Genomic DNA, 54,934 nt, shown 5'->3' on the forward strand with positions numbered 1-54,934 from the left:
ATTAAACAACTTAATGCTAGTTCTATCCCAGTAGTATCAACATGTGTATAAGTAATCAATTATTAATTATTTGTATGTAGAAAAAAATATTTCGGATGGGCAGTTTGCTTATATATGAGGAAAGAATAGACAGAAAAAAAGGAAGGGCCACTGCCTTCCTTTTGCTGTCTATCATTTTTCTAAGTGGATTTTTTCGGTTTAATTTCTGTGAAGGCTTCTTGTATCAATTGATGGAACGCTATCATTTTCTTTAGTCGTCCGAATAATTCGTCCACTTCTTCTTTGGAGTCTTTTTCATTGAAAGTACTTTCTTCTAAAATTGACTCGATCTCTTCAAGTGAATTTTTTTGACGATTTGCGGCATCTAGCCATTTATGAATAAAAGCATTCATGAATTTCTTGTACAAATTCTCATCGGCTCGATATAAATCTTTACGCTCGCCTTTTTTCCAAACTCGTTCGACAAGATTTAACTCTAATAGACTTCGAATACCAGTACTGATTGAAGTTTTACTTTTGCCTAGTGCTTCACTCATTTGATCTAAAGTCATCGGTTCTCCTTCTATATAAAGAATAGCGAAAAGCCTTGCTTCGGAAGAATTTAAATCAAACATTTCTACAGTTTTTGCAAATTCTGAAATAATCAATTGGTTAATATGGTCTAATTGGTTTTCAGACATGGAATTCCTCCCTCAAACCGCCCTTAACTAAAGCCTACACTAATTAAAGAAAGATTGGAAATTAGATAGATTAGAGTAATCAAGAGGAAATAGGAGTAATTTAAAGATAAAGTGATATAAAGTTCGTACAATACAAACTGTATGAAAAATTTAAACAAAACTAATCGTTTTTATCGTTTGAACTTTATGATCAAAAGAGTATATAGTATTAGAGGTAGATGATTTGTCCGATATCACATACATTTTGAATTTATGAATTGATAAATATTATTTTGGTGTTTAGCTATAATAACAAAAAGGTATGGATAGATGTTTTACAGTTAAGAAAGAAAGAGGTGTATGTATTGCCGATCATAAAAGTTGAAAATTTATCTAAAGTTTTCGGTAAGAATGTAAATGATGCTCTCGCTTTATTAGACGAGGGAAGAACAAAGGATGAAATTTTAAAAGAAACAGGCTGTACAGTAGGGGTTAACCGCGCTTCCTTTGAAGTAGAAGAAGGTGAAGTCTTTGTAATAATGGGATTATCGGGTAGTGGTAAATCTACATTAGTCCGCCTGATTAACAGGTTAATCGAACCAACTGAAGGTAGTGTGTTTGTTGATGGTGAGAATTTAGCAAAGATGGACAAACAAAATCTTCGTCGTGTCCGCCGTCAAAAATTAAGTATGGTGTTTCAGCGTTTTGCACTATTTCCACACCGTACAATCCTAGAAAATGCTGAGTTTGGCTTGGAAATACAAGGGATTGAACAGGAGCAAAGAAGTAAAAAGGCTAAAGAATCACTAGAATTAGTCGGTTTAGGGAATTATATTCATCAATATCCTTCGCAATTATCGGGCGGAATGCAGCAACGTGTTGGATTAGCACGAGCGTTGGCTAATGACCCGGAAGTTCTTTTAATGGATGAAGCATTCTCGGCATTAGATCCGTTGATCCGTAAAGATATGCAGGACGAATTATTAGAATTACAAGAAAGCATGAAAAAGACAATTATCTTTATTACACATGATTTGGATGAAGCACTCCGCATTGGTGATAGGATTGCATTAATGAAAGATGGTAATATCGTTCAAATCGGTACACCAGAAGATATTCTCGTTAATCCTGCTAATGATTATGTAGAGAAGTTCGTTGAGGATGTGGATCGTTCTAAGGTACTTACTGCTGAAAACATTATGAAACGTCCAGAAACAATAAATGTAGAGAAGCATGGTCCAAGAGTTGCATTAGAACGAATGAAAGAAGAAGGATTGTCCAGTATCTATGTAACAGATGGTAAGCGAAACTTAAAAGGTTACGTTACAGCTGATGATGCTTCCGAAGCTCGTAAAAATGAAATACGTGATATTAATCAAATTTTAAAAACAGATGTACCAACAGTGACAAAGGATACTTCGATGCATGATATTTTCGAAGTAATACACAATTCACCAGTCCCTATTGCTGTTGTAGAGGACGGCAAGTTATTAGGAATTATTGTTCGAGGCGCAGTAATAGCTGCCTTAGCAGGTGAAGGTGAGGTGAATATAGAAAATGCTTAATTCTATTACAAATTTCCTAAATGCAATTCTTGATTTTATTCCGGAGATACCGCTTGCTACTTGGGTAAATGACTTTACCGACTGGCTTCAAGATACATTTGCTTTTTTCTTTGATCCGATAAAAAACCAGTTTGGTGACTTTATGGACTGGACAGCAGAAATGCTCGCTGAAATTCCAGCGCTTATTCTTATTATAATTGTCGCTGTTCTTGCATTTTTTATAAGTGGAAAACGTATTGGATTACCAATATTCTCTATTATCGGATTGTGGTTTATTTATAACCAAGGATTGTGGGAAGATTTAATGTTTACCTTCTCATTAGTATTGGTATCCAGTATTTTATCGGTGATTATTGGGGTTCCAGTCGGGATTCTAATGTCTAAGAGTAAGCTTGCCGAAAGTATCATTACTCCTATACTGGACTTCATGCAGACGATGCCAGCTTTCGTATACTTATTACCAGCTGTTTTGTTCCTTGGTATCGGGATGGTTCCAGGTATCTTTGCATCGTTAATCTTTGCCACACCGCCAACCGTTCGTTTTACGAATTTAGGTATCAGGCAAGTATCTAAGGAGCTTGTTGAAGCTTCGGATGCTTTTGGTAGTACTGGATCACAAAAGCTTTTCAAAGTAGAATTACCAATGGCCAAAAGTACCATTATGGCCGGTATTAACCAGACAGTAATGTTATCTCTATCGATGGTTGTTATCGCATCGATGATTGGTGCACCTGGTTTAGGAAGAGAAGTATTGTCAGCATTGCAAAGAGCAACAGTAGGACCAGGATTTGTTGCAGGTATGGGTATCGTAATTCTGGCTATAATTATAGATAGATTCACACAAAATATAAACAAGAAGTAATATTTAATGATTGTTGGATACTTTTCATAGTGAAAAGTTGACCATATATATTTAAAAATATGAGGGGAGTTTTTTAGTATTATGTTTAAACTTAGTTGGAAACATTTAGGCTTAGCTGCCGTATTGGTATTATCACTAGCACTTGCTGCTTGTGGTGGTGGTGATGAAACACAGGAACTTGAATTGGTTTACGTTGAGTGGGATTCTGAGGTTGCTTCCACGCACGTAATTGGAAATGTATTAGAGTCACAAGGCTTTGATGTAGAATTAACACCAATTGATAACACTGCAATGTGGCAGGCTGTTGCTGATGGTGAAGCAGATGGTATGGTAGCTGCTTGGTTACCTGGTACACACGCTTCTCAATATGAGCAATTTAGTGGGGACGTTGTTGAATTAGGACCAAACCTTGAAGGTGCAAAAATTGGTTTAGTCGTACCTACTTATGTAGAAGCGACTACTATTGGAGATCTTGCTGATTATTCAGAAGAATTCGATAGCACAATTACTGGTATCGAAGCAGGTTCTGGTGTTGTCGGAGCTGCTGAACAAGCACTAACTGATTACAGCTTAGATGGATGGGAAGTACAAACATCTTCTAGTGGTGCAATGGCTACTGCATTAGGTGAAGCAATTGATAACGAAGAACCAATTGTTGTTACAGGTTGGACACCACACTGGAAATTCGCTAAATATGATCTTAAGTATTTAGAAGATCCTGAAGGTACATTTGGTGGAGCTGAAACTATTGAAACAATGGTGCGCGAAGGACTAGAAGAAGATAGCCCAGACGCGTATACTATTCTTGATCAGTTCAACTGGACACCTGCTGATATGGAATCTGTAATGCTTGATATTTCTAATGGAGCTACTCCAGAAGAAGCAGCAGCAACTTGGGTAGAAGCAAACCAAGATAAAGTAGATGAATGGATTGCTGGTGTAGAATAATAAAGATTAGAAACGACTTGCCTCCGGGCAGGTCGTTTCTTTTTTATTACGGATAATAGCTAAACTACGTCGTAACGTAGTGCTCGTGATTTCCGCTCCAGGCAGTCACTTTCCGCGGGCACGGCTTCAGCTAACTCAGAAGCAAAGAGCGCTTCTGAGTGGATCTTCAGCTCGCGCTGTCCCGCAGGAGTCGAGTCGACTGCCTGGAGCTCCAATCACCCGACGTAAGGAGCAATCAGCTAACAGCGGAGGAAATGTCCTTCGACTCCTGCGGGACTAGCGGCGTAAGTGAGACCCCGCAGCGCGAAGGCGCGAGGAGGCTCACTAGCCCCCCGCGGAAAGCGAAGGGCATTTCCGGAGCAGGTCAAGCACTCGCCAAACTACCACGGAGTTTACTTCAATTCTTGATTAAACAAAACCCCCAGCCATTAATGGCTGGGGGTTTTAATTTTACCGTTCGCTTGTTTTGTCTTCTAATTCCTTCAAGCTTTTTTCAATTTGCTCTAAATATTTTTGGATGTTTTTTTGATGTGGTTCAATCGTTTGTTTCCAGCTTTCGATTGAAGTTATCATATCTGCAGTCAAATCTTTAACTAGCGCTGCGCCTTCTTTTGACGTTTGGGTGATCTGTTCTTTTAGCTGTGTACCTTGTAACTTTAATTTGTCTACCGTATGCAAGAAATCTTCACCTTTGGTCATTGCATCTTGTCTTAACTCTTTTCCAGATCTAGGGGTGCTTAGTAACGTAGCGGCTGCACTAATTGTCCCTCCGAACAAAAAACCGATGAGTAAGGATTTTCCATTTGCCATCGCTTACACTCCTTTCCTTCTTATTATACTATTTTCTCTAATATCATAGGGATAAAACCTACAATATTTTAATAATTGACATATTATATTGTGTTTTTACAAAAAATCCCCAGATTAAAACCAGAGGATTAAAAATTTAACTTACTTTACTACTAATGTCACCAGCGATTTGGTTTAATTCTTGCTGCGTATATTGATCGGTATTTGTTTTCCAAACCGCACCAAAACCGTCACCTTTCCCATAACGTGGGATTAAATGAATATGTAAGTGGAAAACGGATTGTCCTGCAGGTTCCTCATTATTACTAATAATATTTAAACCGATTGGCTCGTATGCTTGCTTAATTGCATTTGCGATTTTTGGTACGCGATCAAATAATTCTTTAGCAATCTCTGCAGGTGTTTCATAAATGTTTTTCGTATGTGTTTTAGGAATTAGTAGGGTGTGCCCTTTCGTCACCTGGCTTATATCTAGAAAAGCATACACATGCTCGTCCTCATAGATTTTAGCAGATGGAATTTCTCCTGAGATTATTTTACAAAATATGCAATCTGTCTGACTCATCCAATCACTCCTTTTAAATTCTTTCCTTATATTTATTGTATAAATGAATAGGTATAGTGTAAAGGAATTAGACATAAAACAAACGGGTTAATCCCGTAGCAGAAGAAAATCTGGAGATTTTTTTCTGCTGGGACAACCCGTTGTTTGAAGGAGAAGGAAGCATCTAATTGAACTTGTTTAGTGAACCAGGGGAGTGATTCTGTCTATTTCAAGTTGAATACCTTTCGTCAACACCTCATTTATAAAGTGGTTGCTTAGATAAACGAATAGGGTACATAGATGAATTGTCTTTCACCGACACCTCATTTCGTGGTTGTTCCACTAATTATGGTCGTGAAAATAAATCCTAACTCCTTCGATTCTATTGTGTCTCTTTCATCCAAAATCTATACAAATGTAACCAACAATTTTTAAAAAAGTAGACAATAGTTCGATCCAATATCATAATACTGATTTTATTTTATGCCAAACAAACAACAAGGTGTTGGCTCCAAACTATTTGATGTTGCAAAAGACTAATAAGGTAAATATAAAGCTGAATCAGTTAACGAAATACCTAAGTCATTATAATCTTTTGGCAAATCTAGGTTAAAAGTGATAAAATTTGAATCAGTTAACTGCGGAAGCATGATTAGGAGGGAGACAATAAAATTGAATCCATTATTACATATTGAACACCTACAAGGTGGATATACACATAAAAATGTTTTGCACGGAATTTCTTTTGATATTAATCCAGGTGAAATTGTCGGTTTGATTGGTTTGAATGGTGCAGGCAAAAGCACAACAATTAAACATATTATTGGTCTTATGCAAGCTAAGAAAGGCGAGATTTCAATTAAAGGAAAGACATTTCAAGAATCACCAGAATCGTATCGTAACCAATTTGCATACATTCCGGAAATGCCATTGTTGTATGAAGAGCTTACTTTGTATGAACATCTACGCTTAACAGCTATGGCTTATAACATCCCAGAACAAGTTTTTAAACAACGCTTGCAGCCATTGTTAAAGGAGTTTCGATTAGAAAAAAGACTAAAATGGTTTCCTACTCATTTTTCTAAAGGAATGCGGCAAAAGGTTATGATTATGTGTGCCTTTCTTGTCGAGCCTCCGTTATACATAGTTGATGAGCCATTCGTTGGTTTGGACCCATTAGGAATTCAATCTTACCTTCAGTGGATGGATAGCATGAAAGCAAAGGGAGCGGGTGTTTTAATGTCAACGCACATTCTAGCAACCGCAGAAAGATATTGTGATCGCTTTGTAATTTTGCATGACGGAAACATACGCGCTTTAGGAACATTAGTTGAATTAAGACAACATTTCAATATGCCAGGTGCAACATTAGATGATTTATACATCCAATTAACGAGGGAAGATAGCCATGTTTAATGCAGGAGAGTTGTTTAGAAATCGTCTTTCTTCCCATTTTATAGAATTAAGTCGTTATTTGCGTTATATGTTTACCGGTCACTTTGTAATTGCTTTGTTATTTATCATTTCCGCAATGTCCTATTTTTATCAAGCATGGCTAGAGGAGCTTCCAGATGCTTTTCCTTCTGCATTCGTAATCGCAGTTGTGTTTGGTTTAACCGGCAGTTATAGCCCAATTAGAACGTTGCTCAAGGAACCGGATTTGGTATTTCTGCTGCCTGCTGAGCATAAAATGGGTACTTATTTTCGATATGCACTTGTTTACAGCTTTTGTACGCAGCTTTATATTGTACTGCTAGTAGGGGCTGCCTTAGCACCTTTGTACTTCGCAGCATTTCCACTGCAAACAACTAGAGAGTATTTTATGTTACTCTGTATTTTGCTCATATTTAAATTATGGAGTTTGTTAGCGAACTGGTGGGTTTCGAAGCTCAGACAAAACACTACGAGGTTGATGGATCAAATAATACGACTATTACTGGCCATTACAGCTTTTTATTTTTTCTTGCAAACGGAAATGTTATTAGCGACGATCATAACAATAACGCTTTTTGGTTTAACAATATTCGACTGGTACTTAGCTAGTCAAAAAGCGGGTGTTGCGTGGGATGTATTAGTAGAAAACGATCGCAATAGTATGCGCGCCTTTTACCGCATTGCTAATCTATTCACTGATGTTCCACACTTGAAAAATGAGGTGAAAAAGCGTCACTGGTTAGTAAGATTGTTTGTAAGTGCTGTACCGTTCAAGCAGGAATATACATTTAATTATTTATATCGTATAACTACTGCCCGAAGCGGAGATTACCTGGGAATATACATGCGATTGTTGATCATTGGTGGGCTTTGTATTTATTACGTTCCTAACTTTTGGATAAAAATTATTTTTAGCATCTTATTTATCTACCTAAGTGCTTTTCAATTGATGACGATGTGGCAGCATCATCGGACGATTATATGGTTGGACATTTATCCGACTAAAATTGAGTGGCGAAAAAAAGCCTTAAAGACATGGTTGCTTCGATTAATGATCGTACAAGTATTTTTATTTGGCTTATTGTTTTTATTTTTAGGGAACGTATTAGGTTTAGTAATCGTATGGATTGGTGGAACGTTGTTTAGTCTTTCGTTTATTCAAGGCTATGTGGCGAGGAAAATGACATGAAAAGGAGAGCCTTGAATGATGGAACAGTTATCCTATGAAGTACGTGCACTACAGGATGCAAAGCGATTTGAGCGATCCTTACAAAAGAAATCATCGATTATGCAACGAACGTCAAAGAATATTCAAACAAAGATTAACGATCGAATACCCGAAAAAATTCACAATGTAGTAACAGAAAGCATCAAGAAAATGATTCAGTTATCGTTAACATCCTCGGCATACATACATCCAATTGAAGTGGATGTGAACTGGACTTTACAAGAACGAGAAGCTTATATCCAGAAACGGTTAAAGCAATATAAGCAGACAGCAATGCTGGAGGGAGCAGGCACTGGGGCAGGAGGTATCATGCTTGGCTTGGCTGATTTTCCATTGCTGCTAAGTATTAAAATGAAATTCCTTTTTGATGTAGGGCAGATATATGGCTTTGATGTAAAGAGCTACGAGGAACGTATGTATTTGTTGCATATCTTTTTATTAGCTTTTTCGAGCGATGTAAAACGCAGTGATGTGTGGAAAATTCTTTCTGAGTGGGAAAGTGAAAAAGAAGTTTTACGTGAGGTAGATTGGAAAACGTTACAGCTTGAATACCGTGATACGATTGATCTTGTGAAAATGCTACAGCTTATACCAGGATTAGGTGCGATTGTTGGAGCTATAGCGAATAAACGGTTTATGGAGCAATTAAGCGAGACGGCAATCAATGTTTACCGTCTCCGTATGCTCACATAGTTAGTTGCTGTGATAGGACTGATAAATTTTAATAAAGGTTTTGGCTGCCAAGGCCATTGCACGCTCATCGATATCAAATTTCGGATGATGATGTGGGTAGAAATGATCTTCTTTTTGTGCACCAGTAAAGAAAAAGGCACCAGGCTTTTCTAGTAAATAATAGGAGAAATCCTCACCAGTCATACTAGGAACAACCTCCTCTACTGTTTGTCCATCCACTTGATCTGCTGCTTGCAATACGATAGCTGCCTCGTTGGGATGATTAACTACGGGTGGGTAACCTTTTTCATAATTGTAATCATAAGTTGCATCAAAAGAAATGCAAGTTCCCTTCGTGATTTGCTCTATTTCCTTAATGATTTGCTCTTGAAGTTGTTTGTCAAATGTACGGACCGTGCCGGTAATTGTTGCTGAGTCTGCAATAATGTTAAACGTATTGCCAGCGTGAAAGGTGCCTACGGTAACAACCGCAGTGTGTAATGGATCAATGCGTCTGCTAACAATTTGTTGTAGGTTGGACACAACTTGAGATGCAATTACGATCGCATCTTTCGTTTGGTGTGGCATCGCACCATGTCCACCTTTACCTTGGATTGTAATCGTAAAACGATCTGCTCCAGCCATAAATTCATTACTTGCCGTTTGCACGGTACCGAAAGGCGTGTTCGACCATAAGTGTGTGCCATATACGGCATCAACATCGTCTAATATTCCTGTTTCGATGAGTGGCTTTGCTCCGCCTGGAGAATATTCTTCAGCGTGCTGATGAACAAACACAATCGTTCCAGGCAATTTTTCCTGTTGCTGTTTCATAGCCTTTGCAAAAGTCAACAGTGTCGCCGTATGACCATCGTGTCCACAGGCGTGCATGACACCCGCTATTTTTGATTTATATGGAACGTCATTTTCCTCTTGGATAGGTAAGGCGTCAAAATCAGCGCGAAAAGCAATTTTTTTACCTGGTTTTCCGCCTGTAAGTGTGGCAACAACCCCGTTACCGCCAACATTTGTTTGATAAGGGATACCTAACTTTTCATATGTATCTGCAATATATTTTGCTGTTTTTTCTTCTTTAAAAGAAACTTCTGGGTATTGATGTAAATATCTACGAATAGAAACCATTTCATCATAGTAATTGTCTATTGAGTCGATAAGCTTATTCCACAAAACAAGATCCTCCTTGATGAGCATTTTCTCTACATTATAACATAGGAATATAAGTAAATCGGATTTGAGAACTTCTAAATTGTTAACAAAAAGGCCTCCTGTATTAACAGAAGACCTTTCCTAATTATTTAAAAGATTTATCGGCTAAAAGCCGTTGTATTTCTTCTTTGTGATTCGTTTCATCTGCAATCATATCCTCAAGTTGGACAACTAGTGCTGTAAGTCCTAACCCTTCTGCCTGCTTCTTACGTTGCTCATATCGCTCAACGGTATCTGCTTCAGCCTTCCAAGCGTCCTCTAACATATCTTTTACATCGGTATGTTGTTTTACCTTTGCAGGTGTAGTTGTTGGTGTACCACCTAAAGTCTTAATTTTATCTGATAAATAAAGCGCGTGACCAATTTCGTCATTAATTTCGCTTTCAAAAAATGGTTTAAGTACCGAACGGTATAATCCCGATACTACAGAAGCATTATAGGTATACATAATTGTTGCAGCATACTCATTAGCTAAATCTTCGTTTAATCCATCAATTAGATTTTTTAATTCACTATCATTCTTAATGTTACGTACATTGTCTGCCATTTAAAATCGCCCTTTCTAAAAAAATTATATTTTAACTGTTTCTATATATACATTACCCTGTCACAATGTTCTTAAACGAGATTAATAATAAATGCCAATATGTACGTTTTTATGGAGGTATTAATATGAACCGAAAGTATAGCCAATATTTTTATGGATCTATTTTAAGCTTAGCTATAACAAGCTGTTCATTACTAACGATTCGTGTCATGACAATGGAAATGCCTATACTCGATCAGTGGGCATCTCCATTCGTACAGCATGTAGATGGCACATTTATTTTTCGTTTATTTCGTTGGATAACAGAGCTAGGATCTGGCAGCTTTTTAACCCCGTTTAGTCTAGTAATGGGTTTATTTTTATGGTTATATTACAAGGATAGCTTAGCTGCTTGTGTAATTGTTATTGGGACGTACACCGGTTACCTGGCTAATTATGGGATTAAGTTACTAGTGGAGAGAGAGAGACCACGAATATTGGCTGAGGCAGAAGGAGTCGGTCATAGCTTTCCATCTGGTCATGCCATGGTAGCTTTAATTGCCTACGGATTATTCACCTATTTTTTAATAAAACACGCTAAATCTAAACAAATAGCGATAGTAATTAATGTTATTGGGATTGTCATGATATTATTAATTGGTTTTAGTAGATATGTCATACGGGTCCACTATTTAACGGATGTACTTGCGGGATACAGTTTTGGTGCTTTGTTCTTATTTGCCTGGATTGGCATCTATCATCTATTATCTAAAATTAAAATCTCTTTTTTCTCGGTCTCAAGGCGGAGATAAAACCATTCCGACGGTCGTTACTAGCGATGTATCTCTTATATATAATAAAACTATAGAAAAAGAATAGCCGCTGTTAGTAACACGTTATTTCTGCGTGCCAAAATTGGACAATTTTGTTTAACTCTCATAGACCACGTGCTATTCTTGTATTACTATTCGTTTGTTCGTAAAGGAACGTATTTGAAATTATTAGTATTTTTATTGTTGTTATGTTCTAACTTATGAAATATCTTAATAGATAAAGGATGATTGTTATGAAAAACAGACAATTTTTTCGAAATATTGCAGCCATTGTTGTTATTTTATTAGGAGTTACTTTAGTGCTTGCAAATGTAGGTGTAGTAACGTGGGAGATTAACGATGCTTGGTTATATATCTATCCAACATTTTTTGTGTTACTAGGATTAAAGTTAATTTGGGATGCGATTACAGGTCGTTGGGGACTATGGGCAGGATTGTTTCTACTTATATTCGGCGGGCTACTATTAATGGATCGATTTGATATCTTGGTGTTTGGTTTTTGGGATGTTTATAAGCTATGGCCATTATTAATTGTTTATGTTGGGTTTAGTATTTTTAGCACGTCAACGAATAAGAAAAATCGTAAAAAGAACCCTAAATTTCAATTTATCTATGACTCTGACGGAGCAAAAACATATCCTAACAAGCAAAAGTTTGCGATTGGAGATCACAAGTTTAATAGTCCTAATTGGAAAGTAGAGCCAATGGATTTATGGAATGCTGTAGGAGATTATCATATTGATTTTACTAAAGCGTTTATTCCTGACAAAGAAATTCCAATCAAAATTCAAGGGTGGGCTGGAGATATTCGGATTCTTATGCCTGAAAATGTTGATTTTAGAGTAGAAGCGCATGTCAAAGCGGGAGACATCGCTGTATTCGGTGAACGCGTCGATGGAATTAATAGAGAAATTTTTTACGAAACGCGTGATTATGAAACGGCAACAAGAAAGCTTAACATTTATTTGAGCCTTAAGGCTGGAGATATTCGTGTAGATAAAGTATAGGGAGGAAAGTATATGCTAAAACGTTTGAATACAATTCGATATACGTATATTCGTTCACATTTATATGGATTGTTCTTAACAACTGTTACATTAATGGCTATAATATTATCTATACATGTACTTTTCGCCCCTGCATGGCTGAGTACACCTAGCATCTTTTTATTTATTTGGAGTTATATTTTTCTGGGCTTTATTTTCTCTATTTATGTTGGTTTCAAATCAAGTGGAGATATGAAAGATCGTCTGGATTACTTATCGATTATGATTGCTCAGTTATCCCGTGGAAATTATTCTTCTCGTATTTACGAAAATGAAGAAGACGAGATTGCAAGAGTTGGTAATGAATTAAATACTTTAGGTGAAAAAATGCAAAGCCAAGTTAAATCATTGCAGCGGTTAGCTGATGAAAAAGCCGAGTATGCTCAATCTGCGCATAAAGCAGCTGCAATTGAAGAACGGCAACGTCTGGCACGTGATTTACATGATGCTGTGAGTCAACAGTTATTTGCGTTAACAATGATGTCGCAAGCTTCCTTAAGATTAATTGACAGAGATCAAGAACAAGCCAAAGAACAACTCAAGGAAATAGCTGAAACAGCATTAAAAGCACAGACGGAAATGCGCGCCCTTTTATTGCACTTACGTCCTGTGCATTTATCTGGTGAACCTTTAGAAATTGGGATACATAATTTAGTAGAAGAGTTAAAGCAAAAGTGTTCGATAGAATTTCATATGAACTTAGAAGAAGTAGAAGATTTGTCACAATCGACGGAGGAGCATGTATTCCGCATTGTTCAAGAAGCACTGTCAAATATATTACGGCATGCAGATGCTACAGAAGTAACATTAGAAATCATTACCCGAAACGATAAATTATTTGTACATATTGCTGATAATGGAAAAGGCTTTGATGTCGAGTCTGATCAACAGAAAAAAACATCGTATGGATTAAAAACGATGCGAGAACGAAGTGAAGAAATCGGTGGAACCTTTGCTGTTCGTTCAAAACAAGGAGAGGGCACACATATCGATATTCGCATACCCTTATAAAGTTAAGTGAGAAAAGGAGTGGGTAACTTGATACGAGTCGTCGTAATAGATGATCATGATGTTGTTCGTAAAGGCGTCATTTCCTATTTGAAAACAGAGCCTGAGCTTGAGGTAGTAGGAGAAGCCTCTAGCGGAAATAAAGGTGCTGCAGTTGTACTTGAGACCAAACCAGATGTTGTCCTCATGGATTTAATTATGGAAGATGGCACAGGGATTGATGCAACGAGACAAATTATGGAAAAATTTCCAGATTGTAAAATTATTATATTAACAAGCTATTATGATGATGAACAAGTTTTTCCTGCACTCGAGGCAGGTGCATTTAGTTATATGTTAAAGACCTCGTCTGCAGTTGAGATTGTAACCGCTATTCAAAAGGCATATAAAGGTGAAAACGTGATTGAACCAAAAGTAGCAAGTAAAATGATGACCAGCTTTCGTCAGCAAACAAGTAAACCGCATGAGCAGTTGACAGAACGAGAGCTAGAAGTATTAATGTGTATCGGTGATGGTCTTACGAACCAAGAAATTGGGGACAAATTATTTATTGGAATTAAGACTGTGAAGACGCACGTGAGTAATATTTTAAGCAAGCTTGGTGTGAATGACCGAACCCAGGCGGCTGTTTATGCCCATAAAAATGGAATAATACGAAAATAAGAACAGCCTCCTTATGTAAGGAGGCTATTTATTTGCACTGCTTGTAACACGCTCATTTCGTAAAGTTTGTTGTTTTTACACGTCATAATTGATCTAAACTGCGACATAGTGCTCGAGATTTTTGCTCACGCGTCTAGCTATACCAACAGCAAAGGGGCTAACCGGATTGAGCGGCCATATAAGCGCTTATTTAGTTTTAATTTTCAATTTCGATGATTTGACGGCCACCACAGCACTTATTTACCGATATCAACTCGTTGAAACAACAAATTCACCCAAATAAGTGCGCTGGTGGCCGCACAATTCTAATAATGCCTCATTTGTCACAGATAAGCGCACTGGTGGCCGTCATCGACTCATCGACCGCAGTACAATGCCTCCTCCATTGCGTCTGTTTAACACTACGTCGGAGTTTAGCTATTTTGCGTAACAACAAAAACTTTTAGAAAACAGCCTAGGAGAACAAATATCCTTTAATAAACTAACTCACCCTCAGTGCTTTTTAAACTAATATTTAGAAACTAGGATTCTTCTCTTTTTATTTTCTAGCTTGCTTAGTATAATAGTACAAGGAAAACGGATAGGGGATTTGCTATGAATGATAATAGTAGAAGTGAATTTATTTTGTTTATTATTTGGGCACAAAGTCTGATAGCGATGCTTGGTAGTTTGTTTTACTCTGAAATCATGCATTTTGTCCCATGTGAGCTATGCTGGTACCAACGTATTTTAATGTACCCACTTGTCGTTATTTACGGTGTAGCTTTATGGAAGAAAGATATTCGGTTTGCATTACCGGGATTATTCTTAAGCGGAATAGGCATATGTGTGTCCATGTATCATTATTTGGTGCAAAAACTACCTAGTTTAAGTGAGGCTGGAAATTCTTGTGGCATTGTCCCTTGTAACGGGGAGTATGTGAACTTTTTCGGTTTTGTAACGATCCCTTTTCAAGCGCTGATCGCCTTCATCGTAATATTTAGCTTGCATACTACAATCTTATTGAAGCAAAGGAGTAAAAATTTATGAAGAAAAATATGATTATCTTTATAAGTATTATTTTGGTTTTGTTTATTGCTTTAGCATTTGTTGTTAACTACCAGAACAATAATGATCCGCTTTATCAAAATCAAATTTCTCTTGATGATTTATCTGATACACTTAACAATGAAGAAGATGTTACTGTATACTTCTATAGTCCAACTTGTGAGCATTGTAAAGTTACCACACCTGTTGTGGTTCCATTAACTGAAGACTTAGGAATCGATATGAAGAAAGTTAATGTGCTTGAATATGATGCAGCGTGGGCGCAATATGATATTGAAGGTACGCCGACAATCATTCATTTTGAAGATGGAGAAGAAGCTGCTCGAATAAGTGGTTCACAGCCAGAAGCTAGTTTCAGAAGTTTTTTTGAAGATGAGGTTTTAAACTAATAGTAAAAAAAGAATCGCACGAAAATATGTGCGATTCTTTTTACGTATTATGAAGTTATTCATCTAGTTCAATCATCTTGTACGATGTAACGTAGGAGGGACCAGCTGCATAAGGTGGTTTCTCCTTTTTGTTTTTACCAGCATGGGATTTTTGAAAGGAGTCAGAGTTTTTCCAACTGTCATAGCTTTGTTTATCTTGCCACTGCACCATTACGACATATGTATTGCCCCTTGTTGGTCGCAGTACACGCAGTGCATGGAAGCCAGGTGTCCCCTCGATTAGGCCGGCTCTTTGTTTGAATTGTGTTTCAAATATCGGTTTTCCTTCATCCGTAACAGGAATATTATTCATTACTACAAAACCGTAATCCTTCAACTGTCCTTTTTCGACGATGATTTCAAATCCACGGGGTTCTGCAAAAATCGAAGCGTGCTTACTCTCGTGATAAACAACGGTGTTCGTTTCGTCTCCCATGATAAATGTGTGGGCACCGGGATTGTCATTGCTTACTTGAAGTAAATAATCGAGCGTTCCACTAGTCAGGTATGCGTTCATATTTATTCCTCATTTCGTTTTAATTCAATAATTTAAGTGTAGCAATGGACATAATCAAAATGCAAGTTTTACAAGTAACCATCTTATGTGGAGACGATCTTAATTTGAAGTAATCACGGTTAACACGCTTTATGTTCTAAACCAACTATCGTATAATGAATAAATATTGTCGAATAATGGGTGGAAATGTTCTTATAGAGGTTGTTATAAAGAGGGGAAACAGATGAACTTATTTAAATATTTACCAAATTGGGCTTCAAATATAAAATGGTTAGTTTTCGCACTAGTGGTTACTATATTACTAGGTTTATTAGGGTATGTGACAATTTTGTTTGGTGGAAGGTTTATTGTCGATGAGAAAGCATTTGTATTTGATACTACATCGACGATTGAAACAGAAGACGGAGTCGTATTAGCAAGCTTTTACCATGAAAATCGTACACCAGTTACGATTGAGCAAATCCCAGTGCACGTACAAGATGCGTTTATTGCAATAGAAGATCAACGATTCCGAGATCACGCGGGTGTGGATTTTACGTCGGTGATGCGAGCATTGTATCGCGACATTACTGCAATGGGAAAAGTAGAAGGTGCTAGTACAATTACCCAACAGCTAGCTAAAAACATGTTCTTACAAAATGATAAAACATGGATGAGGAAGACGAAAGAGGTAATGGCGGCTATTTATTTGGAGCGTCATTATAGTAAAAATAAGATTTTAGAATTTTACTTAAATGAGATATATTTTGCACATGGAAACTATGGTGTAGAAACAGCAAGTCAGTTTTATTTTAGTAAGTCTATCGAGGATGTTACTGTGTCAGAAGCAGCTTTATTAGCTGCTCTGGCTAAAGCACCGAATAATTACACACCGGTAAATTATCCGGATAAAGCAAAGCAAAGAAGAGATGTTGTGCTGCAGCAGATGAACCGTATGGATATGATTTCTACTGAAGAAATGCTTGAATTACAAGGTAGGACGCTTGGCTTAAATTTATCCACAAAGGCGGAAAAGCCATGGCTAAGTGCATATATCGATGCAGTGGTCACTGAAGCGGAAGAAACTTATCAGTTAACACGTTCAGAAATTCGTCGTGGGGGCTACCGTATTATTGCAACCATAGATGAGAAAGCTCAAAAAACAGCTTATCAATTAATGCAAAAACAAGAATACTATTATGGTTCCACAGAAGGTGTGGAGGCATCTTTTATTTTAATGGATCAAAACACAGGGGGACTAGAGGCAATTATAGGAGGACGTAGCTTTGCTCCAGGTGAGCTGAACCGAGCCTTCGTAAAACGGCAGCCAGGTTCAACGATGAAGCCACTTGCTGTTTATGGACCAGCGATGATGTTGGATGAATATCAGCCATATTCGATAATGCCGGATGATCAGCGCGACTATGATGGCTATTCAATTAAAAACGTAGACGGCGTTTATAGTGGTAACGTCACGATGTACGATGCCATCCGTCAATCAAAAAACGCACCAGCGGTTTGGCTACTGGATCAAATAGGTGTACCATATGCAAAGGATTATTTAAGTAAAATGGATATGACTATACCAGACAATGGCTTAGCAATAGCATTAGGAGGTTTAGAAGAGGGTTTAACACCGGTTCAACTTGCAGAGGGCTATCGTACGTTCATTCACGATGGGGAATGGATTGATGCGCATACAATTACACGCATTTATGATCGTAACAATCAAGTTATTGTTGAGGCAGACCCTCAAAGAGAGCAAGTTTTTTCACCGCAGGTAGCATGGAACTCACTACGAATGTTAGAAAGTGTTGTCGATAGCGGGACCGCTGAAACTGGTGATTTTGCAGGTGCTCTAGCAGGAAAAACAGGTACAACACAACATCCTCGTGTTTCAGGCGGAATCAAGGATGCTTGGTTTGTTGGCTTCACACCTAACTATGTTAGTGCACTTTGGATGGGATACGATTATTCAGATGAAGCACATTACTTAACAAAAGGAAGTAGTGCGCCAACAGTGCTGACAAAGCGGATTTTAAGTGAATTGGGAAAGCAGGAAGCAATGCCAACTGCATTTGAAAAACCTGCAAATGTAGAAGAGCTTCCGGAGCCGATTGAATTACCGGTTATCTCTGATCTAGAAGTCAAGTTTAAGCTAGGCGGACTGCCACTTGTACGTGGAGAATTAACTTGGACTGCAGGAAGTGACAATCGCATTGTCTATCAAATTTTCCAAAAAACCGATACGGGAGATATCGAATTAGGTCAAGTTACTGGTGAGAGTAGCTACACCATAAGTCGAGTCAATGTATTTCAGGAAAACACGTATTATGTTGTTCCATATGATCCGATTACAAAACAACAAGGAACACCTTCTAATGCTGTTGTTTTATCTTTAACCCGTTAAAAATTTAATCTAAGCATAATACTAGAACAAAGAGAGGCATTTAAGGTAAAATTTTAAAAGACTTATTTATTTAGAATTAGTACAATTTAGTGACAAATCCCTACAATTTCTATACATCAGTAGTTAATAAGCGTATAGTATTTAATGGAAATATGAACGAGGTGTGAGCGAATGACAAGACAAATAAATGATACAATCCTCAGAGCTTTTCGAGGAGAGAAAACCGACTATACACCGGCTTGGTATATGCGCCAGGCTGGTCGTTCTCAGAAAGAATATCGAGAAATAAAAGAGAAATATTCATTGTTTGAAATTACACGTCAACCTGAGTTGTGTGCGTATGTTACAAGATTACCTGTCGAACATTATGGGGTTGATGCAGCCATTTTGTATAAGGATATCATGTCACCATTACCCGCAATCGGTGTCGATGTTGAGATTAAGTCAGGGATTGGGCCAGTCATTGATAACCCGATTCGATCTCTAGCTGATGTCGAAAAACTAGGTACGATTGATCCGCAATCTGATGTGCCATACGTCTTAGAAACAATTCGGTTGTTGTCGGAGGAGCAATTAGATGTTCCTTTAATTGGGTTCAGTGGTGCACCATTTACGATTGCGAGTTATATGATTGAAGGTGGACCTTCGAAAAATTATCATAAAACCAAAGCAATGATGTATAGCGATCCGAAAACATGGTTTGCTTTAATGGACAAGTTAGCAGATATGACGATTGCTTATGTAACTGCACAAGTTCAATCTGGTGCAAAAGCAATTCAGATTTTCGATTCTTGGGTTGGTACGCTAAACGCGGCCGATTACCGTGAGTATATTAAACCAGTGATGCAGCGTATATTTAGTGAATTAAGAGTGCTTAACGTACCGCTTATTATCTTCGGCGTTGGTGCGAGGCATTTGATATTAGAATGGAATGATCTTCCTGTTGATGTGATCGGACTAGATTGGCGCATGTCGATTACCGAGGCCAGAGATTTGGGAATTTCCAAAACATTGCAAGGTAACCTAGACCCAGCTATTTTATTATCTGATTGGAAGACAATCGAATATCGTACGAAAGCAATTCTAGACGAAGGACAAATGCACGGTCCGCATGTGTTTAATTTAGGGCATGGCGTTACACCGGAAATCAATCCTGAAACATTGAAAAAATTAACACAATTAATTCACACATATTCAGGTTAGTCAATTTTCAAATTACATATTTCTGTCAATATCATAATAGTGATCTCTAGTTATCCGCATCCACACATAGTCGGATGCAGATGGCTGAATAAGGTATTTATGAAATTGACTCATTTGTGTTATGAAATGAGCTATATTAAATAAATAGAGAGGTGTTTGGGAAGTGGCTAAAAAAAAGGTTGGTTTACTCGTAATGGCTTACGGTACACCGTATAAAGAAGAAGACATTGAAAGGTACTATACAGATATTAGGCATGGTCGAAAGCCTACTCCAGAAATGCTACAAGATTTAACAGACCGCTACCGAGCAATTGGCGGCATTTCTCCACTTGCAGAGATTACCGAAAAACAAGCAAAAGCTCTTGAAGCAAAATTGAACGAGGTACAAGACGAAGTTGAATTTGTTCAATACCTAGGACTAAAACATATTGAACCGTTCATTGAAGATGCAGTACAACAGATGGTAGCAGATGGTATAGAAGAAGCGGTGTCAATTGTATTAGCTCCACACTATTCTACATTTAGCGTTAAGTCATACAACGGTCGCGCACAAAAAGAAGCAGAAAAGCTAGGCAACTTAACAATTACATCGGTGGAAAGCTGGTATGACGAACCAGGCTTTATTAAATATTGGTCCGATGCGATTGAGGCTATTTATGCAAATATGGATGAACAAGAGAAAAGCAAGGCTTGTCTCGTTGTTTCTGCCCATAGTTTACCAGAAAAAATCATTCAAAATGGTGACCCATATCCAGATCAATTAAAACGCACTGCTGAACTAATTAGTGAAGCAACTGGAATTACGAACTATGCAATTGGTTGGCAAAGTGAAGGCAACACACCAGACCCATGGCTTGGTCCAGATGTTCAGGACCTTACGAGGGAGTTGTATGAACAGAAAGGCTATCGTTCATTTGTGTACGCACCTGTAGGATTTGTAGCAGATCACTTAGAAGTACTTTTCGACAACGATTATGAATGTAAAGTTGTTTGTGATGAATTAGGAGCTAACTATCACCGTCCACCAATGCCGAATGCAGAGCCACAGTTCATTGCGACACTAAGTAAAGTAATCTTAAATAAATTTGAACATGTGAAAGTTTCATGACTAATGAAAAACAAATTGCTGTAATCGGTGGCGGAATTACAGGATTAACAGCTGCCTATTACTTGCAAAAGCAAATCGAAGAACAACAACTGCCCTATAAAGTAAAGTTAATTGAGGCGAGTGAACGCTTAGGTGGAAAAATTCGAACAGAGCGCAGAGATGGTTTTACGATTGAGCGTGGTCCGGATTCATTTCTTATCCGTAAAGAGTCAGCGGCACGATTGGCAAAAGCGGTTGGTTTAGAAGCAGACCTTGTTCGTAATGGAACGGGTCAATCGTATATCCTTGTGAATGGTAAGCTTCACAAAATACCGAGTGGTTCTTTCATGGGTATTCCTACGGAAGTAAAGCCGTTTTTATTTTCCAGTTTGTTTTCACCATTAGGAAAGCTGCGTGCGGCAGGTGACTTTTTCTTATCAAAGGGAAACCAAGTAGACGATCAGTCTTTAGGAAAATTTTTTCGCCGACGTTTCGGTGATGAGCTTGTGGAAAACTTGGTGGAACCGCTGCTCTCTGGCATTTATTCTGGAGATATTGATGACCTTAGTTTAATGGCCACTTTTCCAAACTTCTATCAATTAGAGCAACAATATGGAAGCCTAGTTAAAGGTTTGCAAGCAACAACGAAGAAGAAAACAAAAACGAAAGGCCCAAAACAAGGCATGTTCTATAGCTTAAGAAATGGTTTGGAGTCACTAGTGGAAGCAATTGAATCACAGCTAGCGGAAGATACTGTGGTAAAAGGTGTCTCTGTCGATCATGTGGAAAAGAAGGATGCGTATTACAATTTATTACTTGGCAATGGCGAAGTATATAAAGCAGACGCTGTGATTATGGCGACCCCATTTTTTGCTGTACCGCAAATACTGAGCCAATATTCTATCGTAGACCCATTGAAAGACATGAAGGCGACTTCTGTTGCGAATATCGCGATCGCATTTGATCAATCTGCAATTAAACAGGACATTGATGGGACAGGCTTTCTTGTGTCAAGAAACAGCGATTACCGGATTACAGCCTGTACGTGGACACATAAAAAATGGCCTGAAACAGCAGCACCAGAAGGAAAAGCTTTATTGCGTTGTTATTTAGGGCGTCCGGGTGATGAAGATGTTGTTCATTTAACCGATGAAGAAATTTTGGAAATTGCTTTACAAGATTTAAACAAGACAATGGCAATTACAGATAAACCATTGTTCTCCGTGATTACGCGCTGGGAAAATGCAATGCCACAATATTCTGTTGGACACAAACAACGTTTAGATACAATACGAGAAGCGATGAGTCAGGAGCTTCCAGGTGTTTATTTAGCCGGTTGTTCCTATAAGGGGATTGGCATACCAGATTGTATTGACCAAGGTGAAGCCGCTGTTGATCATGTACTAGAATATTTAAAATAACTTTAAGAACTGCACCCAATTGTCAGAGCACAATAATGTTGGAAGTGCAGTTTTTTGTATTTGTACGTGGTATGATAGAAGAAAATAGATGTTATATAAATCTAAGCTTCATGAACGATATTAGATATGACTGTATTATAACAAAAAAGAGTAGCTTAAAGATAAGCTACTCAGGGAACATATACATAATAGGCCGTGTTTTATTATAGTGCAGGGTGATCGCAATTATCGCATACATTGCTGTAACAATCGGCTTTTTCATCAATCATATTGCCGCATTTAGAACACTTTTTTGGGGGTAGATTTCGGAAAAATTCAACGATACTTAGCATGGTAATCCCTCCAACTTTTTATTGTTAATTCATTGTACTATAACAATATGCAACAATCAATAAAATGTTGTATAACAATTGAAAATTTTTAATGAAAGGATTGATAAAATGAAACTAACAATCATTGGATTTTGGGGTGCTTATCCAGAACAAGGAGCTGCCACTTCGTCTTATTTACTAGAAAAAGATGGCTTTACTTGTCTAATCGACTGTGGAAGTGGGGCTTTATCTCGATTACAAGCGTATAAACAGCCGAAGGAAATTGATGCAGTTGTGCTTTCCCATTATCATAATGATCATATTGCAGATGTTGGTGTGTTACAGTACAGTTGGCTCGTTCAAAATTCGTTAAATCAAACGGAAGATATTTTACCTATTTATGGACATGCCGAAGATGAGGAGGCATTTATAAAGCTAACACATAATTTTACAGAAGGAATTGCCTATGATCCTGAAGGTTCACTCGAAGTCGGCCCTTTTAACATCCAATTTATGAAAACCAATCATCCCGTAACATGCTATGCGATGCGCATCACTGATGGAGAAAAAACAATCGTATATACAGCTGATTCCAGCTATATACCGGAATTCATTCCGTTTAGTGAAAATGCAGATTTATTAATAACAGATTGTAATTTCTATGAAGATCAAGATGGCACCAAAGCTGGACATATGAACAGTAAAGAGGGTGCTGAAATCGCCAGTGCTGCTAAAGTGAAGCAGCTTATTTTGAGTCATCATCCGCACTTTGGCAATCGTAATGATTTACTAGAGCAAGCGAGCAAATATTTTAGTGGGAAGATTCAGTTGGCAGACGAAGGCTTAACATGGGAAATTTAGAATATAAGTTCCCATAATTGCCCTTGTTTTTAGTTTATCTTACAATAGATTTGGATGTACAAGTATAAAGGAGTGGGTAAGGTTGAAATTTATTGATAATGAAGGAATTACTGATCCACATATTAACCTGGCAATTGAGGAATATGTGTTAAATAACTTTGGCAAAGACGATACATATTTGTTGTTCTACATTAACGAGCCATCGATTATTATTGGTAGAAACCAAAACTCAATTGAAGAAATCAATACCGACTATGTGGATCAAAACGGTATTCATGTTGTTCGTCGTTTGTCCGGCGGAGGTGCAGTGTACCACGATCTTGGGAATTTAAACTTTAGTTTTATAACGAAAGATGATGGCGATAGCTTTCAAAACTTCGCTAAATTTACAAAGCCTGTTGTGGATGCATTAAATGAACTGGGAGTACCAGCGGAGTTAAAGGGAAGAAATGATCTTGTTGCCGATGGACGAAAAATCTCTGGTAATGCGATGTTTTCTACAAAAGGTGTAATGTTCAGTCATGGTACCTTAATGTATGATTCTGAAATTGAGAATGTAGTATCCGCTTTGAATGTGAAAATGGAAAAAATCCAATCCAAGGGTATTAAATCAATTCGAAGTAGAGTTGTTAATATTTCTGAATTTATGGACGAAAAACTACCGATGGATGAATTTAAGGCAACAATTTTGCGTTATATATTTGACGTGAAAGACATTGCCGATGTTCCACAGTATAAATTAACAGAACAAGATTGGGAGAATATCCATAAGCTTTCGAAGGAACGTTATCAACGTTGGGACTGGAATTATGGGAAGTCACCGCAATTTAACACCCAACAGTCGCATAAATTTGCAGGTGGTCTTGTTGATGTACGTTTAGATGTAAAAAAAGGTATGATTGAGAATTGTAAGATTTATGGCGATTTCTTCGGTATCGGAAACGTGAAGGATATTGAAGACCGTCTCGTTGGGGTTCGTTATGAGCGTCAGGCTATTGATGCTGCACTAGAGGACATTGAGATTCCGCATTATCTAGGAAAAATCTCCAAAGAAGAATTTGTAAGCTTGTTATACTGAGTTAATAATTTCATAATTACCGTACATAGTAAATGCACATCCGCATTTAGTTTGAAGACGGCTTAATCCAACTATGCGGATGTGAATTGTTGAAAGTCGTAATTATGAAATTGATTAATACTAATAAACTGTAAAATCCCTTGCCATAGCTGGTAAGGGATTTTATCTATCGTTTGTTTATTAATAGAACAGTTAATAAAGCGTACTTTAAGCAATATACATAGAAGTACAGTTCGTGTAAAGGGGATAAGAACATGAAAAAAGTGATGTTAGCTTATGTTATCTATTTACTAGCAATATGGAGTTATTTTTTATATTTTTACCCACTTGAAACATATTCGGATTCTACTTATGCTGCGCTTGCGCATGCGGTATTCTTTTCAAAGCTTCCGTTAGAGTGGATTTTGTTATACAGTCTCATAAAAAGTAATTGGGCGAGTGCGTGGATAGATCGAATTGAGCACTTTTCTAAAAAACAATGGCTCAATACACTCGTCTTTGCATTCGTGCTCGTAGTGGTATATGAAATCATTCAATTCCCGTTTAATTTTCTCTGGTATCAATTGTCCTTACAAGAAGGTACAAGCATCCAACCATTTGCAGACTGGATTGCCGAAAGGGGCCTCGATTTAGTGTTTTTTGGGCTGATGATGGCAGCTGGTATTTATGTTGTTCGACTATTACTAGCTAAATTTAAAACATATTGGTGGCTGTTCGCCTGGTTGCTAGCTTTACCAGTTGTGCTTTTCGTGATTTATGTACAACCTGTTTGGATTGATCCATTATATGAGGAATTTACACCAATGGAAGAAGGTCCGCTACGAACGAAGATTGAGGATGTTGCAGCAAATCTAGGTTTAGAGGATGCTACATTGCTTCAAGTAAACATGAGTGAAAAGGTGACCACATTTAACGCCTATGTTACAGGAATCATGGGTAATGCCCGGATAGTATTATGGGACACAACGTTGAATGGGATGAACGAGGATGAAATATTGTTTATTTTAGCACATGAAATTGGGCATTACGTGAAGCATCATGTATATATCGGCGTAGCAGGATATTTATTGTCTAGTTTCGTTTTACTATTTGTGACTGCGATTATTTTTCCGCGAGTATGGCTTAATTGGCACGGAAAGAAACGAGCACAAACCAGGTACGCTTTACGTTCCATCCCATTGTTGCTTTTAATACTTTCTATTCTTTTAACCGCTACCCAGCCGATTTCTTTATTTGTTTCTAGACAAATTGAATTGTCGGCAGATCGATATGCTATAGAAAATACAAAAGAGCTGCAGCCTGCTGTTGAGAGTTTCAGGCGATTAGCTATCCAATCTAAGAGTGATATAAATCCTATTTCATGGGTGAAATGGATGCGTTGGGGGCATCCAACGATTAAAGAGAGAATACAATTAGTGGAAAAAGAAATCGAAAAACGTGAAACAAAAGCCACCTCTTCCTCGTAGGTAATAGTAGAGGTGATTAGATATGATTGAGCAGTTAAATAAGGAATTAATGGATGAAAAAGAAAAGCAGTTAGAACTAACCAAGTTAAAGCGCCAAAAGGATAATCTAATGCGTCACGTAAAAGTACTCGAAGAAAAAGAAGGTCGCTACAAAAGACGATTAGACGAAGAGAAAGTTGATGTAGAGAAATTAGAAAGTATTAGTTTAACAGGCATGTTCCTAACGATTGCTGGAAAAAAGGAAGAAAGGCTGCAGGAAGAAAAGCAAGAGATGTTACAAGCCCAATTGAAATGGCAGGAAGCTAAAGACACAGTGAAAGAAATGGAACAGGAAGTAACTGTACTTATTAACAAGATTCGTAAACTTGGTGATCCGGAGAGAGCGTATCAAGCACTATTAGAAAAAAAGCAGCAATACTTGTTATCCCATGATGACCAAGACGGAAAACGTGCTTTTGAGTTAACCGAACAAATCGCAGAATTAAAATCGGATTCGAATGAAATTCAAGAAGCATTAGATGCAGGTACCAGAGCACTACGAGCACTTTCTAGCGCAAAGGATTCACTAAATAGTGCGTCTAACTGGGGGACGCTAGATATGCTTGGTGGTGGAATGATTACGACTGCAGTAAAGCATAGTAAAATCGATGACGCTAAAGGCCAAATTCACTATGCACAATCACACCTGAGAAAATTTGCTGATGAACTTGATGATATCGGGGAGACACTAGCTGTTAATCTTTCTATATCAGGTGGTCTTACCTTTGCGGATTACTTTTTTGATGGTTTAATTACCGATTGGTTCGTTCAAGGCAAAATCAATGATTCAAGCCATCAAGTAGATCAAATGTATCGTGAAACGAGCACGGCATTAAGTAAATTAAGAGAATTACAGACGAAAACGAAACAGGCAATTGGACGATTAGAGCAAGAGTGGAGAACTTCGTTGGAAGCAGCCGATTTAGATTAAGTATGGAGGTGCAGTGGATATTCCCCCTGCACCTCTTCTGTTTTTGCAAACGCTAGTCTGGTTTTTGGGAGGTAATTAAATACTCTTCATTAGTGATATAATATTCTCTATTTGGTCTGTAGTCGATTAAACGCAACTTTTCTAATTTGTGAAGACTTACTTTTTTGTATGGATCAGCCTCTATCACAGGGAGTTCATCTGTTTGTTTCATATAATTATCAACAGCTTTTTGAACCATATCAACCTCTAATGCAAGCTGTTGTTCGTGCTCTTCAAAAACCTCATACGTTTCCTTGGACATGTAGTAGGTTTGCTTTGGCTTGGCTTTTAGAATAGGGGCCAACAAATCGTAATCAATGGATAAATCATCTTTTGAAATTACACTCAAGGGCACTTTATCAGGTAATCGACTACTATATTCTTGGATAGCCTTTCTAATTTGTTGCTTGGAAATATCCTTTGTTGGATAGGAATGTTCTTGGTGTGATTCGCTCTGTTTCTTTCTAAAAAAACCCAAAAGTATAATCTCCTTTCAAAATTATGTATTGTAGTTTGGTATGTTTAGGTATCTTCATTATAACAAATTAAGACAATTTTGGTGCCAAGCCTTTATTTTTACCACATTTCGACGGTTTATAATAGTAAAATCATAGCAAATTAAACAATTTTTTGTAAAATTTTTATTTTTACTACCAATTTTTGTAGTTATTTGGTAAATTGGTATTAGGTCCTTTTTTCCATAGATGGAAAGGAAGGAAAAATATGAAAAAGGATTATGAAATAAATTTAGAAACAATGGCTGTGCTTGCAAAGGAGGTAGATGGAAGCTATGTAGCACAGATATTAGAAGATGATGAGAGTTATTACGTACACCACGTTACTAGAAAAGTAATAGATTCTGCCTGTAGATTTTTCGGAAGCAGCCTTAAGGGCAGGCAGGACGGGACAAAAACTGTATGTGGTATATCACACAAAGCACCTATATCCATTGCCCCTTCCGGTGGGATGTATTTCTTTCCCACAACTTCACCTCAGAACCCCAAGTGCTCTTGGATAGCACACTCGCATGTGGAGAGTATTATTAAATCCTCTAATGAGAAAACACAAGTCACCTTTGTAAACGGTGTATCAATTTTACTAGATGTCTCTTTTGGTTCCTTATCAAATCAATTGCGCAGAACTGCTCAATATCGGTATATTTTAGAAAATCGCCTTAATGATTTGTAAAAAACATAACATTTTTAATCTGAATCAAAATCTTAGTTTAAATTTATGTTAACAAAAAATATTTTACTATGTGAAGTAAAGGGCCTATTTCAATAAAGGTATATATGTAGTTGTTATTATGGTTAATTAATAGGAATAATGGAAACAATATAATTAGCAATAAAAGGACGAATACCATATATTTCTCAGTCAGCAAGAAAGGGGCCTCAATATGGAGTCTAGTCTTACTAATTATTTGTTGGAGCATTCCTTCATAAGTATAGTTATGGTTGTTGTTGTGATTTTTATTGTCGTTGGAATTATCAAATCACTCTTTCGAATCGCTATAGTCTTATCGGCTATAGGTCTAGTATTAGTGACATTTTTTGGCTTTCAACCTGATCAACTCCTTAATCAAGGAAAGGATCTTACAAATAGTAGTTCGTGGTTGGAGAGTAATATTGCAACAGGGCTCCTTAATCAATTACAAGACGGTGGCTTCCTTTTAAAAAGTGAGAATGGAGATACCATTATTGAAATAGACGCATTAGGGGTTAGTTATAACTTGAATGATTTATTATCGGAATTAGGTACAGATGAGCCAAATGATAGTGAAAATACCATTATTAAACAATAGAGCGCTGCCTGCAGTGCTCTATTGTGTTCTAATCATTTCCGATGGGGAAGGGTGTAGTTGATGAGATTTTCCCGCCTTTTGCATTAATTCGTAGAGAATCATTTCTACATTTTTTCGAATCGTAGGGTTAAAGTAATTTCGCTTCTCTTCTCTTCCTTTACATAAGAAAAGAAACGATGAGAAGGAGTCATTTTTATTCAAAGACACGACTTGCATTTGATTATCAAACATGTGTTTTCGTAATTGTTTGCGTTCAGCAATAGCAACATGCTCCATCTTATTTAAAAGTGCAAGGTAAGGTTCTTTTATTTTGAATTGCCCTTGTTGAATGCTATGTTCATCTTTTTGAATAACAATAATAGCCATAGAAAGGAATAAAAAACGAACCCCAATTTCTAATTCCTCTTTGTTGAGATACCGCATAGGTGATTCCTCCTGTGTGGAACGTATGTTCTATTATACCGCAAATATATGATAAGATGAATCAAAATATGCTTTTATTAGATAGGAAATACTTAACAAATAAATAATAGTTAAAAGTAGGAAATTTAACGTGTTTACTTTAAAATGAAGTGAGGAAAATAAAAATATAGTACTAGCTGTTACTTACAAAACGGTGTAACGTAATGTGTGCGTCTAGATAGATTATATGCCTGTAAGGGGATTTAAATTATGTATATATTCGACATCGATATGTCAGAAATTAGAGATATGATCGAGGACAATCGATTTGATGATTTCATTGTGCAATTACTTCAAACATATGAGAGCTGGGGACCGTTACCAGGAATACTTTTGCCATTTCTTGAAGCGTTTCTATCCTTTTTACCATTATTCGTATTTGTTGTGACTAACGCAGCGGCTTATGGGTTGTTCAAAGGTTTTTTACTATCATGGATTGGTGCTAGCGCAGGAGCTATGTGTGTATTTCTGTTAGTTCGGAAACTGGGAGAGATCCGACTCTTTAAATGGATTAAAAGAAACAAGCAAGTGATTAAAATAACATCTTGGCTAGAAAAACATGGATTTGGTCCGCTCTTTTTTTTAATGGCGTTTCCATTCTCACCATCAGCAATTGTGAATTTTGTTGCTGCTTTATCACAGATTAAGTTTCAGCAATTCGCACTAGCTGTCATTCTCGGTAAAGCAATCATGATTTTCTCAGTTTCTTTCGTAGGAGACAGCATTGCATCATTCGCGCAGAACCCCCTCAAAACAATTCTAGTTGGGATTGGAATTGTCTTGTTTTGGTTGTTTGGAAAGTATATGGAGCGACGATTGCAAAAAAGGGCTCGTTTAAGTGAAAATGTACAAGATGAATAGGGTTAAGATATTTCCTTCAAGGGTAGAATATAGTTATATTGGAGAACCTTTGGAGGAAAAGAGTATGAAAAAAAAGACATTTTGGACAATTGTCCGAACAATAGTGATCGCTGTTATTATAGCGGTATTTTTTCGCTCTTATTTATTTGCAAGCTATGTAGTCGATGGAAAATCAATGGAACCAACTTTACATGATGGCGATCTATTGATGGTAAACAAAGTGGTTTATGATTGGCATGACATTAACAGGTTTGATGTTATTGTATTTCACGCCAATGATGAAGAAGATTATGTCAAAAGAGTGATTGGTTTACCAGGAGACCATATTGAATTTAAAGATGATTCTTTGTATGTAAACGCTATCAAAATAAACGAAACCTATTTAGAGCCATTGAAAGCCACAGCAAGAAACCAAATTACGGAGGATTTTTCCCTTGAAGAAAAAACGGGTACTACAATTGTGCCAGAGGGAAAATTATTCGTTATGGGTGATAACCGTAAAGACAGTTATGATAGTCGCTATTTTGGATTTATTGAAACTGATACAGTTGTTGGCAAGGTTGATATCATTTATTGGCCAATGTCACAATTGGCGTTTAGTTTAACGAAATAAATAAGGTTGAATTCAAATTACTAACAAAGAACGCGTGAATTTCATTTCATCCACGCGTTCTTTGTTAGTGCGCAATATAGCTGGAATGCGTCGTAGTGCTTAGGTATTCACTTATCATACATGTGCACCGCTCCGTCCCTCCACTTTGCTTTCCGCGGGGGGCTAGTGAGCCTCCTCGCGCTTTCGCGCTGCGGGGTCTCACTTACGCCGCTAGTCCCGCAGGAGTCAAAGTGGAGGGCCTACGCTTCATAAAAGATGCGTAACAGAAAACTACCCTAAGCTGTGGAAAAATACGCCACTCCAGCGGGAAAGGAACAGTCTGAAGACCCTGCAGAGAGCGCTCTTTGCGATCGAGGAGGAGTAGAGCGTTCCCCGCGGAAAGGGCGTATTTTTCCGCAGCGCTGGATTAGCAATCTCTACTACGTCGCATTTTACTTCAAATATGAATTAAAAAGCAACAACGTTTACGAGAAGAGTCTTGGTTAAAGTGGCAAGCGGATAAGAAGTAGCTCATTCTGCATATGATCGTACGATATTTTCTTATCCTTTAATCACTAGGAAGTAGCCGCGCGAACAGGGATAATAGTATGAATAAGGTGCAAATCAAAACGAGTACATGTGGAAATGATACATAAGCAGCAAATGTAGAACCAAAACTCGCACCGATTAGGAGCATGAATGAATAGATCGCAACAGCTATCGCTCTTCCTACAGGTGCGTGTTTACCTACGAGTAAGACGACCAATGGAATAGTTAATGATGTGGAGGCAATCATTGCAAGTGAAGATACAAGCACTGTTACCACGTTAAGTACTACTATTGCAGGTGAAAAACCAACTACCATTAGGCCAAATTGAAAAAGCATGACCTTTTTCGCTCCAAATCGTTCGATTAGACGGCTAGCAAAAAATGCTGGTACAATGCCTAATAAGCTAATTATCCGAAATGCTTGCACGGAAAAGGGAAATGTTCGCCACGCTTCATAAATATATATTTCAAAGGAACCATAAAATAGCATAACCGTAAACAATAGGAAAACGGCAATTGTGTAGAGCTTTCGCAATGTTTGATGGCGAAAACATGATAAAATAGTAGACAGCCATTGATTATTCAAAGAAGAATGGTTAACTGTAGGCTGTAACGTCCAAGACAGTAAAATGAAACACAATAGGTAGGAGCAGCCAAATGCAATAAACACAGCTTGATACGAATAAAGAGAGGCAAAAAAAACAGACACAATCTGTCCAAAAACACCGGCAAACAAAAAGCCGGTATTTATCATGGCAATTACACAGGAATGTAGCTTTCCTTGAAAAATAATAAGGCAGTAGCTAAACGTAACAGGCGCAAAGCTAGCAGCAAAAAAGCCTTGAAATATACGCAGTATAATCACATGTTCCAAAGAGCTTACTGAAGAGAGTAGCCATGTTACTATGCACAACATCCCCATCCCGCTTAATAAAATTGTGCGATGAGGAAATTTTTCTGCTAAACTACCAAATACGAGCAAACCAAATGCATAAAATAAAACAAATAACGTACTAGATAAAGAGACATAGGCGATCGATGTTTCATGCAAGCTTGCCAGTGCTGGTTGCAGTGGAATCATCACATAAATGCTACTTGCAATGAATATCGAACAAATAATAAGTGTACAAGCGGTAAATGCTTTGTTATACATGCCATCACCTTACTTTACTTGAACTAGGCTAATGTAGTCTATGTACGGAAACGAAAGATGTGCAGCAAGAAGGAGAGGATCATATGGGGATTCGTTTTTTAATTGGAAAAGCTGGATCAAAGCGAAGTGAAACGGTGCTGGAGGAAATTGAAGCGAAATTACTGGAAAACCCACAAGGCCCGCCAATACTTTATATCGTCCCAGACCAAATGACGTTTCAGCAGGAATATGCACTACTTAACAGAGATAAGCTAACTGGAACTATTCGAGCCCAAGTATTTAGTTTTTCTCGACTAACGTGGCGCGTATTACAAGAAACTGGCGGAGGTACAAAAAAGTTTATTAGCTCGACAGGTATACAAATGCTGCTCCGCAAAATTACAGAAGAACGTAAGTCGGATTGGAATGTTTTTCAGAAGGCAATTGAGAAGCAAGGATTTATGGAACAATTGGAACACATGATTACAGAATTTAAAAGATACCGTATTTCCCCGGAAATGATTGCAGAGCAAATTGCTGAAATTGATCGCTATACGCATCAGTATTCCGGTGAGGTGACACTTAAAAACAAATTAGAGGATTTGGGCTATATATATAATCGTTTAGTTGAATCATTAGCTGGTCATTATATCGATAGTGAGGATCAACTGCAGTTGTTGGCGGACCGCTTACAAGATGCAGCATTTCTCGATGATGCAGAAGTGTACTTGGATGGGTTTCACCGTTTTACGCCGCAAGAACTGTTTGTTGTTGAGAGATTACTAGATAAGGCCGAGCATATAACGGTGACCCTTACAATGGATGAGCCAAGCGATACAGTTACAGAGCTTGATTTATTTAGTCAAACGAAACAAACATATGAAGCGATTTGTGAAATAGCTAAAGCAAATGGTCACGTTGTTGATGTCCAAGTTTTAGACGAGCAAGAAGGTGTATTTGCTGACCGTCCGTATTTTGCCCATTTGGAAAAATATTTTGATGTTCGACCTGCACCTGCGTTTGAGGGCAATGTACCAATTCAACTTGCCCAAGCGGTACATCCGAGAGCAGAAGTGGAAGGGGTAGCGCAAGAAATTCTTCGATTAATACGTGAACAAAATTATCGCTTTAAAGATATGGCAATTTTAATGCGTCAATCAGATGTATACCATGATTTAATTGATACTGTTTTTCGTGATTATGGTATACCAGTTTTTATTGACGAGAAACGGACAATGCTGAACCATCCGCTCGTTGAATTAGTGCGATCGTTACTTGATATGATAGAAGGAAACTGGCGGTATGAAGCTGTTTTTCGTGTATTGAAAACAGGCTTGATACCAGTTCGCGATCGTGATTATCCATTAAATGAGGATGCGATTGATGAATTAGAAAATTATGTGTTAGAGTACGGCATTCGCGGTAGGAATCGCTGGTGTAGTGACAAGCCGTGGATATTTCAACGATTCCGTGGCTTTGATAAAGGAGCACAAACAGATCAAGAAAAGCAAGCACAAAAGCGAATTAATCGATATCGGAAGCAGGTTATGCTTGCACTTCAAACGGTTGATGAAGGACTAAGGGCGGCAAATACGATACAAGAAAAAGCGGTTGTCTTATTTCAATGGCTGGAATCGCTTGGTGTCCCGCAACAATTGGAGCAAGTGCGTGATCAACTCGATAACAAGGGCTATACCGAGCAGGGCAGGGAGCAAGAACAAGTTTGGGATGCAATTATGCAATTGCTAGATGAAATGGTAGAAATCGTAGGCGAGGAAAAAATGTCACTTCAATTATTCAGAAGTACGATTGAAACAGGGTTGGAGTCATTAAAATTCGCTCATGTTCCACCTAGCATGGACCATGTTGTTGTTGGAACAATTGACCGTTCAAGAGTGACTGGTGTGAAGTGTGGTTTTCTACTCGGTGTTAACGAAGGCGTTTGGCCGATGAAGCCAGCCGCAGACGGTATGATTAGTGAAGAGGAACGTGAACTACTTGCAACACACGGTTTAAAATTAGCAGATGGTAGTAAGCGTCAGTTACTTGATGATTGGTTTTATATTTATCTTGCCTTGACTGTTGCCAAGGATCGTTTATGGATTAGTTATCCGTTAAGTGATGCGGAAGGAAAATCAAAAGCGGCATCGCAATTAATACGTCGTATAGCTGATTTATTTCCAGCTTGTCGTGATCCATTGTTATTACAAGATGCCGATGAACTCGTAGATGCAGACCGATTTATTAGTACACCTGTGAAAACTCGTGCAGCATTAACTGCGCAGCTAGCGAGAACAAGACGCGGATATCCGATAAATGATATTTGGTGGGAAGTTTATAATTGGTATGTCACACATGAACAGAAACATGGGACGACCAACCGGATTCTTAAAAGTTTATTTTATAAAAATGAGCCAGTGCATCTTTCTAAAGAAACGACGGCTGAGCTGTACCCTGATGTTGTTCAAGCTAGTGTATCTCGATTAGAGACGTATTACCGCTGTTCTTATCAACACTTTGCAAACTATAGTCTAGGCTTGGAAAATCGCCGCATGTTCTCATTAGATGCTCCCGATATTGGTCAGCTATTCCACGAGGCATTGAAAAAAATTACCGAATGGATTCAAGCGGAGGGGCGGAATTTTGCTGATATTCAAAAAGATGAAGCGATTCATTATGCAAAGCGTGCGGTCCAAAATTTAGCGCCAATATTACAACATCAAATATTACACAGTTCTAACCGTTATCAATATATCCAACAAAAGCTGGAACAAGTCATTGCCAGAGCCGCGTATGTTTTAAGTGAACAATCACGCCAAAGTAGTTTTTCTCCCGTAGGATTGGAAGTAGCATTTGGCCCGAATCAGCCGATTCCACCAATTGAACTACAACTTCCTAACGGCTTTAATATTTTATTGCGTGGCCGAATTGATCGTGTAGACCGGGCGGTGAATGAAGAAGAACTATATTTGCGGATTGTCGACTATAAATCTAGCGCAAAAGGGTTAAACCTATCTGAAGTATATTATGGTATAGCACTACAAATGCTTGCCTACTTGGATGTTGTGCTTTCTCATTCGGAAAGTTGGTTAGGGAAAAAAGCATCACCAGCAGGCGTGTTGTATTTCCACGTCCACAATCCGATGATCTCAGGAAAACAGCGCATCGATGACGACACGGTAGAAAAAGAGATTTTTAAACGATTCAAGATGCAGGGCTTACTTGTTGAAAATGAACGAATTGTGAAAATGATGGACACATCTTTAGATACTGGAATGAGCAGTGTCATACCTGCAGGTTTAAAAAATGATGGACAGTTCCGAAAAGGATCGCATACAGCAAGCACGGAAACCTTCGGACAACTACAAGGTTATATTCGAGAATTGATGATGGGTGCTGGTATGGATATTACGAATGGTGGTATTCATTTGAATCCATATCAACAAGAGCAGAAAACAGCTTGTACACATTGCGATTTCAGATCCGTTTGTCAGTTCGATCCGACTTTAGCTGAAAATAACTACCGTCGACTACAACAGTTGAAAGACGAAGACATTATCCGAGCAATCATGAGAAAGGAGGAGCGCTAATGCCACAGTGGACAGAACAACAAGAGCAAGCTATTTATACGAGTGGCAGTGACATATTAGTTGCAGCAGCTGCTGGTTCAGGGAAAACTGCAGTGCTTGTAGAGCGCATCATTCAAAAACTTTTGAATCGTGACAATCCCGTTGACATTGATGCATTATTGGTTGTGACGTTTACGAATGCAGCAGCACAAGAAATGCGAAATCGAGTAGCGGAAGCGCTAGAGAAAGCATTAGAACAAAACCCAACATCCACCCATTTGAAAAAGCAATTGTCACTATTGCAGCGGGCATCGATATCTACGCTCCACTCTTTTTGCATGGATTTGATGCGTCGTTATGCCTACTTGATCGACATTGATCCAAGCTTTCGAATTGCGGATAGCATGGAAGCAGATTTGATTCGCCAGGAGGTGCTCGAGGAGTTATTCGAGGACTGGTATGGTAGAGAAGGAAAAGAGCAACAAGCATTTTTTGATGTGGTGGATCGCTTTTCCGGTGATCGCAGTGATTTAGAAGTCGAGGAATTGATTTTACAGTTGTATAATTTTTCGATGCAAAACCCATGGCCAGAGCAGTGGTTAGATGCAATGACAGCGATGTATGATGTGGATGAAAATGTAACAGAAGATAACATCCCTTGGCTGACGTTACTTAAACAGGAAGTTGCTAGTCAATTGGATGCAATGCAACATGAAGCAACAGTTGCCTTAGGACTAACAAGAGAAAGCGACGGTCCTTATCATTATGCCGAGGCGATTGATGCTGATATTGCTTTAATCAAAGAGGCTAAAGCTAAGCTACAGCTATCTTGGGATGATGTTCAGCCTGTTTTTGTTTCAGCAAAATTTCAAGCACTTTCTAGAAAAAAAGCAGCGTGTGATGAAAGTAAAAAGGACCGTGTGAAGAGTTTACGAGATAATTATAAAAAAAGATGGAAAAAGCTGTCTGAGGACTGGTTTTCACGACCATTAAGCTCTTACTTATCTGACATGCAAACACTCCGTCCAACAATAGAGCAACTAGCAATCTTAGTGAAACAATTTAAACAAAAGTACAGTCAGCTAAAAAAAGAAAAAGCACTCGTTGATTTTGCCGATTTAGAGCACTTCACATTACAAATATTGTTAGATGAACGTTCAGATAAACAAGCGATACCATCGAAAGTAGCTAAAGATTTACAGTCAAAATTTGCAGAAGTGCTTGTCGATGAATACCAGGATACCAATCTTGTTCAAGAAACATTGCTAACGATGATTACAGATCGTGACGGGACTGGCAATATGTTTATGGTAGGAGATGTAAAACAAAGTATTTATCGTTTTCGTCATGCAGAGCCTACCTTGTTTCTAAACAAGTATAAACAGTTTGCCAATCCTGAACATCCAGCGAAACGAATTGATTTAGCACGTAACTTCCGTAGTCGACCGCAAGTACTATCGGCAACAAATTATATTTTCCGTCAGCTTTTAAATGAAGAAGTTGGTGAAATGAATTACGATGCCGATGCTGAACTGATTTACGCAAATAAAATTTATGATGAGCTTACGCTAAATGATACGGATACAGAACTGATGATTATAGACCGGGAAGCCCAAGAAGAACAAGAAATCCAACCAGAAGCAACGGAAGATGTACAAGATTTAGAAAAGGCTCAATTAGAAGCACGTGCATACGCAGAAATGATAAAAAAATGGATTGGCCATGAAGATGCTATGCCGATGCAAGTGGTAGATAAGACAACCAACACACAACGAGATATTCATTATCGTGATATCGTAATTCTGATGAGATCGATGACTTGGGCACCAACGATTACAGAGGAACTAAAGCAGCAAGGAATCCCTGTTTATGCTGAGCTTTCAACTGGATATTTTGAGGCAATCGAAATAAAAATCTTAATAAGTCTATTAAAAGTAATTGATAATCCGAAACAGGATATTCCGCTAGCGTCTGTGTTAAGATCACCAATCGTCGGCTTGAATGAAGATGATTTGGCGCAAATTCGTCTCGCTAAAAAGCGTGTGCCTTATTATGATGCGTTGAATACTTTTCTTAGCCAAACAACAAACGAGGCTAAAGCAAAACCGCTCAAGCAATTTTTGTCGCAATTAAAAGAGTGGCGTATTCGAGCGCGACAAGGTTCGTTATCCGATTTGATTTGGCAAATTTACCGAGAAACTGGATATTATGATTTTGTTGGTGGCATTCCAGGTGGACGTCAACGGCAAGCTAACTTGCGGGCTTTATATGACCGTGCTAGAAACTATGAATCTACCTCTTTCCGTGGACTATTTCGCTTTCTTCGCTTTATGGAGCGAATGGAAGAGCGTGGTGACGATTTAGGTGAAGCACGTGCGCTTGGAGAGCAGGAAGATGTAGTCCGGATCATGACCATTCATAAAAGTAAAGGGTTGGAGTTCCCAGCCGTTATATTAGGTGCGATGGATAAACAATTTAATCAACAAGACCTCAGACAAAAATATTTGCTGCACAAGGATCTCGGTTTCGGCAGTAAATATATCGACCCAGTAAAAAGAATTATGTATCCGACATTAGCGTATCACGCTTTAAAGGTGCAGATGCAGCGAGAGCTTTGGGCAGAGGAAATGCGCGTGTTATACGTAGCGCTTACTCGTGCTAAAGAAAAATTAGTTATGGTTGCAAATGTTGCTTCCTTTGAGAAAAAACAAGAAAGATGGTTGGAAGTTGTTGATCATCCAAACTGGGTGTTACCACCGCATTTCAGATTAGAGTCAAAGAGCTATCTTGATTGGGTAGGCCCCGCTCTAATCCGCCATAATCATAATCAACAGTTACGTTATGTAGATGTAAATGTACAAGTTCCAGAAGAAATTCGAAATGACTCATCTCAATGGGACGTACAGCTTGTTCACGGAAGTAGGTTTACCAATCTACCTGAACCAGAAGTGCCGTCAACGGTCAACTTGGAAAATTCAATTAACGACTGGAAACAGGTGGAGCTTGATACCAACCACTTAACTGAAAAAGTAGAATCTCGCCTTTCCTTCCGTTACCCATACGAACAATCATCGATGTACCGGGCGAAGCAAACAGTGACCGAAATCAAGCGACAACGTGAAGTCAAAGATGAATATAGCAGTGACCAGTTGGTCCAACCTTACCAAGCGCCAATTATTAGAAGACCAAGATTTATGCAAAAACAAAAAACACTTACGGCATCTGAAAAGGGTAGTGCAATGCATACCGTTATGCAGCACTTACCATTAACAACCATGTGGAACGCTGATGAGTTAAAAGAATTCGTAGCCAGTCTTGTTACGAAGGAAGTATTAACGATGGAAGAAGCCGATGCGATTGATATTTCAGCCATTGAACGCTTCTTCGCGACACCGATTGCCGAGGAAATAATTAATGCTGAAGAAATTCATCGAGAAGTACCATTTAGCTTTGTCTTGGATGCAAAAGACGTGTATAACGTTTGGCAGGACGGCACTAATGAGGGTGTATTAATACAAGGTGTCGTCGATTGTTTGATAAAAGACGATGATGGCTGGATCTTAGTTGATTATAAAACCGATACGATTGCAGATACCGTAACTCCCGAATCGGCTAAAAAGTTGAAGGAGCGGTATCAAGTGCAATTGGATTTATATAGTAAGGCACTTGAAGGTATTTGGAAGCAACCGATCAAGCAAAAGTACTTGTACTTCTTTGATCAGGCGCTGCTTATTGAAGTGTAAAATGTAAAAGCAGTTACGCTATTTATGCCAACGGTTTTACTTCAGTGGTGCAAACAAGACATTCACAAACAAAAATCGCAGTGGAATTCACCATAGAATGCACTGCGATTTTTTTATTGCTACATAATGAATTTCGAACTTTTTGTAAGCAAATAGCAATTTACATCCAACTCCACAGATATGGGAATTAAATATTTTGTCTTGTGAATCCCTATGAAAAACAAAAGTAATTGGAAATTTATGTTAAGATTATAATAGAGATTATATAGATATTGTGAGGGTTTTCACTTAAACTAACGGGCAGTAATCATCAATAAGGAAATTGTTCTGTTATTCGATTGTATTATTATTTTTAGAGGAGGTTTTAAATGGATTGGTTATGGGCGTGGTTCGCATTTTCTCTTGCTGCTGGGGCGTTTTATAACTCCTATGAAGTAAAAAAAGAAAATAAAAAGTTAAGAGAAAGAATTGAAGAATTAGAGGAAGAAGTATATAAATAATTCAATTAACGGGTGCTTTAGCTGTGCGAAATGTTTCTAGTTTAAATGGAGGATGGTCACATCTCTCTAGTAAAGGCTAGACAGTCCCTTTTGGAACTGAAGGATTATATCGAAGAATCAAATGAAGAAGTAACGCTCGGAAGGGTTCTCTCTTAGTCGATTAGCACTAGAATTAGTAAAAATGATAGTGTTAAGAGCTCGGTGAAAAGGCGTAAGAATTTACCGTAACAGTGTAGTCTAGCTGACGAAAGCCTACCCGCGGGGGTGGTGTAAATCATGATGCTTGAGTTGAATGAATATGGTGAGAACGCAAAACAACCTATAAGAAAAGGTTACACTGACAAACTTCTGAATGTACGGGTCTAAACGCGCGATACACAGAAATGTGTATATCACCTAATTGTGAGGTTAGTAGTGGATGAGTAAGACTAACTAATATGAAAGTCCATGATATGCTATAGGCATATGAACGACTAACAGGCTTACAGGAAGCACCTAAGTTCATTCTATAATAGATATAATTCAACGTTGTAAGCTGATAACGTGGAGAGCTTACTCTTAATGAAACGTTGAGAAGGAAAACACTAGTGAAATTAACTACTGTATAACTTCTCTTAATATCAGTGAAAGTGGTGGTACAGTACCAATGAAATGTCTAATCAACATGGAGGGATAGCCACTAGACTAATGAAGAATCATTCAACCATGTATGGCAGTTCTTTATCAATTAACAAGGTTCTTGTGAGACTAATAGAGGTTCAACTCCCAAGGGAGTCACCGACTTGTTGAAACGGAAGAAACTGAGACACAGCGAGTATTATGATATGCAACATTGCTTTGATAATTTATATGCTCAAAGTGTCAATGGTCAAAATTTCTATGACTTAATGAAACTGATTAGTTCTAACGAAAATATTCGTCTTGCGTATCGAAACATAAAGAGAAATACTGGGAGTAAAACGGCAGGGACAAATAAGTTAACGATTGATGATATTAAAGACTTGTCGGTAGAGAAAGTAATTGAGCACGTTCAAAATATGTTCCAATCATATGAACCAGAAAGCGTTCGACGTGTTTTTATTGATAAAGGAAATGGCAAAGTAAGACCATTAGGAATCCCAACAATATGGGACAGAATTGTCCAACAATGTATCTTACAAGTATTAGAACCTATTTGTGAGGCTAAATTTCATAAACATAGTTATGGCTTCAGACCAAACAGAAGCACTCACCATGCCAAAGCGAGATTAGAATCGCTTATTAACATGGTAGGTCTCTATCATTGTATAGATGTAGACATAAAAGGATTTTTTGATAACGTTCATCATAGTAAATTACTTAAACAAATATGGGCACTTGGAATTAAAGATAAAGCTTTACTCTCTATCATATCAAAGTTGCTAAAAGCAGAAATCGAAGGAGAAGGTGTACCAACAAAAGGAACCCCGCAAGGCGGTATCCTCTCACCACTACTATCGAACATTGTATTAAATGAGCTTGATTGGTGGGTAAGTAAGCAATGGGAAACTTTTCAAAGCAACCATGAATATAAACATAATGGAAGCAAAGTAAAAGCACTCAAAAAATCAAACTTAAAAGAATGCTACATTGTTAGGTATGCAGATGATTTTAAGGTATTATGCCGAACTAGGTCACAAGCAATTAAGATGAATTATGCCATTAAAGACTTTCTCAATACTAGACTACACCTTGAAACAAGTGAAGAAAAATCAAAAGTCATAAACTTGAAGAAAAATTCGTCAGAATTCTTAGGGTTCTCCTTCAAAGCTATAAGGAAAGGGAAAACTAGGTTCGGGTATGTTGCCCAATCGAATATGACGAAGAAAGCTAAGTCCAACGCACTCATTAAAATAAAAGATTCTATAAAAGCAATTCAGAAAAAACCATGCAACGAAACAGTATGGCATTACAATACTGTTGTAATGGGGATTCAAAATTACTATGCACCAGCAACTGAAATCATGAAAAATTTAAGTGAGTTGAACTCCCATCTTAACAAGACACTATACAATCGATTAAAGAACCTTAGAAAAGAAGCGAAGTTTACTGACATGTCCAATACATTACAAAAACGCTATAAAGGAAGTAAGTCAAGACTGTATAAAATACAGAACATGGTATTTGTCCCTATTTATGCCCAACGGCATAAAACAAACCTATGTTTTTCACAAGATATCTGTAATTATACGGTAAAAGGAAGAGACAAAATACACCATAATCTTAAAGCGATTGATAAAAATGTTTTAGCTCATGTCATGAAAAACTTTATTTCCAATCGAACGATTGAGTATAACGATAACCGCATAAGTAAGTTTATAGCCCAATATGGAAAATGTGCCGTAACAGGTATTGAGCTTGGGAAACATGATTGGCATTGTCATCATAAAAGCCCGTATCATCTCTCAAGAGATGACACGTACTCAAATTTGACTGTGCTACACGAACCTGTTCACCGGCTGATACACTTAAAAGACCATGAGAAAATTAAAAATCTAATCATGGTTTTGGAGCTGAATAAAAAGCAAATTCATAAGGTAAATGAACTACGAAAATTATGCAGAAATGACTTAATCATAAATTAGAATAAAAACAGCTTCACTTCAAAATACATAGAATTGAATGAATTGGATTAGTTGGAACGCCGTATGCGGTGAAAGTCGCACGTACGGTGTGAACAGGGGGAAAAGGGAGCGATAACTTCAAACCCTTACCTATCTGTATTAAAAAGCTGTTACTGCCGTTGTTGCGCTAACGTAGCAGGATAGCGAAATAAGAGCTAATTATCATAGCTGTATATGTAGTCAATTAAAAAGGAGAAATCCCGTAATATGTTTAATTTTTTAAACAAGGCAAAATTAAAAAAAGATGATTTAAAAGGTATTGCAAAATTAATGTATCAGGATGTATCAGATGATTCATGGGATAAAGAAAACCTTACTAAAAGAAATTTAGACTTCACTATTGAAAGTGTTCGTTATATTGATATCTATGCCAAAAGATTAATGAATACGGAGTTCGGTAATGAACTGTTAAGTAGGCATTTTGATAATATAGCGGAACGTATAGGTGCGTATACTGGTGAGGTTATTAAGAGTAACATTAACCGAGACTTTTACTGGTATGAGTCTGATTCTGTACGTAATTATTTGCCCAATCTTAATGGGGAGTTTAGTAATAGCAAGATTCGGGCTGTCCTTTATTCTAAAAAGAAGGATATAGCGATATTACCTTTGAATGTGGTATCACAATTTTTGAAAAGGAACTCCTCATACAGTAATCTTCTTAGTTACGTAGAAGAAACGATTAAGCAAAATACTTAAATAAGACATATTCCTCAACTAATGCGTGATAGCGGAATACTTGCTATATAGAAAGTGATGTATATGGTAAAATATAAAATAAGATATTATGATGATAAAAGGGAGGTTTATTTATGGCTATTAGTAATGAAGAATTAGTTGAAATGGTAAAGCAATTACCACAGTCAGCAAAAAAATCAGCTTATGATTACTTGAAATACTTAACAATTAGTCATACTCGTCCAAACTGGGATGAAATTATGGATTTAGAACCAGATGAAACCCCTTTAAGTGAAGAAGAAGAGAGTCAACTAAAGAATAACTCGGAGTTTTTGTCTTGGGAGGAAGCTTTGAATGAGCTTAACTTACCAACTGACACTAAGTCGTGAGGCAATCAAATTTTTAAAAAAGCAAGAAAGATCTGTTCAATTAAGAATAAGCAATGCTTTAAAGGGACTATTAATTCAACCACCTATAGGTGACATAAAACCTTTAAAGGGTAAAAAAGGTCATCTAAGGTTGAGAACTGGACCATACAGAACTATATTTGAAATTGACCATAATGAGAAAATCATCTATATATTAACCATTGACAATCGCGGTGATGTGTACAAATAACTACTAGAATTGAAAGACCATTTCATAATATGGTCTTTTTCTATTTAAAATATTAAAACAAATATATCTAGGATCTTTGTGAACTAATACACTTAAAGTAACGGGTGCAAAAGTTGAGCAAGCATGTTTAATTTTTGCTGTGTTTGCTTCTCTAAAAATACAGAAAATGTGCTAAAATAAGGATATAAGTATTTTTGGAGGGATTTAAAATGGATTGGGGATTAGTGCGTGAGCAATTTCCAGATAAATTAGTTTTAGTCGAAGCATTAACGGCTACCTCTAGAGATAGCATTCGAACAATTGAAGAAATGTCCATTATCTCAACCTTCGATGATAATATGGATGCGTGGAAGGCTTACAAGCAAACTCATAAAGAAAATCCAGAGAAGGAGTTGTATGTATTTCATACTTCTAAAGAAAAGCCAGAAGTTCTCGAAAAATTCTTTATTGGAGTTCGTGGGCGAAGATGAAATTAAGAGTAGAAAATGGTTTATTAATTGCAAAAGTGGACCTAGAGTATCAAGAGAAAAAAATAACTTTGAATAATGTAATAGTAGATACAGGTTGTTCTGATAGTATTTTTGACACGGACCTACTTGCTGAAATAGGACTTTTTGTTGACTATGTAAACGGCATGCCAACTACAATGTATGGTATAGGGGGAAAAGGTGAAGTATGTAATCAACAAATAGTTAATGGTCTCTCTATAGGTGGCAGAGTATTGAATCAGTTTCCACTTCAATTAGGCATTACAAAAGATTTGTATGGCTTCGATGGTTTTATAGGTCTAGACTTTATGCTTGAAACGAAAATGAACATTGATTTTTCCTTTTTAGGAGTAAGTTATAAGGATTAAATAAATATTAGCTAACCGCCACTTTGACGGTTTTTTTTTATATAAAGGTTTATTGCTTGTTCCATTAACGGGGGCTTATGTTGAACAAGGAGTTGTCGAATGCAACAGCTCTTATTGTGTTAAAACAACAGGACAATGGAAGATGGGGGAATTTATTGTGCTTTGGATTAAATTAGGTTTAATGATCTTAATAAGTTCTATCATTATTTCGATAGTTAAGCTTATTTTGAGGAAGGTTTTTAAAATAGAAAAAGTAAAAAAAGCGTTCTTTTCCGATAATTATATAAATGATTTACACAGAAAAATCGACAAAAAGGTAAGGAATATTTCTGCAATAACGCTAGGTATACTTATTTTTATTCAATTTTCCTATTATGAAGATTTGATCTACTTATTTCCAATTGGAGCAATCCTTTATACAGCATTGATTTATTCGGTAACGGTGTTTATTGAGTGGAAATATAGTGCATATCCGAAACAGGCAATTTTAACCATAACAGAGATCTTTCTTGTATCATTAGCAATCATACTTGTGTTTCAGTTCGAATTGCTTGATTAAAACAAGAAGGAATTCTTGGAGGTTCTTCACACGCCTGTCATGTCGCTTCAAAGCCCCTCTGTGGTGCCACACGATCGGAATTTTCCATAACGTCGGTTGAGCATTCACTCACACGTTGGAGTTTACATATAATCCGATAAAGCAAATTTCAGTACAAATTTTCAAAACCCTCTTGCAACTAATTTCCAATTCGGTTATGATATCCTATATACCTCATAATTCTAGGTAGGTGAAAAACATGTTTGATCGTGAGCTTGTAAAAGGAAGTACATCACTGCTTGTCCTGCAGCTTCTTAATGATAGAGATATGTATGGCTATGAGTTAGTGAAGGAAATGGATAAACGTAGCAATCATAATTTCCAAGTCAAAGAAGGCACCTTGTATCCGGCGCTTCATAAACTGGAGAAGCAGGAATACATCGAGTTTTATTGGCAACAGCAGGAAAAAGGACCAGCGCGTAAATATTATCGGATTACGGACGAAGGTAAGAAGATACTTGGTGAAAAGACGAGCGAATGGCATCGTTATGTGCAGGTGATGAACAATTTAATCGGTAGGAGCGAGTCATGAGCTTAGCCGAAAATCGATTTCTTGAAGAGCTGGATCAAGAACTTGGCAACTATCCAAACAAACAAGAAATATTATCGGATTATCAATTACACATATATGAAATTACACAAGAACAACTATTGTCAGATGACCACGAGCAGTATATAGCTTTTCAACAGCGTCTTGGATCTCCGTCTGATATAGCGAAACTGTGGAAGCAAGAAGCAAATGTAACACCTGGAAAAATGCAAACTTTATTCGTTGCTTTTAATATTTGCTTATTCGCGGGCGGCGGATTACTAACATGGGCATACCATGCATTGCATTGGAGCTGGCTAGTATTCCTGTGGCGTAACTTAACAAGAATTCCATCGATTATAATTTTAGTTTATTTTGTATTTTGGGGATTGCTCGGGTATGAAATTGGAAAAGAATTTGGGCCAAGAGGCAAAAAAATCCTGCGCAATACATTTATCATCTGTGTCGTACCAAATTTAATACTTATGTACTTAATTGTTTTTCGGCTCATTCCATATGAATGGTTTCAGCCATTACTTAGTTTTCCTTTCATTATTTCTTGTATCGGATTCACGGTCTTATTGTATCCAGTAAGCTGGATTGGATATCGTTGGGGAAGAAGAGATTCTGTCTAATTATGGTGTTGTAAAATAATCACAGCACCATAATTACGTCTATTTTTTTACATCTATACCTAGATAAACATTGTATATAGATTTACATAACTTAGTTGATTTCGTAATACTGATTTTTTAAGTGATTCACATTCGCTTATAGCTCTAGAGGGTATTTATGAAATTGACTCAACTATAAGGAGGCATTTTAATGGATTTGCGAATAGAGAAACATGACTGGGGATTTATGTTTGTTTGTATTGGATTAGCAATTGTTGCTGAATTAAGTTTTTTACATGGGCAAATAGGTGTATCGTATTTGGTTTTTATAACTTGTTTTTATGCTGTTTTTTTTATTAGGTTTCGTAATGTAGCATTTACGAATCGTCGAATTGGTCTATTATTAACGCTTTGTATATGGATGCTTGCCGCGAGTTATTTACTATATGATCGGATGCCATTTTATTTACTTAACATTTTTGTGATTCCGGGCTTTATATTTTTTCACATTGTTTTAGTTACAGCACCAAAGCAGATCAGGTGGAGCAGCCTGACATTTGTTACGACATTATTTGAAAAGATTGGCGTCGGTGTCGCCTATGATTTTAAGTTTTTTACTAAAGGGTTTCGAAAATTATTTAAAAACATGGAAGATCAAACGGCTTCACAACTGAAGCGAGTATTGATTGGTTTACTAATAGGGATCCCGTTATTATTGTTTGTGACTGGATTACTCATGTCAGCGGATGCAGTTTTTGAAAATATAATTGGAAGTATTCCGCGATTTATTGTCCAGCTTAATATGCAGGAGCAAGTGTTCAGAACGATAGCTGTTATTATTTATTTCTTGGTTATATTCGGTATCTTACAAGTATTAATCCATTATCGGTCCAAACAAGAAACACAAGTGGTAGAGTCAACGAATAATTTGCGTTTTGACAGTGTGATTGTGATGACAATCTTGGGTCTGTTAACTAGTGTCTATCTGTTGTTTACCGCCATTCAATTCACGTATTTTTTTGGTGGCCTTAAGGACGGTTTAACCTATGCAGAATATGCGCGTAAAGGCTTCAGTGAGCTGGTAGTTGTTACGTTGGTGAACTGGACGATCTTAATTAGTTGTCTCAAGTTTGTTAAAAAAGATAGTATAGCACTAAAGGTAATTTACTCCTTAATCATCGTATTTAGTGGCGTGATGCTCGCTTCCGCATACCAGCGCTTAAGTTTATACGAATCGGCGTATGGTTTTACATTAGACCGAATTTTCGCCCATGCTTTCATGATCTTTTTGTTTATTATTTTTGCTTACACACTCATTCGTGTATGGTTAGTGCATTTGTCCTTGCTTCACTTCTATTTAATAACAGGTTTCCTTTTTTATACGGCTCTCAATATTATGCCATTGGAACAGATGATTGTTGATAATAACTTAGAACGATATGAAAACACTGGAAAGATTGACATTTTCTATTTGCAAGGACTTGGAGCTACGGGTATAGAAGGGTTGGTAAACTTATATGAGAGAGATCCTGACTATCCTGAACTAAGCAACTTGCTCAGCTATGAGAAACAAGAACTGGCAAGGCAGCAAAATGAAAATTGGCAATCCTACAATCTTGCTGAACAATCCATGCGTGAGCGATTGGCTGATATCAAAGTGAGTGGAGAATAATTGTATGCATGAGGATAAGCAAATTGAATTAGAAATTAAAAATACCAAACGTAAGGTGCTCCGTTTTTTCGGAATAATGACCTTACTGGTTGTTGAAGCAATTACTTATGGCGTTTACTGGCTATTTTTTGATATGGATCGACTTCCAGAAGGAGAGTTTCTTACAGAAGAAACTTCTCCAAATGGCGACTATACGCTTAAGGCTTATGTCGTTAACGGAGGCGCTACTACTGCCTATTCTGTTCGCGCGGAGTTAGTATTCCATAACAAAGATTCTAAAACGAAAAATGTGTATTGGAATTATCGTGAAGAAGCAGCAATTATTAAATGGAAAGACGAAGATACAGTATTCATAAATGGACATGAATTAGATGTACCAAATGAAAAATATGATTTTAGAAGATCGAGTTAGGAGGCAGTTCCTATCACAAAAAATAAGTGGTTATATTTATCGATCCTACTACTATTGAGTCCCTTTGGATTGTATTGGTTTGTTCATGGTAGCGATGAACGGAATTCGTGGATTGTTAATGGACCCTTTCCATTTAGCCATATGGCAAGTGGCCCTTTTCAAATTTTTATTGATCAACTACTTGTTCTTAGTGGGATTGGTTGCTTGAGTTATTATTTTTACCTTATTTATATGAACAAAAACAGAAAATGAATATTGTAAAAGACGGGAGATGATTCCTATTATTTTCTTTGATATTGATGCGACGTTAATGGATCATGAGACAGCCGAACATAGAGGTGCACTAGCATTTTATCGTTTCTATAAAAATGAGATCCCTTGTCAGGAAGCGGCATTTATCCAGCAATGGAAAAGCTCGTCAAAAAGATATTTTAATGCTTATTTGGCAAATGAATTATCATTTCAAGAACAGCGCAGGTTGAGAATCAAGGAAATGTTCGGAGTTGAATTAATGGATAAGCAAGCGGATCAGTTATTTGAAAACTATCTTGCGCATTATCAATCAAATTGGCAGCTATTTGATGATGTTATTCCTTGTCTAGATTCACTTAACAAACAAGGGTATCTATTAGGAATAGTGACAAACGGCGATGACAAGCAACAAAAACAAAAATTACAAAAACTCGGTGTTCTACATTATTTTTCAATGCATGTTACCTCGAGCCAAGTAGGTTGTGCAAAACCAAATCCAAGTATATTCAGAGAAGCATGTGCTTTGGCACAAGTAAAGAGTACAGATTGCTATTATGTTGGTGATCAGCTTTTAGGAGATGTTATTTCTAGTATAAAAGCTGGTATGCACGGTGTTTGGTTGAATAGACAAAAGCAGCTTGTACCGCGTAAAGTAAGAGCCATCCAGAGTTTGAAAGATTTAGAGCAAGTGATAAGTAGTCAGTCTAAGGATTTGGAAATTAAATCTTATAAGTTAGTATAAAGATAAAGTTAATCAATTTTGGAAATCTGTTGTTTGAAAAGAGTGCGTAAGATAATTCTGAAATTGACTAAGGTAGGAGTTTTTATGAAGTTTTTTACCAAATTAAATGCTGTTGCCGCTTTATACGCTTTTGTATTATGTATGGCAACGGAGCTAATGCTTAATGTTTATCGAATAAGTAGAAAAATGGATTGGGAAGTTACATTAGTTACAAATAGTCTGTGGTTCGTATATTTGATTGGTTTCATCCTTTGTACCATACTATTAATTTTACTAACTATCAAATGGTTAAAGGCTCGAATCGCTCTACTTTGGTGTGTGGTTTTGTGGTTTCCTTACTACGTTTTATTCATTTTCATTTTCACGTACATTCTCCCAGTAACGAATCCGGGAGATGACCCAGGTCCAGGAGCAGGAATTATTCTTTTAGGCATGTTAGTGGCTTATCCGTTTTATATCCTTTGTATCACTTTGATTGGAATAAGCATAGGAAATAGAGAACAGAAAATTTGCCAAATTGAAGAGTCTTAGGAGGATAAAAAATGATAGGGAGACCAACTACACAAGAAGTGGATTATATACTAGCTAATGCACAGTACTCTGCAAATGAAGGAATCCAGCAGTCAGGGCTAATAAGTAAACAAAAAGCAGTACAAATGCACGTATCTGTATTAGATTATGGTGGCTATTATCTGGTATACCGAAATAACAATCAAACAATAGCAGGTTGGATTCTAATTGGTGAAAGTGGCGACCAATTCACCGAGCAGGTACACGCCTTTATATATGAAATCTATGTGTTGCCGAATTACCGAAAAAAAGGTATCGGAAAGGTATTATTACAATCAGCTATGGATCTCTGTAAACAGCGTGGCTATCAAGAGATTCGGCTAAATGTATTTGCAAAGAATAGTGCTAAGTTAATATATGAGCGACTAGGCTTTGAAGATGTTCAAATGTTAATGAATAAAAGATTAGTTTAAACTGATCATTTGATTTAATGAATTACTGAAAGGTATTGTCTCATGCTGAAATTGACACAGTGCTGGAGGATTTTTTCAATGAGTTAAGAAGTTCTTTCATATCATCTTACTTACAATAACAATAGACGCAATTGTCGTTCAGATAATGAAATTTTAGCACAATTAATTTAGATAAAATTGAAATACCCAAATATCAATATCGCCAAATAGAAGATCTGTTAAAGCAAATGAACTGATTTGCAAAAAAAAGGCCTCTTTAAGGGGCCTTTCCAAAAAAATAGCAGTATAAAATTTTTGCAAGTTTCTAGCTCCGAGCGCCAGAAACTACACGACTTCAGGAATCGCCCTACGATAAGTCATCATTGATTCAGGTTTTATGGAAAGTCGACTAAAAGCGGACTTGTCGCCCGACGTCGACATGCTCCCTATGCGGGGTCATGATTCCTTTATCTTAGTCGATTCGCTCCAGTCGCTACGTTTCTAAGCGGCGTACTGCGCTTTTTGTATATCGATTATGCGTTTCCGCTGACAACTTGATCTACAGCATCAGGATCAATGGAATTAGTTGCGCTTATCCCGCTATTTACACTATGAAAATCTCCTGTATTAAATGAACCTGAGCCGGCAGCTGTTTTTGAAGCACTTTTTGGTGATAAATAAAAGCTGTCCCCGAAATTGATTACTCCACCGTCAACACTATTTATTTTAATTGGTCCAACAATCGATGGCATAGTACTCACACCTTCTTTTTGCAATTTATTATTATTATATGGTAAAGTTATTGCTTTGTTCGTCATCTAAAAGACGAATGTGCTTTACCCTAGCCTCTGCATCAATTTCGTTAATCCCACCAACTTGCATGATTGATGAAGTGGATACCCCGAGAATTGCAACAGATTCCACATTAATTCGGGGTACATGATGAAAGGTTTTCTGAGTCACCGGTAGTGGAGGTTGTATGTGACGTGCTGCTTGTCGTTGGAAAATAGAATAATCTTCGAATTCATATCCCTCATCGGAAAAGGTAGTATCTTGTTTTTGAACAGCGATGGCGTTGGAACGAGGTGTAAAGTAATTTAAATCACCTATTTCACAGCATGAACTAATCGTTACTGAAGTTATCTTCATTGCACCAAGTTGTGCTGTTCGTTTATTCATGTTCAGTTCCTTCCATACTTCTAGATTGACCAAGAGGAACTAACGCGCCTACAATATAAGATTCTGGTGGTGTATCAAAAAAAGATGACAATTTAATTTGTTCATTATCCCCAATTAAAAAAACCGATGAGGATGATACACCGATAATTTGCACATTTCCGACATTAATGTCCCAGTTGTGTACCTCATAGTGCATAATTAACTATCTCCTTTATTTACATCATTTTGAAAAAACTGACGAAGTGAATGCGAAATCTCTTTTTGAACTTTCTCGATTACATAATTGGAAAGTTGATGATCATCTTGGAAACGATGATTTTGTTTTCCCTCATTTGTATAATGAGAGATTCTTGATGGAAGTTGTTTTCGAACATCATTTATAATTAAGTTTCTGTATGAATCATTCATCGGGTAACCATATTCATAAGCGAGTTGTTCCACATATGGAGATCCTTGTTCGGTAACATAAGTATCTAATTGAGAAACAAGTTGTTGCTCTAGTGGTTGTTGAATTGGTTCAGGTTTGTTGTTTTGTGGTACTTGATTAATGGCCATACTATCAACTTTTTCTAAATCCTCTGGAGTAAGTCCAATGTGCAATGTCCCATCTAATCGTTCGATTTTTAACTGATCGAAGTGATATTCTAATTTTTCTATATTAGTATGCTTTTTGTTTGCTGCATTAGTTTCTAGTAGCGTAATACGTTGCTCTAACTGCTGTATTTTAGTATCCATCTGTTTAATATAGTTTTGTAAATTGGCTATATACGCATACCAATCGTTCGAATAACTCATAGAATAACCCCTCTCCCTAGGCAATCACCTATAACCACAATATGCACGTAAAAAAAAGATGTGAATTATGGCGGAGAGAGGGGCACTAAAGGTGTTTCCGCTCCTGATTCAGGTTCAGCGCTCATGGCAGGTTCTGTATATTCACCAGTATTATACAAATCTGATTGCGCTTGAATACTACCTGCGCTACCAATCTGTAGGACAGAGGAATTCGATACACTTCCGACTTTTAAAAAGTGAATGTAAATAGATTGATGTACCGTAATGTGCATGTAAAGCAACCCCTAACCATCAAATAACTAATTGATCAATAGAATCTTTATCGTATACATTCGTTGTGGATTGGTTTAGTTGAATCTCAATATCGTATCCTGTATTAAATGAACCGCCTCCAGCAAATGTTTTTGCTACGGCATATGGACTCATTGCATACACATCTCCAATGTTAAAAATGCTGGAAGATGAAATTTCTATAACTTTTACAGCTCCAACGACTGCTGGCATGACAATTCCTCCTTTTGATTATAGTTTATGAAAAACATCCTAATCTGTTAAACTAATTTTAGTGGTGAACACTAGCAAACTAGGTTAAAATTGCAATAGATGGTGGGGAGGTATAAAAATGAATCAGGTCGGACAATCGTTAGCGGAGAAGCAGAGATTAGAATGGATTGATACAGCACGCGGACTAGCGATATTAGGAATATTCATGGTTAACGCACCAGCTTTTAACGCACCATTTTTTCAATACGGTGGTGAATCATTATTTTGGACATCTAAAATAGATCATACCGTGCAAACAATCATTGATATATTTTTTCAGGCTAGCTTTTATACGTTATTTTCATTTTTATTTGGTTTTGGGATTCAACAAATTGTTGATCGGTTAAAAGGTAAGCAACTTCACGTTCATATGCTTGTATTTCGTCGGTTAATGATCTTAATCGGTTTTGGCCTGATTCACGCATTTTTAATTTGGCATGGTGATATTCTTTTATCTTACGGAATCATAGGAATGCTGTTATTATTGTTCATTAAAAGAAAAACGAAGACATTGTTGTATTGGGCGTTTGGTATGTTAATTTTCATTACGGTATTTTATACACAAACCCTTTATATGATCCGTTCTAGATTAGGTGGTTACAATAGCGTCGGCATCAAGCAATCATTTGCAAATTATGGGGAAGGTTCGATTATTGATATTTGGAAGCAAAATTATCAAGATTGGATTGCTTCTAATGGAAATGATAGCTATTTTTATTTGTTATTCATGCTCTTACCGTTATTTTTGTTAGGGATGTACGTAGCGAGGAAACGATGGCTTCATGATTTGGACAAACATTCAACAACATTGAAAAAACTATGGATTGGTACGTTGGTATTGTTTATAACATTTAAGATTGGACCATACTTATTCGGTAATCCGATTTGGTTTTCATTTGTACAGGATACAATAGGCGGTTCTGCATCGGCGATTTTTTATATAGTATCTGTGGCACTGCTATATCAAAATGGGAAACAGTGGCTCCGTCCATTATCATATGTTGGAAGACTTTCACTTAGCAATTACATCGCCCAATCACTTATATGCTTTTTGTTGTTTTATTCGATTGGTTTTGGTTTATATGGTGAGATCAGTCCATGGCAAACAGTCGTTCTTGTTTTAGCAATCTATAGCGTGCAGATTGTTGTTAGTAAAATGTGGCTTAAGAAATTCCGCTTCGGTCCGCTCGAATGGCTATGGAGAAGTTTAATGTATGGAGAAAGACAAGCCTTTAAGCATGTCAAACAGGAGCAGGATAAAGCTGAATCATGCAGTAATTAGATATTGAGTCTTTTAAAATAGTGTGAAGCTTAAGTAAATGCGAATAAATGAAATAAAAAACAAAACATGGTATGATAAGCTTGACCAAAAGTGAGGAGGTAAGAACATGACAACACATCTACATATTACCGCATGGGTGTTAGCATTGATTTTGTTTGTGCTATCGTTAATTTTTTATAAACAAGGTAAAAAAGCGGGAAAAATACTACATATGGTGTTACGCCTAGACTATCTGCTAATCTTGTATTCTGGAGGAGCATTGCTAACTGTTTACTTTGATTCAGGATCGCAACTAGGGGAAGTTATTGTTAAAAGTTTAGCTGGCGTTTGGGTAATTGCTTGCCTAGAAATGATCTTAATTAAAATTTCTAAAGGGAAAGCAATTAAAAGCTTTGGCATCCAGTTAGCGATTGCGCTAATTATTGTTATCATATTAGGATTTGGCCGATTACCACTTGGCTGGAGCTTTTTATAAAAATCATCCTTTTATAGGATGGTTTTTTTTT

At 37.3% G+C, this 54,934-nt stretch carries 59 protein-coding genes; 43 read left to right on the plus strand and 16 right to left on the minus strand.

The window, feature by feature from the left end; genetic code table 11:
* Window positions 1-179 precede the first annotated feature (179 nt).
* Entirely contained in the window at window positions 180-680 is a 501-nt protein-coding gene (locus ACI6MV_RS17525) for a GbsR/MarR family transcriptional regulator (RefSeq protein ID WP_407271626.1), read from the minus strand.
* 344 nt (window positions 681-1,024) lie between these two features.
* Between ACI6MV_RS17525 and ACI6MV_RS17530 the strand changes: the two genes are divergently transcribed.
* The 3 genes from ACI6MV_RS17530 to ACI6MV_RS17540 all read left to right on the plus strand — a co-directional run bounded on the left by ACI6MV_RS17530 (window position 1,025) and on the right by ACI6MV_RS17540 (window position 4,034).
* Window positions 1,025-2,224: a quaternary amine ABC transporter ATP-binding protein gene (locus tag ACI6MV_RS17530; RefSeq protein ID WP_407271682.1), complete on the plus strand. Its 1,200-nt coding sequence runs from the start codon at window positions 1,025-1,027 to the stop codon at window positions 2,222-2,224.
* Window positions 2,217-3,086: an ABC transporter permease gene (locus ACI6MV_RS17535; RefSeq protein WP_407271627.1), complete on the plus strand. Its 870-nt coding sequence runs from the start codon at window positions 2,217-2,219 to the stop codon at window positions 3,084-3,086. The genes ACI6MV_RS17530 and ACI6MV_RS17535 overlap by 8 nt, the downstream gene beginning before the upstream one ends.
* A gap of 81 nt (window positions 3,087-3,167) precedes the next feature.
* Window positions 3,168-4,034, plus strand: coding sequence for a glycine betaine ABC transporter substrate-binding protein (locus tag ACI6MV_RS17540; RefSeq protein ID WP_407271628.1), 867 nt, complete (start codon window positions 3,168-3,170; stop codon window positions 4,032-4,034).
* Between the two features lie 450 nt (window positions 4,035-4,484).
* Here ACI6MV_RS17540 and ACI6MV_RS17545 read toward each other — a convergent pair whose 3' ends face one another.
* Window positions 4,485-4,844 (minus strand): YtxH domain-containing protein, encoded by a 360-nt coding sequence (locus ACI6MV_RS17545; RefSeq protein ID WP_407271629.1) that lies wholly within the window; start codon window positions 4,842-4,844, stop codon window positions 4,485-4,487.
* Window positions 4,845-4,980: 136 nt separating this feature from the next.
* Window positions 4,981-5,409 (minus strand): HIT family protein, encoded by a 429-nt coding sequence (locus ACI6MV_RS17550; RefSeq protein ID WP_407271630.1) that lies wholly within the window; start codon window positions 5,407-5,409, stop codon window positions 4,981-4,983.
* A gap of 651 nt (window positions 5,410-6,060) precedes the next feature.
* Between ACI6MV_RS17550 and ACI6MV_RS17555 the strand changes: the two genes are divergently transcribed.
* Genes ACI6MV_RS17555 through ACI6MV_RS17565 form a run of 3 tightly spaced genes read left to right on the plus strand, consistent with a single transcriptional unit; the run spans window position 6,061 to window position 8,743 of the window.
* Entirely contained in the window at window positions 6,061-6,804 is a 744-nt protein-coding gene (locus ACI6MV_RS17555; protein ID WP_407271631.1) for an ABC transporter ATP-binding protein, read from the plus strand.
* Entirely contained in the window at window positions 6,797-8,011 is a 1,215-nt protein-coding gene (locus tag ACI6MV_RS17560; protein ID WP_407271632.1) for an ABC transporter permease, read from the plus strand. The genes ACI6MV_RS17555 and ACI6MV_RS17560 overlap by 8 nt, the downstream gene beginning before the upstream one ends.
* Window positions 8,012-8,026: 15 nt before the next feature.
* The gene (locus tag ACI6MV_RS17565) at window positions 8,027-8,743 is read left to right on the plus strand and encodes an EcsC family protein (protein WP_407271633.1); all 717 of its coding nucleotides are present in this window, start codon (window positions 8,027-8,029) and stop codon (window positions 8,741-8,743) included.
* On the opposite strand, the gene ACI6MV_RS17570 is transcribed toward ACI6MV_RS17565, so the two are convergent.
* Together ACI6MV_RS17570 and ACI6MV_RS17575 are read right to left on the minus strand one after the other, a co-directional pair.
* Window positions 8,744-9,910, minus strand: a complete 1,167-nt coding sequence (locus tag ACI6MV_RS17570; RefSeq protein WP_407271634.1) for a M20 metallopeptidase family protein — start codon at window positions 9,908-9,910, stop codon at window positions 8,744-8,746.
* 124 nt (window positions 9,911-10,034) lie between these two features.
* Window positions 10,035-10,496, minus strand: coding sequence for a ferritin-like domain-containing protein (locus ACI6MV_RS17575; RefSeq protein ID WP_407271635.1), 462 nt, complete (start codon window positions 10,494-10,496; stop codon window positions 10,035-10,037).
* 125 nt (window positions 10,497-10,621) lie between these two features.
* Between ACI6MV_RS17575 and ACI6MV_RS17580 the strand changes: the two genes are divergently transcribed.
* The 6 genes from ACI6MV_RS17580 (at window position 10,622) to ACI6MV_RS17605 (ending at window position 15,461) form a co-directional block, all read left to right on the plus strand.
* A complete protein-coding gene (locus ACI6MV_RS17580) occupies window positions 10,622-11,287 on the plus strand; it encodes a phosphatase PAP2 family protein (RefSeq protein ID WP_407271636.1) in 666 nt (221 codons plus the stop codon).
* A gap of 254 nt (window positions 11,288-11,541) precedes the next feature.
* Window positions 11,542-12,315, plus strand: coding sequence for a cell wall-active antibiotics response protein LiaF (gene liaF / locus ACI6MV_RS17585; protein WP_407271637.1), 774 nt, complete (start codon window positions 11,542-11,544; stop codon window positions 12,313-12,315).
* Between the two features lie 12 nt (window positions 12,316-12,327).
* Window positions 12,328-13,365: a sensor histidine kinase gene (locus ACI6MV_RS17590; protein WP_407271638.1), complete on the plus strand. Its 1,038-nt coding sequence runs from the start codon at window positions 12,328-12,330 to the stop codon at window positions 13,363-13,365.
* A 27-nt stretch (window positions 13,366-13,392) separates the two neighbouring features.
* Window positions 13,393-14,025 (plus strand): response regulator, encoded by a 633-nt coding sequence (locus ACI6MV_RS17595; RefSeq protein WP_407271639.1) that lies wholly within the window; start codon window positions 13,393-13,395, stop codon window positions 14,023-14,025.
* A gap of 594 nt (window positions 14,026-14,619) precedes the next feature.
* Window positions 14,620-15,054, plus strand: a complete 435-nt coding sequence (locus ACI6MV_RS17600; protein ID WP_407271640.1) for a disulfide oxidoreductase — start codon at window positions 14,620-14,622, stop codon at window positions 15,052-15,054.
* Window positions 15,051-15,461 carry a thioredoxin family protein gene (locus ACI6MV_RS17605; RefSeq protein WP_407271641.1) on the plus strand — a complete coding sequence of 137 codons (411 nt, stop codon included), beginning with the start codon at window positions 15,051-15,053 and terminating at the stop codon, window positions 15,459-15,461. The genes ACI6MV_RS17600 and ACI6MV_RS17605 overlap by 4 nt, the downstream gene beginning before the upstream one ends.
* Window positions 15,462-15,516: 55 nt before the next feature.
* Here the strand turns inward: ACI6MV_RS17605 and ACI6MV_RS17610 are convergent, their stop codons facing one another.
* Entirely contained in the window at window positions 15,517-16,017 is a 501-nt protein-coding gene (locus ACI6MV_RS17610; RefSeq protein ID WP_407271642.1) for an antibiotic biosynthesis monooxygenase family protein, read from the minus strand.
* A 223-nt stretch (window positions 16,018-16,240) separates the two neighbouring features.
* Between ACI6MV_RS17610 and ACI6MV_RS17615 the strand changes: the two genes are divergently transcribed.
* The 4 genes from ACI6MV_RS17615 to hemY all read left to right on the plus strand — a co-directional run bounded on the left by ACI6MV_RS17615 (window position 16,241) and on the right by hemY (window position 22,117).
* Entirely contained in the window at window positions 16,241-18,406 is a 2,166-nt protein-coding gene (locus ACI6MV_RS17615) for a transglycosylase domain-containing protein (protein ID WP_407271643.1), read from the plus strand.
* 171 nt (window positions 18,407-18,577) lie between these two features.
* A complete protein-coding gene (hemE, locus tag ACI6MV_RS17620; RefSeq protein WP_407271644.1) occupies window positions 18,578-19,609 on the plus strand; it encodes a uroporphyrinogen decarboxylase in 1,032 nt (343 codons plus the stop codon).
* Between the two features lie 163 nt (window positions 19,610-19,772).
* Entirely contained in the window at window positions 19,773-20,717 is a 945-nt protein-coding gene (gene hemH, locus ACI6MV_RS17625) for a ferrochelatase (RefSeq protein ID WP_407271645.1), read from the plus strand.
* Window positions 20,714-22,117: a protoporphyrinogen oxidase gene (hemY, locus tag ACI6MV_RS17630; RefSeq protein WP_407271646.1), complete on the plus strand. Its 1,404-nt coding sequence runs from the start codon at window positions 20,714-20,716 to the stop codon at window positions 22,115-22,117. Before hemH ends, hemY begins: the two co-directional genes overlap by 4 nt.
* A gap of 203 nt (window positions 22,118-22,320) precedes the next feature.
* On the opposite strand, the gene yhfH is transcribed toward hemY, so the two are convergent.
* On the minus strand, window positions 22,321-22,449 hold the full coding sequence (gene yhfH / locus ACI6MV_RS17635; RefSeq protein WP_407271647.1) for a protein YhfH: 129 nt from the start codon (window positions 22,447-22,449) through the stop codon (window positions 22,321-22,323).
* Window positions 22,450-22,557: 108 nt separating this feature from the next.
* Between yhfH and ACI6MV_RS17640 the strand changes: the two genes are divergently transcribed.
* The 4 genes from ACI6MV_RS17640 to ACI6MV_RS17655 all read left to right on the plus strand — a co-directional run bounded on the left by ACI6MV_RS17640 (window position 22,558) and on the right by ACI6MV_RS17655 (window position 26,803).
* Window positions 22,558-23,289 (plus strand): MBL fold metallo-hydrolase, encoded by a 732-nt coding sequence (locus tag ACI6MV_RS17640; protein ID WP_407271648.1) that lies wholly within the window; start codon window positions 22,558-22,560, stop codon window positions 23,287-23,289.
* An 82-nt stretch (window positions 23,290-23,371) separates the two neighbouring features.
* Window positions 23,372-24,367, plus strand: a complete 996-nt coding sequence (gene lplA, locus ACI6MV_RS17645) for a lipoate--protein ligase (RefSeq protein WP_407271649.1) — start codon at window positions 23,372-23,374, stop codon at window positions 24,365-24,367.
* Between the two features lie 254 nt (window positions 24,368-24,621).
* Complete coding sequence (locus tag ACI6MV_RS17650; RefSeq protein WP_407271650.1) at window positions 24,622-25,833, plus strand: M48 family metalloprotease; 1,212 nt, start codon at window positions 24,622-24,624, stop codon at window positions 25,831-25,833.
* Between the two features lie 22 nt (window positions 25,834-25,855).
* On the plus strand, window positions 25,856-26,803 hold the full coding sequence (locus ACI6MV_RS17655; RefSeq protein ID WP_407271651.1) for a hypothetical protein: 948 nt from the start codon (window positions 25,856-25,858) through the stop codon (window positions 26,801-26,803).
* Between the two features lie 52 nt (window positions 26,804-26,855).
* Here the strand turns inward: ACI6MV_RS17655 and ACI6MV_RS17660 are convergent, their stop codons facing one another.
* Window positions 26,856-27,320, minus strand: a complete 465-nt coding sequence (locus ACI6MV_RS17660; protein ID WP_407271652.1) for a DUF3939 domain-containing protein — start codon at window positions 27,318-27,320, stop codon at window positions 26,856-26,858.
* Between the two features lie 245 nt (window positions 27,321-27,565).
* On the opposite strand from ACI6MV_RS17660, the gene ACI6MV_RS17665 reads away from it, so the two are divergent.
* A complete protein-coding gene (locus ACI6MV_RS17665; RefSeq protein ID WP_407271653.1) occupies window positions 27,566-28,030 on the plus strand; it encodes a competence protein ComK in 465 nt (154 codons plus the stop codon).
* A 211-nt stretch (window positions 28,031-28,241) separates the two neighbouring features.
* The gene (locus tag ACI6MV_RS17670) at window positions 28,242-28,646 is read left to right on the plus strand and encodes a hypothetical protein (protein ID WP_407271654.1); all 405 of its coding nucleotides are present in this window, start codon (window positions 28,242-28,244) and stop codon (window positions 28,644-28,646) included.
* Window positions 28,647-28,664: 18 nt separating this feature from the next.
* Here the strand turns inward: ACI6MV_RS17670 and ACI6MV_RS17675 are convergent, their stop codons facing one another.
* Window positions 28,665-29,069: a YhjD family protein gene (locus ACI6MV_RS17675; protein ID WP_407271655.1), complete on the minus strand. Its 405-nt coding sequence runs from the start codon at window positions 29,067-29,069 to the stop codon at window positions 28,665-28,667.
* A gap of 249 nt (window positions 29,070-29,318) precedes the next feature.
* Between ACI6MV_RS17675 and ACI6MV_RS17680 the strand changes: the two genes are divergently transcribed.
* The gene (locus tag ACI6MV_RS17680; protein WP_407271656.1) at window positions 29,319-29,969 is read left to right on the plus strand and encodes a TVP38/TMEM64 family protein; all 651 of its coding nucleotides are present in this window, start codon (window positions 29,319-29,321) and stop codon (window positions 29,967-29,969) included.
* Between the two features lie 64 nt (window positions 29,970-30,033).
* Window positions 30,034-30,582 (plus strand): signal peptidase I, encoded by a 549-nt coding sequence (gene lepB / locus ACI6MV_RS17685; protein WP_407271657.1) that lies wholly within the window; start codon window positions 30,034-30,036, stop codon window positions 30,580-30,582.
* 547 nt (window positions 30,583-31,129) lie between these two features.
* On the opposite strand, the gene ACI6MV_RS17690 is transcribed toward lepB, so the two are convergent.
* Complete coding sequence (locus tag ACI6MV_RS17690; RefSeq protein WP_407271658.1) at window positions 31,130-32,263, minus strand: MFS transporter; 1,134 nt, start codon at window positions 32,261-32,263, stop codon at window positions 31,130-31,132.
* An 83-nt stretch (window positions 32,264-32,346) separates the two neighbouring features.
* Between ACI6MV_RS17690 and addB the strand changes: the two genes are divergently transcribed.
* The 17 genes from addB to ACI6MV_RS17775 all read left to right on the plus strand — a co-directional run bounded on the left by addB (window position 32,347) and on the right by ACI6MV_RS17775 (window position 50,650).
* Complete coding sequence (gene addB / locus ACI6MV_RS17695) at window positions 32,347-35,832, plus strand: helicase-exonuclease AddAB subunit AddB (RefSeq protein WP_407271659.1); 3,486 nt, start codon at window positions 32,347-32,349, stop codon at window positions 35,830-35,832.
* The gene (addA, locus tag ACI6MV_RS17700) at window positions 35,832-39,554 is read left to right on the plus strand and encodes a helicase-exonuclease AddAB subunit AddA (protein ID WP_407271660.1); all 3,723 of its coding nucleotides are present in this window, start codon (window positions 35,832-35,834) and stop codon (window positions 39,552-39,554) included. Before addB ends, addA begins: the two co-directional genes overlap by 1 nt.
* A 368-nt stretch (window positions 39,555-39,922) precedes the next feature.
* Window positions 39,923-40,054 (plus strand): hypothetical protein, encoded by a 132-nt coding sequence (locus ACI6MV_RS17705; protein WP_407271661.1) that lies wholly within the window; start codon window positions 39,923-39,925, stop codon window positions 40,052-40,054.
* A gap of 785 nt (window positions 40,055-40,839) precedes the next feature.
* The gene (gene ltrA / locus ACI6MV_RS17710) at window positions 40,840-42,657 is read left to right on the plus strand and encodes a group II intron reverse transcriptase/maturase (protein ID WP_483880220.1); all 1,818 of its coding nucleotides are present in this window, start codon (window positions 40,840-40,842) and stop codon (window positions 42,655-42,657) included.
* Window positions 42,658-42,903: 246 nt separating this feature from the next.
* Window positions 42,904-43,395, plus strand: a complete 492-nt coding sequence (locus ACI6MV_RS17715) for a hypothetical protein (protein ID WP_407271662.1) — start codon at window positions 42,904-42,906, stop codon at window positions 43,393-43,395.
* Window positions 43,396-43,508: 113 nt separating this feature from the next.
* Window positions 43,509-43,763 (plus strand): hypothetical protein, encoded by a 255-nt coding sequence (locus ACI6MV_RS17720; protein WP_407271663.1) that lies wholly within the window; start codon window positions 43,509-43,511, stop codon window positions 43,761-43,763.
* The gene (locus tag ACI6MV_RS17725) at window positions 43,729-43,992 is read left to right on the plus strand and encodes a type II toxin-antitoxin system RelE family toxin (RefSeq protein ID WP_407271664.1); all 264 of its coding nucleotides are present in this window, start codon (window positions 43,729-43,731) and stop codon (window positions 43,990-43,992) included. The genes ACI6MV_RS17720 and ACI6MV_RS17725 overlap by 35 nt, the downstream gene beginning before the upstream one ends.
* A 209-nt stretch (window positions 43,993-44,201) precedes the next feature.
* Entirely contained in the window at window positions 44,202-44,462 is a 261-nt protein-coding gene (locus tag ACI6MV_RS17730; protein WP_407271665.1) for a hypothetical protein, read from the plus strand.
* Window positions 44,459-44,848 carry an aspartyl protease family protein gene (locus ACI6MV_RS17735; protein WP_407271666.1) on the plus strand — a complete coding sequence of 130 codons (390 nt, stop codon included), beginning with the start codon at window positions 44,459-44,461 and terminating at the stop codon, window positions 44,846-44,848. Before ACI6MV_RS17730 ends, ACI6MV_RS17735 begins: the two co-directional genes overlap by 4 nt.
* Before the next feature lie 157 nt (window positions 44,849-45,005).
* Window positions 45,006-45,407, plus strand: coding sequence for a DUF4181 domain-containing protein (locus ACI6MV_RS17740; RefSeq protein ID WP_407271667.1), 402 nt, complete (start codon window positions 45,006-45,008; stop codon window positions 45,405-45,407).
* A 238-nt stretch (window positions 45,408-45,645) separates the two neighbouring features.
* Window positions 45,646-45,978, plus strand: a complete 333-nt coding sequence (locus tag ACI6MV_RS17745) for a PadR family transcriptional regulator (RefSeq protein ID WP_407271668.1) — start codon at window positions 45,646-45,648, stop codon at window positions 45,976-45,978.
* Entirely contained in the window at window positions 45,975-46,610 is a 636-nt protein-coding gene (locus tag ACI6MV_RS17750; RefSeq protein ID WP_407271669.1) for a DUF1700 domain-containing protein, read from the plus strand. The genes ACI6MV_RS17745 and ACI6MV_RS17750 overlap by 4 nt, the downstream gene beginning before the upstream one ends.
* A 190-nt stretch (window positions 46,611-46,800) precedes the next feature.
* A complete protein-coding gene (locus ACI6MV_RS17755) occupies window positions 46,801-48,261 on the plus strand; it encodes a DUF4153 domain-containing protein (protein WP_407271670.1) in 1,461 nt (486 codons plus the stop codon).
* A 4-nt stretch (window positions 48,262-48,265) separates the two neighbouring features.
* Window positions 48,266-48,673 carry a DUF5412 domain-containing protein gene (locus ACI6MV_RS17760; RefSeq protein WP_407271671.1) on the plus strand — a complete coding sequence of 136 codons (408 nt, stop codon included), beginning with the start codon at window positions 48,266-48,268 and terminating at the stop codon, window positions 48,671-48,673.
* A 271-nt stretch (window positions 48,674-48,944) separates the two neighbouring features.
* A complete protein-coding gene (locus tag ACI6MV_RS17765; protein ID WP_407271672.1) occupies window positions 48,945-49,667 on the plus strand; it encodes an HAD family hydrolase in 723 nt (240 codons plus the stop codon).
* Window positions 49,668-49,751: 84 nt separating this feature from the next.
* Entirely contained in the window at window positions 49,752-50,198 is a 447-nt protein-coding gene (locus tag ACI6MV_RS17770) for a hypothetical protein (protein WP_407271673.1), read from the plus strand.
* Between the two features lie 11 nt (window positions 50,199-50,209).
* Window positions 50,210-50,650 carry a GNAT family N-acetyltransferase gene (locus ACI6MV_RS17775; RefSeq protein ID WP_407271674.1) on the plus strand — a complete coding sequence of 147 codons (441 nt, stop codon included), beginning with the start codon at window positions 50,210-50,212 and terminating at the stop codon, window positions 50,648-50,650.
* A gap of 512 nt (window positions 50,651-51,162) precedes the next feature.
* Here the strand turns inward: ACI6MV_RS17775 and ACI6MV_RS17780 are convergent.
* The 6 genes from ACI6MV_RS17780 to ACI6MV_RS17805 form a co-directional block, all read right to left on the minus strand.
* A complete protein-coding gene (locus tag ACI6MV_RS17780; protein ID WP_407271684.1) occupies window positions 51,163-51,381 on the minus strand; it encodes a spore germination protein in 219 nt (72 codons plus the stop codon).
* Between the two features lie 34 nt (window positions 51,382-51,415).
* Window positions 51,416-51,808, minus strand: a complete 393-nt coding sequence (locus tag ACI6MV_RS17785; RefSeq protein WP_407271675.1) for a spore germination protein GerPE — start codon at window positions 51,806-51,808, stop codon at window positions 51,416-51,418.
* On the minus strand, window positions 51,801-52,004 hold the full coding sequence (locus ACI6MV_RS17790; RefSeq protein ID WP_407271676.1) for a spore gernimation protein GerPD: 204 nt from the start codon (window positions 52,002-52,004) through the stop codon (window positions 51,801-51,803). Before ACI6MV_RS17790 ends, ACI6MV_RS17785 begins: the two co-directional genes overlap by 8 nt.
* A gap of 2 nt (window positions 52,005-52,006) precedes the next feature.
* Window positions 52,007-52,603, minus strand: coding sequence for a spore germination protein GerPC (gerPC, locus tag ACI6MV_RS17795; protein ID WP_407271677.1), 597 nt, complete (start codon window positions 52,601-52,603; stop codon window positions 52,007-52,009).
* Between the two features lie 65 nt (window positions 52,604-52,668).
* Window positions 52,669-52,875: a spore germination protein GerPB gene (locus ACI6MV_RS17800; protein ID WP_407271678.1), complete on the minus strand. Its 207-nt coding sequence runs from the start codon at window positions 52,873-52,875 to the stop codon at window positions 52,669-52,671.
* A gap of 19 nt (window positions 52,876-52,894) precedes the next feature.
* Window positions 52,895-53,107, minus strand: coding sequence for a spore germination protein (locus ACI6MV_RS17805; protein WP_407271679.1), 213 nt, complete (start codon window positions 53,105-53,107; stop codon window positions 52,895-52,897).
* 118 nt (window positions 53,108-53,225) lie between these two features.
* On the opposite strand from ACI6MV_RS17805, the gene ACI6MV_RS17810 reads away from it, so the two are divergent.
* Together ACI6MV_RS17810 and ACI6MV_RS17815 are read left to right on the plus strand one after the other, a co-directional pair.
* The gene (locus ACI6MV_RS17810) at window positions 53,226-54,428 is read left to right on the plus strand and encodes a DUF418 domain-containing protein (RefSeq protein ID WP_407271680.1); all 1,203 of its coding nucleotides are present in this window, start codon (window positions 53,226-53,228) and stop codon (window positions 54,426-54,428) included.
* A 106-nt stretch (window positions 54,429-54,534) separates the two neighbouring features.
* Window positions 54,535-54,903: a DUF1516 family protein gene (locus tag ACI6MV_RS17815; RefSeq protein WP_407271681.1), complete on the plus strand. Its 369-nt coding sequence runs from the start codon at window positions 54,535-54,537 to the stop codon at window positions 54,901-54,903.
* Window positions 54,904-54,934: the final 31 nt, after the last annotated feature.

The organism is Radiobacillus sp. PE A8.2, assembly GCF_045635475.1.
Taxonomy (GTDB): domain Bacteria; phylum Bacillota; class Bacilli; order Bacillales; family Amphibacillaceae; genus JBJGXI01.

What these genes read in the sequence shown, in the direction of transcription:
- ACI6MV_RS17750 (WP_407271669.1), top strand. Translation starts at nt 45,975, where the DNA reads ATGAGCTTAGCCGAAAATCGATTTCTTGAAGAGCTGGATCAAGAACTT.
- ACI6MV_RS17805 (WP_407271679.1), bottom strand. Translation starts at nt 53,107, where the DNA reads ATGCCAGCAGTCGTTGGAGCTGTAAAAGTTATAGAAATTTCATCTTCC.
- ACI6MV_RS17650 (WP_407271650.1), top strand. Translation starts at nt 24,622, where the DNA reads ATGAAAAAAGTGATGTTAGCTTATGTTATCTATTTACTAGCAATATGG.
- ACI6MV_RS17765 (WP_407271672.1), top strand. Translation starts at nt 48,945, where the DNA reads ATGATTCCTATTATTTTCTTTGATATTGATGCGACGTTAATGGATCAT.
- gerPC (WP_407271677.1), bottom strand. Translation starts at nt 52,603, where the DNA reads ATGAGTTATTCGAACGATTGGTATGCGTATATAGCCAATTTACAAAAC.
- lepB (WP_407271657.1), top strand. Translation starts at nt 30,034, where the DNA reads ATGAAAAAAAAGACATTTTGGACAATTGTCCGAACAATAGTGATCGCT.
- ACI6MV_RS17725 (WP_407271664.1), top strand. Translation starts at nt 43,729, where the DNA reads ATGAGCTTAACTTACCAACTGACACTAAGTCGTGAGGCAATCAAATTT.
- ACI6MV_RS17580 (WP_407271636.1), top strand. Translation starts at nt 10,622, where the DNA reads ATGAACCGAAAGTATAGCCAATATTTTTATGGATCTATTTTAAGCTTA.
- ACI6MV_RS17715 (WP_407271662.1), top strand. Translation starts at nt 42,904, where the DNA reads ATGTTTAATTTTTTAAACAAGGCAAAATTAAAAAAAGATGATTTAAAA.
- ACI6MV_RS17560 (WP_407271632.1), top strand. Translation starts at nt 6,797, where the DNA reads ATGTTTAATGCAGGAGAGTTGTTTAGAAATCGTCTTTCTTCCCATTTT.
- ACI6MV_RS17705 (WP_407271661.1), top strand. Translation starts at nt 39,923, where the DNA reads ATGGATTGGTTATGGGCGTGGTTCGCATTTTCTCTTGCTGCTGGGGCG.
- ACI6MV_RS17525 (WP_407271626.1), bottom strand. Translation starts at nt 680, where the DNA reads ATGTCTGAAAACCAATTAGACCATATTAACCAATTGATTATTTCAGAA.
- ACI6MV_RS17605 (WP_407271641.1), top strand. Translation starts at nt 15,051, where the DNA reads ATGAAGAAAAATATGATTATCTTTATAAGTATTATTTTGGTTTTGTTT.
- ACI6MV_RS17755 (WP_407271670.1), top strand. Translation starts at nt 46,801, where the DNA reads ATGGATTTGCGAATAGAGAAACATGACTGGGGATTTATGTTTGTTTGT.
- ACI6MV_RS17600 (WP_407271640.1), top strand. Translation starts at nt 14,620, where the DNA reads ATGAATGATAATAGTAGAAGTGAATTTATTTTGTTTATTATTTGGGCA.
- ACI6MV_RS17745 (WP_407271668.1), top strand. Translation starts at nt 45,646, where the DNA reads ATGTTTGATCGTGAGCTTGTAAAAGGAAGTACATCACTGCTTGTCCTG.
- hemY (WP_407271646.1), top strand. Translation starts at nt 20,714, where the DNA reads ATGACTAATGAAAAACAAATTGCTGTAATCGGTGGCGGAATTACAGGA.
- ACI6MV_RS17775 (WP_407271674.1), top strand. Translation starts at nt 50,210, where the DNA reads ATGATAGGGAGACCAACTACACAAGAAGTGGATTATATACTAGCTAAT.
- addB (WP_407271659.1), top strand. Translation starts at nt 32,347, where the DNA reads ATGGGGATTCGTTTTTTAATTGGAAAAGCTGGATCAAAGCGAAGTGAA.
- ACI6MV_RS17730 (WP_407271665.1), top strand. Translation starts at nt 44,202, where the DNA reads ATGGATTGGGGATTAGTGCGTGAGCAATTTCCAGATAAATTAGTTTTA.
- ACI6MV_RS17575 (WP_407271635.1), bottom strand. Translation starts at nt 10,496, where the DNA reads ATGGCAGACAATGTACGTAACATTAAGAATGATAGTGAATTAAAAAAT.
- yhfH (WP_407271647.1), bottom strand. Translation starts at nt 22,449, where the DNA reads ATGCTAAGTATCGTTGAATTTTTCCGAAATCTACCCCCAAAAAAGTGT.
- ACI6MV_RS17815 (WP_407271681.1), top strand. Translation starts at nt 54,535, where the DNA reads ATGACAACACATCTACATATTACCGCATGGGTGTTAGCATTGATTTTG.
- ACI6MV_RS17810 (WP_407271680.1), top strand. Translation starts at nt 53,226, where the DNA reads ATGAATCAGGTCGGACAATCGTTAGCGGAGAAGCAGAGATTAGAATGG.
- ACI6MV_RS17540 (WP_407271628.1), top strand. Translation starts at nt 3,168, where the DNA reads ATGTTTAAACTTAGTTGGAAACATTTAGGCTTAGCTGCCGTATTGGTA.
- ACI6MV_RS17655 (WP_407271651.1), top strand. Translation starts at nt 25,856, where the DNA reads ATGATTGAGCAGTTAAATAAGGAATTAATGGATGAAAAAGAAAAGCAG.
- ACI6MV_RS17535 (WP_407271627.1), top strand. Translation starts at nt 2,217, where the DNA reads ATGCTTAATTCTATTACAAATTTCCTAAATGCAATTCTTGATTTTATT.
- hemE (WP_407271644.1), top strand. Translation starts at nt 18,578, where the DNA reads ATGACAAGACAAATAAATGATACAATCCTCAGAGCTTTTCGAGGAGAG.
- liaF (WP_407271637.1), top strand. Translation starts at nt 11,542, where the DNA reads ATGAAAAACAGACAATTTTTTCGAAATATTGCAGCCATTGTTGTTATT.
- ACI6MV_RS17770 (WP_407271673.1), top strand. Translation starts at nt 49,752, where the DNA reads ATGAAGTTTTTTACCAAATTAAATGCTGTTGCCGCTTTATACGCTTTT.
- ACI6MV_RS17550 (WP_407271630.1), bottom strand. Translation starts at nt 5,409, where the DNA reads ATGAGTCAGACAGATTGCATATTTTGTAAAATAATCTCAGGAGAAATT.
- ACI6MV_RS17720 (WP_407271663.1), top strand. Translation starts at nt 43,509, where the DNA reads ATGGCTATTAGTAATGAAGAATTAGTTGAAATGGTAAAGCAATTACCA.
- ACI6MV_RS17565 (WP_407271633.1), top strand. Translation starts at nt 8,027, where the DNA reads ATGATGGAACAGTTATCCTATGAAGTACGTGCACTACAGGATGCAAAG.
- ACI6MV_RS17670 (WP_407271654.1), top strand. Translation starts at nt 28,242, where the DNA reads ATGGAGTCTAGTCTTACTAATTATTTGTTGGAGCATTCCTTCATAAGT.
- ACI6MV_RS17615 (WP_407271643.1), top strand. Translation starts at nt 16,241, where the DNA reads ATGAACTTATTTAAATATTTACCAAATTGGGCTTCAAATATAAAATGG.
- ACI6MV_RS17800 (WP_407271678.1), bottom strand. Translation starts at nt 52,875, where the DNA reads ATGCACATTACGGTACATCAATCTATTTACATTCACTTTTTAAAAGTC.
- ACI6MV_RS17675 (WP_407271655.1), bottom strand. Translation starts at nt 29,069, where the DNA reads ATGCGGTATCTCAACAAAGAGGAATTAGAAATTGGGGTTCGTTTTTTA.
- ACI6MV_RS17760 (WP_407271671.1), top strand. Translation starts at nt 48,266, where the DNA reads ATGCATGAGGATAAGCAAATTGAATTAGAAATTAAAAATACCAAACGT.
- ACI6MV_RS17680 (WP_407271656.1), top strand. Translation starts at nt 29,319, where the DNA reads ATGTATATATTCGACATCGATATGTCAGAAATTAGAGATATGATCGAG.
- ACI6MV_RS17610 (WP_407271642.1), bottom strand. Translation starts at nt 16,017, where the DNA reads ATGAACGCATACCTGACTAGTGGAACGCTCGATTATTTACTTCAAGTA.
- ACI6MV_RS17735 (WP_407271666.1), top strand. Translation starts at nt 44,459, where the DNA reads ATGAAATTAAGAGTAGAAAATGGTTTATTAATTGCAAAAGTGGACCTA.
- ACI6MV_RS17665 (WP_407271653.1), top strand. Translation starts at nt 27,566, where the DNA reads ATGAAAAAGGATTATGAAATAAATTTAGAAACAATGGCTGTGCTTGCA.
- ACI6MV_RS17690 (WP_407271658.1), bottom strand. Translation starts at nt 32,263, where the DNA reads ATGTATAACAAAGCATTTACCGCTTGTACACTTATTATTTGTTCGATA.
- ACI6MV_RS17780 (WP_407271684.1), bottom strand. Translation starts at nt 51,381, where the DNA reads ATGCCATCGATTGTTGGACCAATTAAAATAAATAGTGTTGACGGTGGA.
- ACI6MV_RS17790 (WP_407271676.1), bottom strand. Translation starts at nt 52,004, where the DNA reads ATGCACTATGAGGTACACAACTGGGACATTAATGTCGGAAATGTGCAA.
- ACI6MV_RS17590 (WP_407271638.1), top strand. Translation starts at nt 12,328, where the DNA reads ATGCTAAAACGTTTGAATACAATTCGATATACGTATATTCGTTCACAT.
- ACI6MV_RS17785 (WP_407271675.1), bottom strand. Translation starts at nt 51,808, where the DNA reads ATGAATAAACGAACAGCACAACTTGGTGCAATGAAGATAACTTCAGTA.
- ACI6MV_RS17545 (WP_407271629.1), bottom strand. Translation starts at nt 4,844, where the DNA reads ATGGCAAATGGAAAATCCTTACTCATCGGTTTTTTGTTCGGAGGGACA.
- ACI6MV_RS17640 (WP_407271648.1), top strand. Translation starts at nt 22,558, where the DNA reads ATGAAACTAACAATCATTGGATTTTGGGGTGCTTATCCAGAACAAGGA.
- addA (WP_407271660.1), top strand. Translation starts at nt 35,832, where the DNA reads ATGCCACAGTGGACAGAACAACAAGAGCAAGCTATTTATACGAGTGGC.